Source organism: Virgibacillus alimentarius (genome assembly GCF_017874635.1).
Taxonomy (GTDB): domain Bacteria; phylum Bacillota; class Bacilli; order Bacillales; family Amphibacillaceae; genus Virgibacillus_B; species Virgibacillus_B alimentarius.
The window spans coordinates 1-57055 of sequence record NZ_JAGIKX010000018.1 but is presented as its reverse complement, the minus strand read 5'-3'; the positions used below and the strand labels follow the sequence as shown (position 1 = coordinate 57055).

General features: G+C 38.5%; 69 protein-coding genes, 1 rRNA gene, 1 pseudogene and 2 other annotated features. Of the genes and pseudogenes, 69 read left to right on the top strand and 2 right to left on the bottom strand.

Annotated elements, in window-relative coordinates; all coding sequences use genetic code 11:
• From rrf to rpsI, 66 genes and pseudogenes are all read left to right on the top strand, one after another.
• Positions 1–95 (top strand): 5S ribosomal RNA (rrf, locus tag J2Z81_RS10100); the annotation flags it as partial.
• A 398-nt stretch (positions 96–493) separates the two neighbouring features.
• On the top strand, positions 494–1198 hold the full coding sequence (locus J2Z81_RS10095; protein ID WP_029266872.1) for an MgtC/SapB family protein: 705 nt from the start codon (positions 494–496) through the stop codon (positions 1196–1198).
• 234 nt (positions 1199–1432) lie between these two features.
• Positions 1433–1897: a CtsR family transcriptional regulator gene (locus J2Z81_RS10090; RefSeq protein WP_029266874.1), complete on the top strand. Its 465-nt coding sequence runs from the start codon at positions 1433–1435 to the stop codon at positions 1895–1897.
• Between the two features lie 12 nt (positions 1898–1909).
• Positions 1910–2455, top strand: coding sequence for a UvrB/UvrC motif-containing protein (locus tag J2Z81_RS10085; protein ID WP_029266876.1), 546 nt, complete (start codon positions 1910–1912; stop codon positions 2453–2455).
• Positions 2452–3519 (top strand): protein arginine kinase, encoded by a 1068-nt coding sequence (locus J2Z81_RS10080; protein ID WP_226371265.1) that lies wholly within the window; start codon positions 2452–2454, stop codon positions 3517–3519. The genes J2Z81_RS10085 and J2Z81_RS10080 overlap by 4 nt, the downstream gene beginning before the upstream one ends.
• Positions 3520–3531: 12 nt before the next feature.
• Positions 3532–5958: an ATP-dependent protease ATP-binding subunit ClpC gene (gene clpC / locus J2Z81_RS10075; protein WP_029266880.1), complete on the top strand. Its 2427-nt coding sequence runs from the start codon at positions 3532–3534 to the stop codon at positions 5956–5958.
• A gap of 201 nt (positions 5959–6159) precedes the next feature.
• Entirely contained in the window at positions 6160–7533 is a 1374-nt protein-coding gene (gene radA, locus J2Z81_RS10070; protein ID WP_029266882.1) for a DNA repair protein RadA, read from the top strand.
• Positions 7534–7747: 214 nt separating this feature from the next.
• On the top strand, positions 7748–8845 hold the full coding sequence (locus J2Z81_RS10065) for a PIN/TRAM domain-containing protein (protein ID WP_029266884.1): 1098 nt from the start codon (positions 7748–7750) through the stop codon (positions 8843–8845).
• Positions 8846–8958: 113 nt separating this feature from the next.
• Positions 8959–10428, top strand: a complete 1470-nt coding sequence (gene gltX / locus J2Z81_RS10060) for a glutamate--tRNA ligase (RefSeq protein WP_226371264.1) — start codon at positions 8959–8961, stop codon at positions 10426–10428.
• 57 nt (positions 10429–10485) lie between these two features.
• Positions 10486–10702 (top strand) — a binding site (T-box leader).
• A 69-nt stretch (positions 10703–10771) separates the two neighbouring features.
• Complete coding sequence (cysE, locus tag J2Z81_RS10055; protein WP_029266888.1) at positions 10772–11419, top strand: serine O-acetyltransferase; 648 nt, start codon at positions 10772–10774, stop codon at positions 11417–11419.
• 4 nt (positions 11420–11423) lie between these two features.
• Positions 11424–12824, top strand: coding sequence for a cysteine--tRNA ligase (gene cysS, locus J2Z81_RS10050; RefSeq protein WP_029266891.1), 1401 nt, complete (start codon positions 11424–11426; stop codon positions 12822–12824).
• Between the two features lie 2 nt (positions 12825–12826).
• On the top strand, positions 12827–13231 hold the full coding sequence (locus tag J2Z81_RS10045) for a Mini-ribonuclease 3 (protein WP_029266893.1): 405 nt from the start codon (positions 12827–12829) through the stop codon (positions 13229–13231).
• On the top strand, positions 13224–13967 hold the full coding sequence (gene rlmB, locus J2Z81_RS10040; protein WP_029266895.1) for a 23S rRNA (guanosine(2251)-2'-O)-methyltransferase RlmB: 744 nt from the start codon (positions 13224–13226) through the stop codon (positions 13965–13967). Before J2Z81_RS10045 ends, rlmB begins: the two co-directional genes overlap by 8 nt.
• Positions 13968–13969: 2 nt before the next feature.
• Positions 13970–14479: an NYN domain-containing protein gene (locus J2Z81_RS10035; RefSeq protein ID WP_029266897.1), complete on the top strand. Its 510-nt coding sequence runs from the start codon at positions 13970–13972 to the stop codon at positions 14477–14479.
• 135 nt (positions 14480–14614) lie between these two features.
• Positions 14615–15268 carry an RNA polymerase sporulation sigma factor SigH gene (gene sigH / locus J2Z81_RS10030; RefSeq protein ID WP_029266898.1) on the top strand — a complete coding sequence of 218 codons (654 nt, stop codon included), beginning with the start codon at positions 14615–14617 and terminating at the stop codon, positions 15266–15268.
• Positions 15269–15366: 98 nt separating this feature from the next.
• Positions 15367–15516: a 50S ribosomal protein L33 gene (gene rpmG, locus J2Z81_RS10025; RefSeq protein WP_084178950.1), complete on the top strand. Its 150-nt coding sequence runs from the start codon at positions 15367–15369 to the stop codon at positions 15514–15516.
• A gap of 22 nt (positions 15517–15538) precedes the next feature.
• A complete protein-coding gene (secE, locus tag J2Z81_RS10020; RefSeq protein ID WP_226371263.1) occupies positions 15539–15718 on the top strand; it encodes a preprotein translocase subunit SecE in 180 nt (59 codons plus the stop codon).
• A 193-nt stretch (positions 15719–15911) separates the two neighbouring features.
• Complete coding sequence (nusG, locus tag J2Z81_RS10015) at positions 15912–16445, top strand: transcription termination/antitermination protein NusG (protein WP_029266902.1); 534 nt, start codon at positions 15912–15914, stop codon at positions 16443–16445.
• A gap of 193 nt (positions 16446–16638) precedes the next feature.
• Entirely contained in the window at positions 16639–17064 is a 426-nt protein-coding gene (rplK, locus tag J2Z81_RS10010; RefSeq protein ID WP_029266903.1) for a 50S ribosomal protein L11, read from the top strand.
• A gap of 181 nt (positions 17065–17245) precedes the next feature.
• Positions 17246–17941 (top strand): 50S ribosomal protein L1, encoded by a 696-nt coding sequence (gene rplA, locus J2Z81_RS10005; RefSeq protein ID WP_226371262.1) that lies wholly within the window; start codon positions 17246–17248, stop codon positions 17939–17941.
• Positions 17942–17983: 42 nt separating this feature from the next.
• Positions 17984–18129 (top strand) — a sequence feature (ribosomal protein L10 leader region).
• A 53-nt stretch (positions 18130–18182) separates the two neighbouring features.
• The gene (gene rplJ / locus J2Z81_RS10000; protein ID WP_029266906.1) at positions 18183–18683 is read left to right on the top strand and encodes a 50S ribosomal protein L10; all 501 of its coding nucleotides are present in this window, start codon (positions 18183–18185) and stop codon (positions 18681–18683) included.
• A gap of 40 nt (positions 18684–18723) precedes the next feature.
• The gene (gene rplL, locus J2Z81_RS09995; RefSeq protein WP_029266909.1) at positions 18724–19089 is read left to right on the top strand and encodes a 50S ribosomal protein L7/L12; all 366 of its coding nucleotides are present in this window, start codon (positions 18724–18726) and stop codon (positions 19087–19089) included.
• A gap of 178 nt (positions 19090–19267) precedes the next feature.
• Positions 19268–19870, top strand: coding sequence for a class I SAM-dependent methyltransferase (locus tag J2Z81_RS09990; protein ID WP_029266911.1), 603 nt, complete (start codon positions 19268–19270; stop codon positions 19868–19870).
• Between the two features lie 585 nt (positions 19871–20455).
• Complete coding sequence (gene rpoB / locus J2Z81_RS09985) at positions 20456–23992, top strand: DNA-directed RNA polymerase subunit beta (RefSeq protein WP_029266912.1); 3537 nt, start codon at positions 20456–20458, stop codon at positions 23990–23992.
• Between the two features lie 182 nt (positions 23993–24174).
• Positions 24175–27798, top strand: a complete 3624-nt coding sequence (rpoC, locus tag J2Z81_RS09980) for a DNA-directed RNA polymerase subunit beta' (protein WP_029266914.1) — start codon at positions 24175–24177, stop codon at positions 27796–27798.
• Between the two features lie 205 nt (positions 27799–28003).
• A complete protein-coding gene (locus J2Z81_RS09975) occupies positions 28004–28258 on the top strand; it encodes a ribosomal L7Ae/L30e/S12e/Gadd45 family protein (RefSeq protein ID WP_029266915.1) in 255 nt (84 codons plus the stop codon).
• Positions 28259–28416: 158 nt separating this feature from the next.
• Positions 28417–28830 (top strand): 30S ribosomal protein S12, encoded by a 414-nt coding sequence (rpsL, locus tag J2Z81_RS09970; protein WP_029266916.1) that lies wholly within the window; start codon positions 28417–28419, stop codon positions 28828–28830.
• Between the two features lie 36 nt (positions 28831–28866).
• Complete coding sequence (rpsG, locus tag J2Z81_RS09965; RefSeq protein WP_029266917.1) at positions 28867–29337, top strand: 30S ribosomal protein S7; 471 nt, start codon at positions 28867–28869, stop codon at positions 29335–29337.
• Between the two features lie 42 nt (positions 29338–29379).
• On the top strand, positions 29380–31458 hold the full coding sequence (fusA, locus tag J2Z81_RS09960; protein WP_029266918.1) for an elongation factor G: 2079 nt from the start codon (positions 29380–29382) through the stop codon (positions 31456–31458).
• Positions 31459–31572: 114 nt separating this feature from the next.
• Positions 31573–32763 carry an elongation factor Tu gene (gene tuf, locus J2Z81_RS09955; RefSeq protein ID WP_226371261.1) on the top strand — a complete coding sequence of 397 codons (1191 nt, stop codon included), beginning with the start codon at positions 31573–31575 and terminating at the stop codon, positions 32761–32763.
• Positions 32764–33073: 310 nt separating this feature from the next.
• Positions 33074–33382, top strand: coding sequence for a 30S ribosomal protein S10 (gene rpsJ / locus J2Z81_RS09950; RefSeq protein ID WP_029266921.1), 309 nt, complete (start codon positions 33074–33076; stop codon positions 33380–33382).
• A 30-nt stretch (positions 33383–33412) separates the two neighbouring features.
• Positions 33413–34042, top strand: a complete 630-nt coding sequence (rplC, locus tag J2Z81_RS09945) for a 50S ribosomal protein L3 (RefSeq protein WP_029266922.1) — start codon at positions 33413–33415, stop codon at positions 34040–34042.
• A 26-nt stretch (positions 34043–34068) separates the two neighbouring features.
• On the top strand, positions 34069–34692 hold the full coding sequence (gene rplD, locus J2Z81_RS09940) for a 50S ribosomal protein L4 (RefSeq protein WP_029266924.1): 624 nt from the start codon (positions 34069–34071) through the stop codon (positions 34690–34692).
• Positions 34692–34979, top strand: coding sequence for a 50S ribosomal protein L23 (gene rplW / locus J2Z81_RS09935; protein WP_029266926.1), 288 nt, complete (start codon positions 34692–34694; stop codon positions 34977–34979). The genes rplD and rplW overlap by 1 nt, the downstream gene beginning before the upstream one ends.
• Positions 34980–35006: 27 nt before the next feature.
• On the top strand, positions 35007–35843 hold the full coding sequence (gene rplB / locus J2Z81_RS09930; RefSeq protein WP_226371260.1) for a 50S ribosomal protein L2: 837 nt from the start codon (positions 35007–35009) through the stop codon (positions 35841–35843).
• Positions 35844–35899: 56 nt separating this feature from the next.
• On the top strand, positions 35900–36178 hold the full coding sequence (gene rpsS, locus J2Z81_RS09925) for a 30S ribosomal protein S19 (RefSeq protein WP_029266929.1): 279 nt from the start codon (positions 35900–35902) through the stop codon (positions 36176–36178).
• 18 nt (positions 36179–36196) lie between these two features.
• Positions 36197–36538, top strand: coding sequence for a 50S ribosomal protein L22 (gene rplV / locus J2Z81_RS09920; protein WP_029266930.1), 342 nt, complete (start codon positions 36197–36199; stop codon positions 36536–36538).
• Positions 36539–36541: 3 nt separating this feature from the next.
• Positions 36542–37197: pseudogene (gene rpsC, locus J2Z81_RS09915) on the top strand (30S ribosomal protein S3); the annotation flags it as partial.
• A 6-nt stretch (positions 37198–37203) separates the two neighbouring features.
• Positions 37204–37638, top strand: a complete 435-nt coding sequence (gene rplP, locus J2Z81_RS09910) for a 50S ribosomal protein L16 (RefSeq protein ID WP_029266932.1) — start codon at positions 37204–37206, stop codon at positions 37636–37638.
• The gene (rpmC, locus tag J2Z81_RS09905; RefSeq protein ID WP_029266933.1) at positions 37628–37828 is read left to right on the top strand and encodes a 50S ribosomal protein L29; all 201 of its coding nucleotides are present in this window, start codon (positions 37628–37630) and stop codon (positions 37826–37828) included. Before rplP ends, rpmC begins: the two co-directional genes overlap by 11 nt.
• A 23-nt stretch (positions 37829–37851) precedes the next feature.
• A complete protein-coding gene (gene rpsQ, locus J2Z81_RS09900) occupies positions 37852–38115 on the top strand; it encodes a 30S ribosomal protein S17 (protein WP_029266934.1) in 264 nt (87 codons plus the stop codon).
• A gap of 43 nt (positions 38116–38158) precedes the next feature.
• Entirely contained in the window at positions 38159–38527 is a 369-nt protein-coding gene (gene rplN / locus J2Z81_RS09895) for a 50S ribosomal protein L14 (RefSeq protein ID WP_029266935.1), read from the top strand.
• A gap of 37 nt (positions 38528–38564) precedes the next feature.
• Entirely contained in the window at positions 38565–38876 is a 312-nt protein-coding gene (gene rplX / locus J2Z81_RS09890; RefSeq protein ID WP_029266936.1) for a 50S ribosomal protein L24, read from the top strand.
• A 25-nt stretch (positions 38877–38901) separates the two neighbouring features.
• Positions 38902–39441 carry a 50S ribosomal protein L5 gene (gene rplE / locus J2Z81_RS09885; RefSeq protein WP_029266940.1) on the top strand — a complete coding sequence of 180 codons (540 nt, stop codon included), beginning with the start codon at positions 38902–38904 and terminating at the stop codon, positions 39439–39441.
• A 29-nt stretch (positions 39442–39470) separates the two neighbouring features.
• Complete coding sequence (locus tag J2Z81_RS09880) at positions 39471–39656, top strand: type Z 30S ribosomal protein S14 (protein WP_029266942.1); 186 nt, start codon at positions 39471–39473, stop codon at positions 39654–39656.
• Positions 39657–39684: 28 nt separating this feature from the next.
• Complete coding sequence (gene rpsH, locus J2Z81_RS09875) at positions 39685–40083, top strand: 30S ribosomal protein S8 (RefSeq protein WP_029266944.1); 399 nt, start codon at positions 39685–39687, stop codon at positions 40081–40083.
• A gap of 30 nt (positions 40084–40113) precedes the next feature.
• Positions 40114–40650 carry a 50S ribosomal protein L6 gene (gene rplF / locus J2Z81_RS09870; protein ID WP_029266945.1) on the top strand — a complete coding sequence of 179 codons (537 nt, stop codon included), beginning with the start codon at positions 40114–40116 and terminating at the stop codon, positions 40648–40650.
• A 32-nt stretch (positions 40651–40682) separates the two neighbouring features.
• Complete coding sequence (gene rplR / locus J2Z81_RS09865; RefSeq protein ID WP_029266947.1) at positions 40683–41045, top strand: 50S ribosomal protein L18; 363 nt, start codon at positions 40683–40685, stop codon at positions 41043–41045.
• 20 nt (positions 41046–41065) lie between these two features.
• Positions 41066–41569: a 30S ribosomal protein S5 gene (rpsE, locus tag J2Z81_RS09860; RefSeq protein ID WP_029266948.1), complete on the top strand. Its 504-nt coding sequence runs from the start codon at positions 41066–41068 to the stop codon at positions 41567–41569.
• A gap of 13 nt (positions 41570–41582) precedes the next feature.
• Positions 41583–41765: a 50S ribosomal protein L30 gene (rpmD, locus tag J2Z81_RS09855; RefSeq protein WP_029266949.1), complete on the top strand. Its 183-nt coding sequence runs from the start codon at positions 41583–41585 to the stop codon at positions 41763–41765.
• Positions 41766–41796: 31 nt separating this feature from the next.
• Positions 41797–42234 carry a 50S ribosomal protein L15 gene (gene rplO / locus J2Z81_RS09850; protein ID WP_029266950.1) on the top strand — a complete coding sequence of 146 codons (438 nt, stop codon included), beginning with the start codon at positions 41797–41799 and terminating at the stop codon, positions 42232–42234.
• Positions 42234–43526 carry a preprotein translocase subunit SecY gene (secY, locus tag J2Z81_RS09845; protein ID WP_226371259.1) on the top strand — a complete coding sequence of 431 codons (1293 nt, stop codon included), beginning with the start codon at positions 42234–42236 and terminating at the stop codon, positions 43524–43526. Before rplO ends, secY begins: the two co-directional genes overlap by 1 nt.
• Before the next feature lie 34 nt (positions 43527–43560).
• Positions 43561–44205 carry an adenylate kinase gene (locus J2Z81_RS09840; protein WP_029267382.1) on the top strand — a complete coding sequence of 215 codons (645 nt, stop codon included), beginning with the start codon at positions 43561–43563 and terminating at the stop codon, positions 44203–44205.
• A gap of 183 nt (positions 44206–44388) precedes the next feature.
• Entirely contained in the window at positions 44389–44724 is a 336-nt protein-coding gene (locus tag J2Z81_RS09835; RefSeq protein ID WP_029267380.1) for a KOW domain-containing RNA-binding protein, read from the top strand.
• On the top strand, positions 44702–44920 hold the full coding sequence (gene infA, locus J2Z81_RS09830) for a translation initiation factor IF-1 (RefSeq protein ID WP_010095735.1): 219 nt from the start codon (positions 44702–44704) through the stop codon (positions 44918–44920). Before J2Z81_RS09835 ends, infA begins: the two co-directional genes overlap by 23 nt.
• 33 nt (positions 44921–44953) lie before the next feature.
• Positions 44954–45067 carry a 50S ribosomal protein L36 gene (gene rpmJ, locus J2Z81_RS09825; RefSeq protein WP_029267374.1) on the top strand — a complete coding sequence of 38 codons (114 nt, stop codon included), beginning with the start codon at positions 44954–44956 and terminating at the stop codon, positions 45065–45067.
• Between the two features lie 22 nt (positions 45068–45089).
• Complete coding sequence (gene rpsM / locus J2Z81_RS09820) at positions 45090–45449, top strand: 30S ribosomal protein S13 (RefSeq protein WP_029267371.1); 360 nt, start codon at positions 45090–45092, stop codon at positions 45447–45449.
• A 27-nt stretch (positions 45450–45476) separates the two neighbouring features.
• Positions 45477–45869 carry a 30S ribosomal protein S11 gene (rpsK, locus tag J2Z81_RS09815; RefSeq protein ID WP_029267370.1) on the top strand — a complete coding sequence of 131 codons (393 nt, stop codon included), beginning with the start codon at positions 45477–45479 and terminating at the stop codon, positions 45867–45869.
• A 211-nt stretch (positions 45870–46080) separates the two neighbouring features.
• On the top strand, positions 46081–47025 hold the full coding sequence (locus J2Z81_RS09810) for a DNA-directed RNA polymerase subunit alpha (RefSeq protein WP_226371258.1): 945 nt from the start codon (positions 46081–46083) through the stop codon (positions 47023–47025).
• A 42-nt stretch (positions 47026–47067) separates the two neighbouring features.
• Positions 47068–47421: a 50S ribosomal protein L17 gene (gene rplQ, locus J2Z81_RS09805; protein WP_029268420.1), complete on the top strand. Its 354-nt coding sequence runs from the start codon at positions 47068–47070 to the stop codon at positions 47419–47421.
• 221 nt (positions 47422–47642) lie between these two features.
• Positions 47643–48482, top strand: a complete 840-nt coding sequence (locus tag J2Z81_RS09800) for an energy-coupling factor ABC transporter ATP-binding protein (RefSeq protein ID WP_029268422.1) — start codon at positions 47643–47645, stop codon at positions 48480–48482.
• Positions 48458–49327 (top strand): energy-coupling factor ABC transporter ATP-binding protein, encoded by an 870-nt coding sequence (locus J2Z81_RS09795; RefSeq protein WP_029268424.1) that lies wholly within the window; start codon positions 48458–48460, stop codon positions 49325–49327. The genes J2Z81_RS09800 and J2Z81_RS09795 overlap by 25 nt, the downstream gene beginning before the upstream one ends.
• The gene (locus J2Z81_RS09790) at positions 49324–50121 is read left to right on the top strand and encodes an energy-coupling factor transporter transmembrane component T family protein (protein WP_029268427.1); all 798 of its coding nucleotides are present in this window, start codon (positions 49324–49326) and stop codon (positions 50119–50121) included. Before J2Z81_RS09795 ends, J2Z81_RS09790 begins: the two co-directional genes overlap by 4 nt.
• Before the next feature lie 17 nt (positions 50122–50138).
• Positions 50139–50888 carry a tRNA pseudouridine(38-40) synthase TruA gene (gene truA, locus J2Z81_RS09785; protein WP_029268428.1) on the top strand — a complete coding sequence of 250 codons (750 nt, stop codon included), beginning with the start codon at positions 50139–50141 and terminating at the stop codon, positions 50886–50888.
• A gap of 156 nt (positions 50889–51044) precedes the next feature.
• Entirely contained in the window at positions 51045–51482 is a 438-nt protein-coding gene (gene rplM, locus J2Z81_RS09780; protein ID WP_029268429.1) for a 50S ribosomal protein L13, read from the top strand.
• An 18-nt stretch (positions 51483–51500) separates the two neighbouring features.
• The gene (gene rpsI, locus J2Z81_RS09775; protein WP_029268431.1) at positions 51501–51893 is read left to right on the top strand and encodes a 30S ribosomal protein S9; all 393 of its coding nucleotides are present in this window, start codon (positions 51501–51503) and stop codon (positions 51891–51893) included.
• An 839-nt stretch (positions 51894–52732) separates the two neighbouring features.
• On the opposite strand, the gene J2Z81_RS09770 is transcribed toward rpsI, so the two are convergent.
• Positions 52733–53278 (bottom strand): TetR/AcrR family transcriptional regulator, encoded by a 546-nt coding sequence (locus J2Z81_RS09770; RefSeq protein ID WP_029268476.1) that lies wholly within the window; start codon positions 53276–53278, stop codon positions 52733–52735.
• A 940-nt stretch (positions 53279–54218) separates the two neighbouring features.
• On the bottom strand, positions 54219–54491 hold the full coding sequence (locus J2Z81_RS09765; RefSeq protein WP_029268481.1) for a hypothetical protein: 273 nt from the start codon (positions 54489–54491) through the stop codon (positions 54219–54221).
• A gap of 208 nt (positions 54492–54699) precedes the next feature.
• On the opposite strand from J2Z81_RS09765, the gene J2Z81_RS09760 reads away from it, so the two are divergent.
• Genes J2Z81_RS09760 through J2Z81_RS16075 form a run of 3 tightly spaced genes read left to right on the top strand, consistent with a single transcriptional unit; the run spans position 54700 to position 56966 of the window.
• A complete protein-coding gene (locus J2Z81_RS09760; protein WP_226371257.1) occupies positions 54700–55335 on the top strand; it encodes a TetR/AcrR family transcriptional regulator in 636 nt (211 codons plus the stop codon).
• Positions 55336–55355: 20 nt separating this feature from the next.
• Positions 55356–55757 carry a transcriptional regulator Spx gene (gene spx / locus J2Z81_RS09755; RefSeq protein WP_029268485.1) on the top strand — a complete coding sequence of 134 codons (402 nt, stop codon included), beginning with the start codon at positions 55356–55358 and terminating at the stop codon, positions 55755–55757.
• 42 nt (positions 55758–55799) lie between these two features.
• Positions 55800–56966, top strand: a complete 1167-nt coding sequence (locus J2Z81_RS16075) for a GNAT family N-acetyltransferase (RefSeq protein ID WP_226371256.1) — start codon at positions 55800–55802, stop codon at positions 56964–56966.
• Positions 56967–57055 lie beyond the last annotated feature (89 nt).

The following is a 57055-nucleotide window of genomic DNA, read 5'->3' as shown; positions in this document are numbered from 1 at the left end:
GTCACACCTGTTCCCATACCGAACACAGTAGTTAAGCTCTCCAGCGCCGATGGTAGTTGAGGCTTTGCCTCCGTGAGAGTAGGACGCCGCCAGGCAAAAAACAAAAAGCTAAAGCATGCAAAATACGTCATGCTTTAGCTTTTTTAGTATCTATTTGTATCTAAATGACTTATTCTACCTAATCACTTCTAAATTCAACCAATAAATGTAAAAGGAACTCTTGTTATACGCTGGTAATTCATACTCCTATCTTAAAAGAATACAGCATTTCCTATTACATTTCTGTATCTGAGTTCATATAATTTTCTCTCTACAATCATTACATCAAATGGTTTATTTAATGTTTTCCTTTGGAAAACTGCTATAATGTATTCACAAAGCTTTAAAATATACATAATCGTTGTTCAAATTAATATGTAACTTTATTACTACTTAATTTCTGAATTTTGCTGTAAAATAAAGTATACTGCTAATTAACAAGGGGGGTTAGCTATTGGCTGTGTTTTTAGAACAATTAGTTAGTGAACATTTTTTTATAATAATCATGCGTATCCTTGTTGCTCTATTGCTTTCAGGATTAATCGGCTTTGAGCGTGAATTAAAAAATCATTCAGCAGGTTTCCGCACTCATATTTTAGTAGGAATAGGTTCATGTTTAATGATGCTGTTATCTCTATACGGATTTGAAGCTGTTCTTGATCAATATAAGGATGTTGTGTTACGATTTGATCCTTCTAGAATCCCATCTTATGTTATAAGTGGAATTGGCTTTCTAGGTGCAGGTACTATTATTGTTTATGGCGGAACGATTCGTGGTTTAACAACTGCTGCTTCTATATGGGCCGTAGCGGGACTAGGATTAGTTGTCGGTGCAGGCATGTATGCTACGGCAGTGTTTACGACAGCCGTCATTTTACTCAGTTTAATTTTCCTAAATAATTTCGAAAAAATATTTACTAAATCCCATAAGAATAATCTCATTGAAATTGTGGCGTTACCAGGCTTAAAGGTAAATCATATCATTTCCGTCTTTGAAAGATTTAATTTATCTATAAACAATGTTGAAATTGTTAAGGTGGAAAATAATTTAAGAAATATCTTTATTAAAATTGAACGAGATGATGAATTAAATAGGGTTCAATTATTTGAGGAAATTTCAAAAATAGAACATATCAAAAACATTACTGAGCGCTCTTAGCATGTACCCTTTTATTAATAAACCCATAAAATAAGGTTTTGATATACATAAGTTTGTCTATCATATTATAGACAGGGTATTTGCATCTCACATATTTTTTCGTATAATAAAGTTAAAGTCAAAGATAGTCAAAGTCAGGTGTAGAGCTAAATTCTCTCATTTTGTTTTTTAGAATAACGAATATGATGAAAAACTTTATTAAATGGGTTTAAATTCATAAGAGGGGGAGGGTTTATGAGTATATCAGATGTGATTGAGCAATACTTAAAGAAAATTTTACAATCAAAAGGTCAAGATGTCATTGAAATTAAGCGAAATGAAGTGGCAGATCAATTTCAATGCGTGCCCTCACAGATTAATTATGTAATAAACACGCGTTTTACTTTAGAAAAAGGGTATATTGTAGAAAGTAAGCGTGGTGGTGGAGGGTATATTCGAATTATGCGTATCAAGCATCAGGATAAGTCCGATATGATTGATGAAATTATTAAATTGATTAATCCGACAGTAACGCAGCAAGCATCAATGGATGTGCTGGAAAGATTGCTGGAAGAAGAAATTATTACAGAGCGGGAAGCAAAAATTATGTTAAGTGCAATTGAAAGAACTACATTAGCTTTTAAGTTACCACTGCGTGATGAGGTGCGAGCCCGTATCCTATCATCAATGCTTGCTACACTGAAATATTTAAACAAGTAAGGGGGAGGATTTATGGAATGTCAAGAATGCCATAAGCGTCCGGCTTCACTCCACTTTTCACAAACCGTAAATGGAAATAAAACAGAGGTATATGTTTGTGAAGTATGCGCAAAGGAAAAAGGCTATATGACTTATCCGGAAGAAGGCTATTCCCTTCATGATTTACTGTCAGATTTATTTAATTTTGATGCTGCTCAAATAGGCAGCCATAATAAGACTTTTCAGCAGACAACAGAATTACAATGTCCTGAATGTAAAATGAATTTTTCGAGCTTTAAACGGACAGGAAAATTCGGTTGTGCACAATGTTATCATACCTTTTCTAAACATATTGATCCGATTTTTCGCCGTGTACATAGTGGCAATACGAAGCACAGCGGGAAAATTCCTAAGCGTAAAGGTGGCAACTTGCACACGAAGAAACAAATTGAGCAGCACAAGCAAGAGATACAGCAACTCATTGAAAATGAAGCCTTCGAGGAAGCAGCAATTGTAAGAGATAAAATAAAAGAACTGGAAAGGCAAATTCATCATTCAGAAGAGGTTGATGACTCATGACATTAGAGCATTTTATGAAGCAAGCAATCAGTCCTTGGATGCAAGAAGGTGGCCCGGATAATGACATTGTTTTAAGCAGTCGGATTCGTTTAGCGCGTAATTGTGCCGATACTCCATTTCCAATTATTGCTGGTGAGAATAGTTTAGAAAAAATCTGCCATATTTTCCAACAATCATACGAACATCAAACATTTCAGAACTATGAAGACTTTGAATTTATCTTAATTAATGATTTAACACCAATTGAAAGATGGGTTTTGGTGGAAAAACACTTAATTAGTCCGCATTTGGCAAAGAAAGTCCAAAATGCTGCAGCTCTCATTTCGAAAAATGAACAGGTTTCTGTAATGATCAATGAGGAAGACCATATTCGTATTCAACTTTATTTTCCTGGGCTTCAATTAGCAAAGGCATTAAAAAAGGCCTTTGATTTAGATGACTGGATAGAAGAAAAAGTAGACTATGCTTTTGATGAAACGAAAGGTTATTTAACAAGTTGTCCAACAAACGTTGGTACGGGAATGCGAGCTTCTGTGATGATGCACCTCCCAGCTTTAACAGTTACAAAGCAACTTAACCGTATGATACCAGCAATTAATCAATTAGGACATGTGGTACGGGGAATTTACGGTGAAGGCAGTGAAGCACAAGGGAATATTTTTCAAATTTCGAATCAAATCACGCTCGGAAAATCAGAAGAAGATATTGTAGAAGATTTGCAAAGTGTTGTACAGCAATTAATAGAGTATGAACGCAAAGCTCGGAATCGAATTATCGAACAGTCAAATAAAAGTTTAGAAGATAGAATTTATCGATCATATGGTATTTTAGAATATAGTCGTATCATAGAATCAAAAGAAGCGGCAACTTGTCTATCAAATGTACGCTTAGGAATTGATTTAGGTTTAATTAAAAATGTATCGCGAAATATACTTAATGAATTAATGGTTCTTACACAGCCAGGTTTCCTACAACATTATGCAAAAAAGGCCTTAACAGCAAATGAACGCGATGTACTACGAGCGTCACTTATCCGTGAACGTTTACAATTAGAAAAAAAGTAGGAGGAATGCGATATGATGTTTGGTCGTTTTACTGAAAGAGCACAAAAGGTTTTAGCGTTATCACAGGAGGAAGCAGTTCGTCTTGGTCATAACAATATTGGTACCGAACATATTCTGTTAGGGCTTGTTCGAGAAGGGGATGGAATAGCTGCAAAAGCACTGCAATCTTTAGGGTTAGAAGTCCAAAAAATTCAAGAAGGAGTAGAGGATTTAATTGGTATGGGGAAACAGCCGATGCAAACAATCCATTATACTCCACGTGCAAAAAAGGTTGTAGAATTATCCCAAGACGAAGCTAGAAAACTAGGTCACTCCTATGTGGGGACAGAGCATATTTTATTAGGGTTAATCCGTGAAGGAGAAGGGGTAGCAGCCCGTGTTTTAAATAACCTAGGTGTTAGTTTAAATAAGGCTAGACAACAAGTGTTGCAGCTGCTTGGAAGTAACGAGTCACAGGCGGGTAGGCAAAGTCGTGGACAATCATCACATGCGAATACACCCACACTGGATTCACTGGCAAAAGATTTAACAGCTAGTGCCAAGGAAGGAAATATTGATCCGGTTATTGGACGTGATAAAGAAATAGAGCGTGTTATTCAAGTACTTAGTCGACGTACGAAAAACAACCCTGTCTTAATTGGTGAACCTGGAGTTGGGAAAACTGCTGTAGCAGAAGGGTTGGCTCAGCAAATTGTTCATAATGAAATCCCTGAAATATTAAGAGATAAACGAGTAATGACACTTGATATGGGAACCGTTGTTGCAGGGACAAAATATCGCGGTGAATTCGAGGACCGTCTTAAAAAAGTGATGGAGGAAATTCGCCAAGCCGGCAATATTATATTATTTATTGATGAGCTTCATACTTTAATCGGTGCAGGAGGTGCTGAGGGAGCAATTGATGCATCGAATATTTTAAAACCATCCCTCTCACGTGGTGAGTTACAATGTATAGGTGCTACAACATTAGATGAGTATCGCAAATATATCGAAAAAGATGCTGCATTAGAACGGAGATTTCAGCCGATTCAAGTGGATGAACCAACATTAGAAGAAACCATACAAATTTTAAAAGGTTTACGTGATCGTTATGAGGCACACCACCGTGTAACAATTACAGATGAGGCGATTAATACAGCTGCGAATTTATCTGATCGTTATATCACGGAACGCTTTCTGCCGGATAAGGCAATCGATTTAATTGATGAGGCCGGATCAAAAGTTCGTCTTCGTTCCTATACGATTCCCCCAAATTTAAAAGAGTTAGAACATAAACTCGAGGAAGTGCGCAAAGAGAAAGATGCGGCAGTTCAAAGTCAAGAATTTGAAAAAGCAGCTTCCTTAAGGGACTCAGAACAACGGCTTCGTGAAGAATTGGATGAAACAAAGGGTAAATGGAAAGAGAAACAAGGGCAAGAAGACTCTGAAGTTACTGAGGAGGATATTGCTAGCGTTGTTTCTGTATGGACTGGTGTACCAGTTGCTAAATTAACAAAGGATGAAAGTGACAGACTTTTAAATATGGAAGAAATCTTGCATGACCGAGTAATTGGGCAAGAAGAAGCAGTAAATGCTGTTTCAAAAGCAATTAGAAGGGCAAGAGCGGGTCTGAAAGATCCAAAGCGTCCGATTGGTTCATTTATATTCCTAGGACCTACTGGGGTAGGAAAAACAGAACTAGCCCGTGCTTTAGCAGAAGCAATGTTTGCAGATGAAGATGCAATGATACGTATTGATATGTCAGAGTATATGGAAAAGCACGCTACTTCTCGTCTGGTTGGTTCTCCTCCAGGTTATGTTGGATATGAAGAAGGAGGTCAACTTACCGAGAAGGTACGCAGAAAGCCATACTCCGTTGTTTTGCTTGACGAGGTGGAAAAAGCGCATCCTGAAGTATTTAATATCTTATTACAAGTGTTGGAAGACGGGAGATTAACAGATTCAAAAGGGCGTATCGTTGACTTTCGCAATACCGTTCTTATTATGACTTCTAACGTAGGTGCAAGTGAATTACAAAGGAATAAATATGTAGGCTTTAATGTTGAGGAAGAAGGTCAAGAATATAGCGACATGAAAGCGAAAGTTATTAATGAATTAAAGAAGGCATTTCGCCCTGAATTTTTGAACCGTATTGATGAAACAATTGTTTTCCACTCTTTAGAGCGAAAGCATATGAAGGAAATTGTAACGTTAATGCTGAAACAACTGCAAAAGAGATTACAGGAACAGGAAATTGATTTTACATTAACCGATAAAGCCATTGAAAAAATAGCGAATGAAGGTTTTGAACCGGAATATGGCGCAAGGCCTTTACGCCGTTCGATTCAAAAAAATGTTGAAGATTTATTATCCGAAGAGCTGTTAAAAGAGACAATCCGTCAAGGAGAAAAAGTAAAGATCGGCTTAAGTAATAAAGGAGAATTTACGATACTCTCTTAATTAATAATAAAAATAGGTAAAAACTAGAAGGAGGTTTTCCCCTTCTAGTTTTTTTAAGCTAGATTTATTTATCTTTATACAATCGATCGAGTAAATCTTTGTGGCATAATTAAGGGAATATTTTATTTAAATGATAGGTCCTTGTAACCTTCAAGCATTGCATATCGTTTATAATATAAAGAGAGAAAGGATTTGTTTTAATTGGCAAAACGTAAAATGAAATTTGTGTGCCAAGAATGTGGCTATGAGTCGGCCAAATGGTTGGGAAAATGTCCAGGATGTAATAGCTGGAATACACTAGTTGAGGAAGTAGAGGCATCACATAGCAATAATCGGCATACATTAAGCAGTGGATTAAAAACTGTAAGTAAACCTGAGAAAATTACTGCCATTGAATCGGAAAAGGAACCGCGCATAACTACATCGATGCAAGAATTTAACCGTGTGCTTGGTGGTGGAATTGTTCCTGGTTCGCTCATGTTAATTGGCGGAGACCCTGGTATTGGAAAATCAACATTACTTTTGCAAGTTTCCTCTCAGTTAGCAGAAAAACAATTACCTGTATTATATATATCAGGGGAAGAATCCACAAGACAAACAAAACTTCGGGCAGATCGGCTTGGTGTCACGTCCGACTTACTATACGTATTAGCAGAAACAAATATGGTAGACATTGCAACCCAGATTGAAGAAATTAAGCCATCTTTTGTTGTCATTGATTCGATTCAAACGATATTTAGAGAAGAAGTTTCAAGTGCACCTGGAAGTGTATCACAGGTTCGTGAATGTACAGGGCAACTGATGAAGATAGCAAAAACAAATGGCATCCCAATTTGTATCGTTGGGCATGTTACGAAAGAGGGAGCAATTGCAGGGCCTCGTTTACTTGAGCACATGGTGGATGCTGTACTTTATTTTGAAGGTGAAAGGCACCATATGTACCGCATATTACGGGGGGTGAAAAATAGATTTGGAAGCACACATGAAATGGGTATTTTTGAAATGAAAGAAAAAGGATTGCGGGAAGTCATGAATCCATCGGAAATATTTTTAGAAGAACGTTCACAAGGTGCTGCCGGATCGACTGTTGTTGCTTCAATGGAAGGAACAAGACCTGTGCTTGTAGAAATCCAAGCGTTAATTTCTCCTTCGAGCTTCGGCAACCCGCGTAGAATGGCTACTGGTATTGATAATAATCGAGTTCCATTGCTGATGGCTGTTTTGGAAAAACGTGTAGGTCTCATGCTGCAAAACCAAGATGCATATATTAAAGTAGCCGGTGGTGTGAAATTGGATGAACCAGCGATTGACTTAGCTATTGCTGTGAGTATTGCTTCTAGTTTCCGCAATCAAGCTACATTGCCTGAGGATATTTTTATAGGTGAAGTTGGCCTAACTGGAGAAATACGGCGTGTATCCAGAATAGATCAACGGGTACAGGAGGCAGCTAAACTTGGATTTAAACGGGTTATCTGTCCTAAAAAGAATTTAGATGGTTGGGAGGTGCCTAAGAACATTCAAGTCATAGGTGTAGATACAGTTCAAGAAGCATTAGAGGTAGGGTTGGCAAGATAAGTAGGGTTTTAATTTGAAAAATACAGAATATACCAAAAATAATAGACCATATATTTGACATGACTGTAATATAATGATATACTTTTAATTTTGATAAATTGACTGGCTTAAGTGACTGTGCTATTATGTACTTGAAATGATAGTTTTTTTATTGGTAATATGGGACTATTTTTAATATAAATAGGCAATAATAAAATACTAGGAGGTGACAGTGGTGCTCAAAAAGATTGTTCATTTATTTTTTGTAATTATAGGTGGTACCATCGGATATTTATATGTGCCCGATATCATTAGGTTACTAAATTTTACCGAGGTAAATTGGATAACATCGCCATATCTAAGCTCAATCTTAGGCGCTATTATTTTATTTCTCATTTCTTACTGGTTAGCAGACTACATTGTAGGTTTCCTAAGGTGGATCGAAGATGGTTTAATTAAAGTGCCGGTGGGTGACCTTTTTTTCGGAAGTTTAGGATTAATTTTAGGTCTAGTTATTGCCTATTTTATTACGATTCCTTTGCAAGATCTCAGTATTAAAGTTGTGTCACAGGTAATACCGTTATTTTTAACTATTTTACTTGCGTATTTAGGCTTTCAAGTTGGTTTTCGGCGTAGGGAAGAGTTTGTGAATTTACTAAACGTTAATCGGAAGGAACGTGACAAAAGGAGGGCTCCTGAAAGTAACAGTGCTGAACAAAGTAAGCCAAAAGCTAAAATACTAGATACAAGTGTTATTATTGATGGACGTATTGCAGATATTTGTCAAACTAATTTTCTGGAAGGTCCAATTGTCATTCCGCAATTTGTTTTAGGTGAACTGCAGCATATTGCTGATTCTTCAGATGTATTAAAACGAAATAGAGGACGTCGGGGCCTAGATGTGTTAAACCGTATTCAAAAAGAGTTGCCGGTAACGGTAGAAATTTACGAAGGCGATTTCGAAGACATAACAGAAGTAGATAGCAAGCTGATTAAATTGGCGAAAGTTATTAGTGGTGTACTTGTAACAAATGATTATAATTTAAACAAAGTTTGTGATCTCCAAAATGTGCATGTTTTAAATATTAATGATTTAGCAAATGCAGTTAAACCCGTTGTACTGCCAGGCGAAGAATTAGTTGTTCAAGTAATAAAGGACGGTAAAGAGCAAAAACAAGGAATCGCTTATTTAGATGATGGTACAATGATAGTTGTAGAAGAGGGAAAAGACTACATCGGAAAAACAATTGAAGTGTTAATTACAAGTGTATTGCAAACATCTGCAGGACGAATGATATTTGCAAAACCGAAATTACTTGAAAAAGCACAATAAAAGAGGTATAACTAAAGAAAAAGTGATAACAGTTTGTTATCGCTTTTTGTTCTGAACAAAGTATACTAAACTTATGTAGATAGACTTTTTTACGAAAAGAAAGGGGAACAACGATGGCAAACGAAGTCCGTGTGCGTTATGCTCCAAGTCCAACTGGTGATTTACATATAGGTAACGCCCGTACAGCATTATTCAACTATTTATATGCAAAACATTTTGATGGGAAATTCATTATCAGGATCGAGGATACAGATGCTAAACGGAATGTAGCGGGTGGTGAAGAAAGCCAGCTTCAGTTTCTTAAATGGCTAGGTATTGAGTGGGATGAGGGCGCTGATATTGGTGGTAATTACGGCCCTTATCGACAAATGGAACGACTAGAAATATATCAAAAATATATTGATGATCTATTGGAACGTGGTTTAGCTTATAAATGTTATATGACGGAAGAAGAATTAGAGGAAGAGAGAGAATCACAAAGAGCAAAGGGACAAGTTCCTAAATATTCCGGTGCACATCGAAACTTAACGGAAGAGCAAATAAAAGCATTCGAAAAAGAGGGGCGAAAGCCTGCCATCCGTATCCGGGTTCCTGCTAATCATTCCTATACATTTAATGATATCGTCAGAGGAAATATTACGTTTGATTCCAGTGATTTTGGTGATTGGGTTATCGTCAAGAAAAACGGTATACCGACATATAATTTTGCTGTAGCTATTGACGATCATTTGATGGATATTACCCATGTTCTTCGCGGGGAGGAGCATATTTCTAATACACCGCGCCAACTAATGATTTATGAAGCATTCGGCTGGGATGCACCTCGATTTGGTCATATGACATTAATTTTAAATGAAGAGCGTAAGAAGTTAAGTAAGCGAGATCAGCATATACTGCAATTCATTGAGCAATACCGTGATTTAGGTTACATGCCAGAGGCGTTGTTTAACTTTATTACATTGCTTGGTTGGTCACCGGAGGGTGAGGAAGAACTGTTTGATCAAGATACGCTTATTCGTATATTTGATCCTAAACGTTTATCGACATCCGCAGCGATATTTGATGTGCAAAAATTAAAGTGGATGAATAACGCATATATTAAAGTGGCAGATATTGAAACGGTTATTAGCTTAGCTATGCCCCATTTAATTAAAGCAGGCAAATTGCCTGAGAGGATGGATGATGCACAAAGAAAATGGGCCGAAGACGTCATCGGTTTATATCGGGAACAATTGAGGTATGGTGCTGAAATCGTTCAATTAACTGATTTGTTTTTCAAACAATCGATTACGTATGATGAAGCAGCGATGGATGTTTTAAAAGGAGAGCAAGTTCCGGAGGTATTGCAAGTTTTCACAGATAAACTTATTCATCTTGACGAGTTTAGTAAGGAATCAATTAAAGCTGAAATAAAAGCAACACAGAAAGAAACAAAACATAGAGGGAAGAAGTTGTTTATGCCGATTCGTGTTGCAACAACTGGACAAACCCATGGTCCAGAATTACCTCATGCAATTGAATTATTAGGCAAAGAAGTCGTTTTAACAAGACTTGATGAGGTTTTAAAAAAAATTGAAGCTTAATTATTCACATCTGAGCGTAAATGTAATATAGTATTTATACGATAAAAATGGACATTCACTTGAACGATGATAAGGATAAGTAAAAAGCAAATGACTTACACAGAGAGAGTCACCTAAGGCTGGAAGTGACTTTAAGCAATGCTTTTGAAATGCCCCTTAGAGTCCGTTATGGAAAAAAGTACATAGCGGCGGAGCCTCTACCGTTATCAGAGCAGAAGTTGGGAGATCATATAATCACCAAACAGAGTGGAACCGCGCTGTAAGCGTCTCTGTGTAAAGTATAATTACACAGAGACGCTTTTTATATTATTAATTATCGAATAAAGGGAGAGGGGTTTGTTCTGTGGGAATTTTCAAACGAATGAAAGAAGACATGAATGTTGTATTTGAACAAGATCCAGCAGCCCGAACCTATTTTGAGGTATTCTTAACATACTCCGGTCTGCATGCGATATGGTCACACCGTGTTGCTCATGCATTATATAAACGGAATTTCTTTTTCATTGCAAGAGTTATATCACAATTTAATCGCTTTTTTACTGGTATTGAAATTCATCCTGGGGCAAAAATAGGCAGAAGGTTTTTTATCGATCATGGCATGGGTGTTGTAATTGGTGAGACATGTGAAATTGGCGACAATGTGACAATCTATCAAGGAGTGACATTAGGAGGGACTGGAAAAGAAAAAGGCAAGCGCCACCCGACTGTAAAAGATAATGCGCTAATAGCCACCGGTGCCAAGGTGCTTGGGTCGATAACGATTGGAGAAAGTTCAAAGGTTGGTGGTGGGTCGGTGGTTTTGCGTGATGTGCCAGACCACTCCACAGTGGTAGGTATCCCGGGACGTGTTGTTGTACAGAATGGAGAAAAGGTGCGTAAAAACTTAGACCATCACAAATTGCCAGACCCTGTATCTGAACGTTGTGATAAGCTGCAAAAAGAAATTGATATATTAAGAGCAGAGATAAAGAAGTTAAAAGAGGAGGATTAGGAGCATGACGATCACACTATATAATACATTAACTCGTGAAAAGGAGCCGTTTAAACCTTTAGAAGAAGGGAAAGTAAGCATGTATGTATGCGGCCCTACCGTATATAATTATATTCATATTGGAAATGCAAGGCCTGCAATTGTTTTTGATATGGTTCGGCGTTATTTTGAATATAGAGGCTATCATGTGAATTATGTATTAAATTTCACGGATGTTGACGACAAAATTATTAATGCAGCAAAGGAACTAGGTGAGGAAGTTCCTGATGTTGCGAATCGCTTTATCGAAGCATATTTAAGCGATGTGGAAGCATTAGGGGTTAAAAAGGCAACACATAATCCGCGGGTAACAGAAACGATGGACGATATAATAGCATTTATTGAAACCTTAATCGAAAAAGATTTTGCTTACGCTGTAAATGGGGATGTTTACTTTAAGCCAAGAGCATTTAATGGATATGGAAAATTATCACATCAATCTATTGATGACCTAAGGTCGGGTGCACGTATAAAAGTGGGGGAACAGAAGCAGGATCCGCTGGATTTTGCATTGTGGAAGCATGCGAAAGAAGGAGAGATTGCCTGGGACTCCCCTTGGGGTAGAGGACGTCCGGGCTGGCATATTGAATGTTCAGCGATGGCTAAAAGATATCTTGGAGAAACCATTGATATTCACGCAGGTGGTCAGGACTTAGCCTTTCCGCATCACGAAAATGAGATTGCACAATCTGAGGCTGGAAATGAAAAAACATTTGCTAATTATTGGCTGCATAATGGATATATTAATATTGATAATGAAAAAATGTCTAAATCACTTGGCAACTTTGTGTTGACCCGGGAATTAATCGAACAGCATGACCCTCAGGTTATCCGATTTTTCATGTTAAGTGTACATTATCGTAATCCAATAAATTTTACAGAAGAACTGCTTGAAAGTGCTAAACACAGCTTAGAGAGAATAAAAACAGCTTATTCTAATCTAGAGCATCGGAAAAAATCGAGTTTAAATCTGGATGAAGAGGCAGATCAATGGTTGGAAAAAGTAAAAAGCTTAGCTGACCAATTTAAGGCAGAAATGGATGATGATTTTAATACTGCAAATGCTATATCCGTACTGTTTGAATTAACTAAAGAAGCGAATCGTTATTTAGAATCTAAGCAAACATCAACAAAGGTTATTCAAGCTTTTCAAGATACTATTTTAGCAATTTTAGGAGTTCTTGGAATTGATATAAAGCAAGAAGAGGAAATGCTTGATGAAGAAATAGAATCCCTTATTCAAGAAAGAACAGAAGCAAGAAAAAATCGAGATTTTGAACGAGCGGATAAAATTCGGGATACGCTAAAAGAAAAGAACATTATTTTAGAAGACACAGCACAAGGTGTTCGTTGGAAGCGAGGCTGAACATGGGTTTAGATGTGAAACAAACAAAAAGTTTAGCACTTGCTTATATGGGTGACGCCGTTTATGAATTACATGTGAGAGAATATTTACTAAAAACGGGTCAAGTAAAGCCAAATAAATTACACCAAAAAGCAATTGAATTCGTTTCTGGAAAAGCGCAAGCAACGATCATTTTATATTGGATAAAAGCTGATTATTTATCTGAAGAAGAGAGTCGGGTTGTTGCGCGAGGCAGAAATGCCAAATCCGGCTCGATTCCTAAGAATATGAGTGTGCAAACTTACAGGTACAGCACGGCATTTGAAGCATTGCTTGGTTATCATTATCTTTTAAACAATAGAGAAAGGCTAACGGAATTATTATCGGATGCTGTAGAATTTATCGAAAGGGGTGATGAAGGTGGATAGTGAAATCATAATTGGAAAAAATCCAGTAATAGAGGCATTAAATTCCCGGCGGTCTATCAATAAAGTTCTGATTTCTGAGCAGTTAAACAAAGGTATGCAGGGAAAGTTAAGACGGCTGGCTAAAGAATCAGATACGATCGTACAACAAACTCCAAAGAAAAAATTGGATCAGTTAGTAAGCGGTAATCACCAAGGAGTGATTGCCTATGTAGCTCCTTATCAGTACGCGGAACTAGAGGACTTGTTTGAAAAGGCAAAATCAAAAAATGAAGCTCCATTTTTAATCATTTTGGATGAATTGGAAGATCCGCACAATTTAGGGTCTATCTTACGTACCGCTGATGCAACAGGTGCTCATGGGGTCATTATCCCGAAAAGGCGTTCAGTAGGATTGACTGCAACAGTAGCTAAAACAGCAGTGGGGGCTTTAGAACACATCCCGGTTGTTCGAGTCACTAATATAGCAAATACGATTGAAAAGCTGAAACAAGAAAACATATGGGTGATTGGAACAGATGCTAGAGGGGAAGAAGATTATCGTGAACTTGATGGAGGACTCCCTATTGCTCTTGTGATTGGAAATGAAGGAAAGGGAATAAGCCGACTGGTAAAGGAAAAATGTGATTGGACAGTCAGCCTGCCTATGAAAGGACAAGTTTCATCCCTTAACGCGTCGGTGGCATGCAGTTTACTGCTTTATGAAGTATATCGCAAAAGGAATCCGATTAGAAAATGATAATGGATGTACTGGTAGTAGACGGATATAATATTATTGGGGCATGGGACGAATTAAAAAAAATAAAAGAAAACGATATGGGGCAGGCGCGTGACCGTTTAATTGATTTAATGGCCGAGTACAAAGCATATTCAGGGTTACGTGTAATTGTTGTATATGATGCTTATTATGTTCCGGGTATGAGTAGTAAATATAATACTCATAAAGTCGAGGTAATATATACAAAAGAAAAAGAAACGGCGGATGAATGTATTGAAAGGCTAGTGAAGACTTTAATGAATGTAAAAAACAAAGTATATGTAGCTACATCCGATTATGCGGAACAACGGACTATTTTTGGGCAAGGTGCACTTCGTAAGTCTGCAAGAGAACTTTCTATTGAGCTTAAAAGTATTGACAAAGAAATTAAGGAGAAGATAGAACAACATAAAACAATGCAGCCGCAGTCTAAGATACATTTAGACCAGGATGTTATGGAAAAATTCGAAAAATGGCGAAGAGGACATATATAGACGGGTTTTCAAAGTGTTCTTCGCTTTTTCCTGCATTGAGTTCTTAAGGTACATATTGTATAATGTTCTCACTTGAATCTATTAATCTAGCTAGCTGTTTTTATTGACTTGCAATGTGGCGGGGGGTCATCATTAGTGAAGGTCAAGCAAATAACGAAGAAAGATAATAAACGTTTACATACGCTCGTTGATGATGAAATTTTAACGTTGATTCATCAAGGAAATAGCTATGCTTTGGATTTTTTAATAACTAAATATAAAAACTTTGTCAGAGCGAAGGCGAGAACTTATTTTTTAATAGGGGCAGATAAAGAGGATATTATTCAGGAAGGAATGATCGGTCTATATAAGGCCATTCGAGATTACGATGGGGACAAGCTAGCTTCATTTAAAGCGTTTGCAGAATTATGTATCACTCGTCAAATTATTACAGCAATTAAAACAGCGACAAGGCAAAAGCATATTCCGCTTAATTCTTATGTATCGCTTGATAAACCAATTTACGATGAAGAAACAGACCGGACCCTATTAGATGTTATTGCCGGATCAAAAGCGATAGATCCGCAAGAATTGATTGTAAACCGCGAAAAATTTTTTAATATGGAATTAAAATTATCGGAATTATTAAGCGGTTTAGAAAAAAAGGTACTCCAACTATATTTAGACGGATGTTCCTACCAGGAAATTTCTGTTGAATTAAAACGTCACGAAAAGTCGATTGATAATGCATTGCAGCGGGTAAAACGTAAATTGGAAAAATTGGTAGGCGCAAACGAGCTACCTTTGTAAAGATACTTTCAAAGCAGCCCTGATAACCTTAAACATTGACATAGATTTATAACCATGCTACATTTATATGAGCAAAAACCCATAGGCGGGGTGGAACGATGAATAAGAAAATAGCATTAGCGTGTTCAGAGTGTGCAAGTAGAAATTACACAACGAATAAAAATGTATCCACACACCCTAAACGACTGGAAGCACAGAAATTTTGCAAGAACTGTGGAAAACATACATTGCATCGTGAGACGAAATAGCGAATGCTAAGGGGGTACGAGTGTGAAGCTTTTTCAATTTTTTAAGAACGTATCTCGGGAAATGAAGAAGGTAAGCTGGCCTAATGGTCGTGAATTAACAAGTTACACGATAACTGTTATTTCAACAGTAGCATTTGTAGCAGTATTTTTCGCATTAATTGATCTTGGGATTACACAATTTTTAAATGCTTTTTTTGAATAAATAGTTGAATTATATGCTATAATGAATATAGCCGAATATAATTTCTGACAAAACCCGGATTAACGGGTTTTTTAATATTGCTTAAAATGATGTGAAAGCATGATGACTTTATGCAATGTTAATCACAAATGAGAATAGAGAGCAAATAGCCTTAATAAGGGAGGGAAGGGACAAATCACATTGTCCTGATCGTATGGAAAAAAACTGGTATGTTATTCATACATACTCTGGGTATGAAAACAAAGTGAGGACGAATCTCGAAAAACGTGTAGAGTCAATGGGAATGGAAGACAAAATCTTTCGTGTTATTGTCCCGGAGGAAGAAGAAACAGAAATAAAAAATGGTAAAAAGAAAGTCTCTAAGAAAAAGTTCTTCCCGGGCTATGTGTTGGCGGAAATGATTATGACAGACGATTCTTGGTATGTTGTAAGAAATACGCCGGGGGTGACCGGATTTGTAGGTTCGAGCGGACAAGGAGCAAAACCAACACCACTATTACCAGAAGAAGTAGATACATTGCTGAAAAAGATGGGCATGAGCGATCCAGTTGTTCAGGTTGACTTTGAGGTAAAAGAAAATGTTCGTGTGACAGACGGTCCATTTTCGGAATTCACAGGAACAATCGAACATATTGATATGGATAAGCAGAAACTGAGAGTTCATGTTAACATGTTTGGAAGAGAAACACCGGTGGAATTAGACTTTTCGCAGGTTGAAAAACTATAAAAATAGAAATATAATGTTATAAAATCGAATGATTATATCGAATGATTATAAAATGATCTTGCATTATATGATAATTTATGTTAAAATTTTTTTGTTATTCATGCTCGGTATTTAATAGAGCTGTTTAATTATGAGTGGGAGGGAACGGTAAGAACCCTATTACCACATCACGGACTTTAAGGAGGTGTGTCTCGTGGCTAAAAAAGTAATCAAGTTAGTAAAATTGCAAATTCCTGCAGGGAAAGCGAATCCGGCACCGCCAGTTGGACCGGCATTAGGTCAAGCAGGTGTTAATATCATGGGATTTTGTAAAGAGTTTAATGCACGTACGCAAGAGCAAGCTGGGATGATCATTCCGGTTGAAATTACGGTGTTTGAAGATCGTTCATTTACGTTTGTGACAAAAACTCCACCGGCTGCTGTACTATTGAAAAAAGCAGCAGGAATTGATACTGCATCAGGTGAACCTAACCGTAATAAAGTTGCAACTGTAAAGCGCGATAAAGTAAAAGAAATCGCGGAAACGAAAATGCAAGACTTGAATGCTGCAGATGTAGAAGCAGCAATGCGTATGGTTGAAGGAACTGCTCGCAGTATGGGCATTTCAATTGAAGATTAATTCTAAAACAAAATACGGTACTGGTTGCGAATCGATTTTGCTCCTCGCAACCTTTTTCATGAATAAATGGATGAGATGAAGGTGTAAAGACTTTCGCCTATCATCTGTGTACTTTATAAAAGTCTTTGTGCTTTTAAGTGGGAGGTACTACCGTTATAACCACAATAAAGGAGGAAACAAAATGGCTAAAAGAGGTAAGAAATATCAAGAAGCTATAAAGCTTATTGATCGATCAAAAGCTTATGACATAAAAGAAGCTGTTCGTATATTAAAAGAAACTGCTAAAGCAAACTTTGATGAAACTGTTGAAGTTGCTTTCCGCTTAGGAGTGGATCCTAAGAAGGCAGATCAGCAAATTCGCGGGGCAATGGTATTGCCGCACGGTACAGGGAAAACACAGCGTGTGCTAGTATTTGCGAAAGGTGATAAAGTACAAGAAGCGGAAGCTGCTGGTGCAGACTATGTTGGAGATCAAGACCTAATCAACAAAATAAACCAAGGATGGTTTGATTTTGATGTGGTTGTAGCTACTCCGGACATGATGGCTGAAGTAGGTAAGCTTGGTCGTGTGCTTGGACCAAAAGGTCTTATGCCAAACCCGAAAACAGGAACGGTAACTTTTGAAATTGAAAAAGCAGTTAAGGAAATCAAAGCAGGTAAAGTTGAATACCGCGTTGATAAGTCCTCAAACATTCATGTTCCTATTGGAAAAATTTCATTTGACAATGAGAAGTTGGCAGAAAATTTCGTTGCTATTATGGAGACCATTGTAAGAGTGAAACCACAAACAGCAAAAGGAAATTATGTGCGCAATGTGTCTGTTACTTCAACAATGGGCCCTGGTATCAAAGTGGATTCTTCTGAATTCACAAAGTAATTGTTGACTTTTCATTGCCGATTAGTTATACTAAAATGCGTTATAAAAGAATACGTTGAACCGTAGACAGCAGGTGCGAAGTGAACGCTTAATTTCCTGCCGAGGTATTAAAGACAGATAAACAATCCTTATGATTATTATTTGTTAAAAAGCCTCCATGTCTACATGGAGGCTTTGTTAATAATAGAGCCTATGTCTAGTGCGGGTAAACGATGTAATGAATGTCTTAGGAGGTGGAATAATGTCTAATGTTATTGAAAAAAAGAAACAGTTAGTTCAAGAAATTTCGGATAAATTTAAAGCGAGTCAAAGTACTCTGTTAGTGGACTATCGAGGACTTGATGTAGCTGAAGTAACAGAATTACGAAAAGAACTCCGTGAAGCTGGCGTAGATTATAAGGTTTATAAAAACACAATGACACGACGTGCTGCTACGGATGCGGAATTAGAAGAATTAAATGATTTGCTAGTTGGTCCGACTGCAATAGCTTTCAGTAATGACGATGTAATAGCACCCGCTAGAATCATTAATGATTTTGCTAAAGAGCATGAAGCATTAGAAATCAAAGGTGGCGTTATCGAAGGAAATGTAGCGTCTCTTGAACAAATTAAAGAGCTTGCAGACTTACCAAATTACGAAGGCATGGTTTCTATGTTGCTTAGCGTGCTTCAAGCACCTGTACGAAACTTTGCATATGCTGCAAAAGCTGTTGCAGAACAAAAGGAAGAAGAAGGCGCATAATTGCGAGTTAAAATATTATTAAAAATGGAGGAAAAATATCATGACTAAAGAACAAATCATTGATGCGATAAAAGAAATGTCAGTTTTAGATTTAAATGATCTAGTAAAAGCAATTGAGGAAGAATTTGGTGTAACAGCGGCTGCACCAGTTGCGGTAGCAGGCGGAGCAGGCGGCGGAGAAGCTGCTGAAGAAAAAACAGAATTTGATGTAGTACTTGAAGATGCTGGATCTTCAAAAATCAAGGTGGTTAAAGCTGTTCGTGAAATTACTAGCCTTGGCCTTAAAGATGCAAAAGAATTAGTAGATAATGCACCAAAAGCTGTTAAAGAAGGCGCGTCAAAAGAAGAAGCTGAAGAAATCAAAGGTAAACTTGAAGAAGTTGGCGCAACTGTAGAAGTTAAGTAATTTCATAAGTGAAAATTTAGAAGGTTAATTATACAGGAAACAGCCTTTTACGCAAATATATTAATAAGGAGCTCGTCGTTATACGGCGAGCTCTACATATCAATGGCAACTTAATTTTATTATCTTAAAACACATCTATAAATCCCGTTTACACAATACGATCAAAGTAGGTGCCCTAATGTCTGAGCATTACTTTTCACATAAACCCCAATCTAAAAGCTCGCCCAAAACATGGACTTATCAATTAAAGGAAAAGGAATATACATTCACCAGTGACGTTGGTGTATTTTCTAAAAACGAAGTAGATTTCGGCACGAGGTTGCTGATAGAACAGTTCAAGCCGCCGGCGATCGAAGGTGATTTTTTGGACCTTGGTTGCGGTTATGGACCAATAGGGATTGTTTTAGCTGATAACAATAGAAATAGGAATGTTGTAATGAGCGATGTTAATGAAAGAGCGATCATGCTGGCTGTGCAGAATGCTAATCAAAATAACATTAGTAATGCAGAGTTTGTTCAAAGTGATCGTTTCACTAATTTAAGGCAACGCTCTTTTGGTGCTGTTATCACAAATCCGCCAATTAGAGCAGGAAAGAAGATCGTTCATAAAATGTTTGAAGACAGTAAGTGCGCTCTGTGCAAAAATGGTGACTTATGGGTAGTGATTCAAAAAAAGCAAGGGGCGCCCTCTGCGATGGATAAGATGGAAGAGATATTTGGAAATGTGGAAGTTGTTGCTCGTAAAAAAGGGTATTTTATATTACGATCATCAAATAGTTGACCTATCTATCACTATATGGTAGCATAGTAAAATGCCAACAAAGGGTTTTCTTTGTCAAGAGAATTTTATGTTGAAGATTGTATAAAATGTTTTTAATAGGAAACACTGAATAGAATGTCAGGGGAATTGTGTTTGAGATAAGAGATAAGTCCTCTTTCTTCTTATACTTTATATCTTGGATGATATACCTCTTCATTATATTGCGGAGTGAATATAATCATTTAAATTTATTTTTCTATTAAAAATAATAACCTATAATTTAAAATAGCACAAGTGAATAACCGTGTTTCTTTTCGTTTTTTTGTCAGATAAAAAAGGAAAAAATGATAATAACGGCATTTGTGTTACACTAGATTATTTTTCTATAAAAGTATAAGAAGAATGATGGCTTGCATTTTAAGTGATAGTTACTTGGAAATTCTTTGCTATAGGTAGTTATGATCTGCCTATTTCGTCATGTGAAACAGAAGGATAAAGCTAAAGACTAAATGTTTTTAGCATTAATATAACAATCAATCATTTTTTCATAAACAAGTAGTTGTATGTTGATTGGTTCTGAAAAATGTGATTTGAGGGGTGAAGCTGTTGACAGGCCAACTAGTTCAGTATGGGCGCCACCGCCAGCGCAGAAGCTACGCGCGTATCAGTGAGGTTTTAGATTTACCAAATTTAATCGAAATTCAAACTGCTTCTTATAACTGGTTTTTAGAAGAAGGTTTGAAGGAAATGTTTAAAGACATTTCTCCAATTGAGGATTTCACAGGGAATTTATCTCTGGAATTCATTGATTACAGTTTGGGGGAACCTAAATATCCTGTAGAAGAATCAAAAGACAGAGATGTTACCTATAATGCTCCACTTCGTGTGAGAGTGCGATTAATTAATAATGAAACAGGAGAAGTGAAGGAACAAGAGGTCTTTATGGGAGACTTTCCGTTAATGACAGAAACAGGAACTTTTGTTATTAATGGAGCGGAACGTGTAATTGTATCACAGCTCGTCCGTTCACCAAGTGTCTATTATAATGAAAAGATAGATAAAAATGGTAAAAGAGGCTTAACAGCAACCGTTATACCTAATAGAGGAGCATGGCTGGAGCTTGAGACGGATGCAAAAGATGTTGTGCATGTCCGAATAGACCGCACACGTAAATTACCTATAACAGTCTTATTGCGTGCGTTAGGCTTCAGTACAGATCAAGAAATAATTGATCTTTTAGGGGATAATGAATATCTCAAAAACACATTAGAAAAGGATAATACAGAAACTACAGAGAAGGCTCTTCTTGAGATTTATGAGCGTTTGCGCCCCGGTGAACCTCCTACGGTTGAAAACGCAAAAAGCTTATTAATTTCACGATTTTTTGATGCGAAACGCTATGATTTGGCTCATGTAGGACGTTATAAAATGAACAAAAAGCTTAATATCCAAAATCGCCTTTTCAACCAAGTTTTAGCTGAGCCTATCGTTGATCAAGAAACTGGAGAAGTTCTGGCGCAAAAGGGTGATAGATTAGAACGTAAACTGTTAGATAAAATTATTCCATATTTGGAAGATGAGGAAAATAGGCTTGGAGAAAGAATGTTGGAACCGCAAGAGGCGCTTCTTGAGGATCCAATTCGTTTGCAATCCATTCAAATTATCGACCCTACCGATCCAGATGGAGAAAGAGAGTTAACGATAATAGGGAATGCAGGTGTTGACCGAGACATAAAAAACATTACTCCAGCAGATATTTTATCTTCGATTAGTTATTTCTTTAATCTCCTACATCATGTTGGAAATACAGATGATATTGATCATTTGGGAAATAGACGACTTCGTTCTGTAGGGGAATTGCTGCAAAATCAATTCAGGATTGGTTTGTCTCGTATGGAACGTGTTGTACGAGAGCGTATGTCAATTCAAGATACATCGAGCATTACACCACAACAACTAATAAATATTCGTCCAGTGATTGCTTCAATCAAAGAGTTTTTTGGAAGTTCCCAGCTTTCGCAATTTATGGATCAGACAAATCCATTAGCTGAGTTAACACATAAACGTCGATTATCTGCGTTGGGACCAGGAGGTTTGACGCGGGAACGCGCAGGATTTGAAGTACGAGATGTTCACTATTCCCACTATGGTCGTATGTGTCCGATTGAAACTCCTGAGGGTCCGAACATCGGTCTGATTAACTCTTTGTCCAGTTATGCAAAGGTAAATAAATTTGGTTTTATTGAAACGCCTTATCGACGTGTTGACCCAAGCACGGGTAAAGTAACAGCTCAAATCGATTATTTAACCGCTGATGAGGAAGATAATTACGTTGTTGCCCAGGCGAACGCCAGACTAGATGAAGACGGAAGTTTTTCAGACGAAGAAGTTATTGCTCGCTTTCGCGGGGAAAACACGATTGTTCCTCGTGATCAGATCGATTATATGGACGTGTCTCCAAAGCAAGTTGTCTCTGCAGCAACAGCGTGTATTCCGTTCCTGGAAAATGACGACTCCAACCGAGCGTTAATGGGTGCGAACATGCAGCGTCAAGCAGTACCGCTTATGGAACCTGAAGCGCCTATCGTTGGTACGGGAATGGAATATGTATCTGGTAAAGACTCAGGTGCTGCTATTATTTGCCGAAACGATGGCGTTGTTGAACGTGTAGAAGCAAAAGAGGTTCTTGTACGCCGCGTTGCTGAAGTAGACGGAAAAGAAGTTAAAGGGGACCTTGATCGTTATCGTTTAGAGAAATATATTCGTTCAAACCAAGGTACATGTTATAACCAGCGTCCTATTGTAAGCGAAGGGGACCGAGTCACCAAAGGAGAAGTTCTTGCTGATGGACCATCCATGGAAAACGGCGAGCTCGCATTAGGCCGTAATGTACTTGTTGGCTTTATGACTTGGGAAGGGTATAACTATGAAGATGCGATCATTATGAGCGAAAGACTTGTGAAGGATGATGATTATACATCTATTCATATAGAGGAGTATGAATCGGAATCTCGAGATACAAAACTAGGTCCAGAAGAAATAACAAGAGACATTCCGAATGTCGGTGAAGACGCTCTGAAAAACCTTGATGAACAAGGCATTATACGTGTGGGAGCAGAGGTTACTGATGGGGATATCCTTGTAGGTAAGGTAACGCCAAAGGGTGTAACCGAACTTTCAGCAGAAGAAAGATTATTGCATGCTATCTTTGGAGAAAAAGCGCGTGAAGTTCGAGATACCTCACTCCGCGTGCCTCATGGTGCAGGAGGGATTGTACTTGATGTTAAGATTTTCAATCGCGAAGATGGCGACGAGCTACCTCCAGGGGTTAACCAATTAGTTCGTGCTTACATTGTCCAAAAGCGTAAGATTTCAGAAGGGGATAAAATGGCAGGTCGTCACGGAAATAAAGGGGTAATTTCCAAAATTCTACCTGAGGAAGACATGCCTTTCTTACCGGATGGCACTCCAATCGATATTATGCTTAACCCATTAGGTGTTCCGTCACGTATGAACATTGGGCAAGTCTTTGAATTACATTTGGGAATGGCTGCAAAGAAATTAGGGCTCCATGTAGCTTCACCAGTATTTGATGGAGCGACAGAGCAAGATGTTTGGGATACCCTTGATGAGGCGGGGATGCCTAGAGATGCTAAAACTATTCTTTATGATGGAAGAACAGGAGAGCCATTCGACAACCGGGTTTCTGTGGGAATATCGTATATGATTAAACTTTCACATATGGTTGATGACAAGCTGCATGCACGTTCAACTGGTCCATATTCTCTTGTTACCCAACAGCCGCTTGGTGGTAAAGCGCAATTTGGCGGACAGCGTTTTGGAGAAATGGAAGTATGGGCACTTGAAGCGTATGGAGCAGCATATACACTGCAAGAAATATTAACTGTTAAATCCGATGATGTTGTTGGAAGAGTTAAAACGTATGAATCTATTGTGAAAGGCGATAATGTATCAGAACCTGGAGTGCCAGAATCATTCAAAGTATTGATTAAAGAATTACAAAGTCTTGGCCTGGATGTAAAAATGCTTTCCGGTGACCAAGCAGAAATTGATTTGCGAGAACTTGAAGAGGAAGATTCGCAATCTGCAAGTAAACTCAACTTAGAAGTTGAAGAAAGCTAAAACAACGGAATGTAGACTTATGTGCTGTACATAAGTTTACTTCTCCGGTTTTATCATAAAAGGTTGAAGTACTTAGTGATAATGTTAAAAAGGCATAAATGTACAATTTATCTGAACTGACATACAAAATGATAAGAAGATAAATTAGGGTGAAATCGGACAAAAAAAGGGAGGTAGGCCCCTTGTTAGATGTAAATAACTTTGAGTATATGAAAATTGGGTTAGCGTCATCAGAGAAAATTCGCTCCTGGTCTTATGGAGAAGTAAAGAAACCAGAAACGATCAACTATCGTACCTTGAAACCAGAAAAAGACGGTTTGTTTTGTGAACGTATATTTGGCCCGCAAAAGGACTGGGAATGTCATTGCGGTAAGTATAAGCGTGTACGCTATAAAGGAGTCGTTTGTGACCGGTGCGGAGTGGAAGTTACAAAGGCCAAAGTTCGTCGTGAACGAATGGGACATTTAGAACTTGCCGCTCCGGTATCGCATATTTGGTATTTTAAAGGGATCCCAAGCCGAATGGGTCTTGTTTTAGACATGTCTCCAAGAGCATTAGAGGAAGTTATCTATTTTGCTGCATATATTGTTACGGATCCAGGCGATACACCCCTTGAGAAAAAACAATTATTATCAGAAAAAGAATATCGTACTTATTACGATAAATATGGAAAATCATTTAAAGCCCAAATGGGTGCTGAAGCAATAAGAAAATTGTTGCAGGATATTGATTTGGATAAAGAAGTAGAAGCCTTGAAGGAAGAACTTAATACGGTTTCAGGCCAGCGTAGGACACGTGCAATCAGAAGGCTGGAAGTGATGGAGGCTTTTAGAAACTCTGGCAATGATACATCTTGGATGATTCTGGATGTTTTACCTATTATTCCTCCAGAGATCAGACCGATGGTTCAACTTGATGGTGGACGATTTGCAACTTCTGATTTAAATGATTTATATCGAAGAGTTATTAACCGAAATAACCGCTTGAAGCGTTTACTAGATCTTGGGGCTCCTAGTATTATTGTGCAAAACGAGAAACGGATGTTGCAAGAATCGGTAGATGCGTTAATTGATAATGGCCGTCGTGGCCGTCCGGTTACAGGTCCTGGAAACCGCCCATTAAAATCCTTATCACATATGCTAAAAGGTAAGCAAGGGCGTTTCCGTCAGAACTTACTAGGGAAGCGCGTGGATTATTCTGGACGATCTGTAATTGTGGTTGGTCCTAATCTAAAAATGTATGAATGTGGTTTGCCAAAAGAAATGGCTTTAGAATTATTTAAGCCATTTGTTATGAAAGAACTTGTTGAGCAAGGGATTGCTCATAATATTAAATCGGCAAAACGTAAAATTGAGCGTGTCCATCCAGATGTGTGGGATATTCTAGAAGAGGTTATCAAAGAACACCCTGTCATGCTTAACAGAGCACCAACTCTGCACAGACTGGGGATTCAAGCCTTTGAGCCTAAGCTAGTAGAAGGACGTGCAATACGTTTGCACCCTCTAGTCTGTACGGCATATAATGCAGACTTTGATGGTGACCAAATGGCAGTCCACGTTCCATTATCTGCTGAGGCACAAGCGGAAGCGCGTATTTTAATGCTTGCAGCGCAAAACATATTAAACCCTAAAGATGGAAAACCAGTTGTTACACCGTCGCAAGATATGGTTTTAGGTAACTATTATTTAACGCTGGAACGTAAGGGTGCAGTTGGTGAAGGAAGCATATTTAAAGATGCGGATGAGGCCTTAATGTCTTATCAAAATGGATATGTCCATCTGCATAGCAGGATTGCAGTAGATGCAGGCAGCTTGGACAACAAAACATTTACCGAAGAACAGCATGATCAATTGCTATTGACTACTGTCGGTAAATTAATCTTTAATGAAATCTTACCGGATTCGTTCCCGTATATAAACGAGCCAACGAATAGTAACTTGGAAGTAAAAACACCTGATAAGTATTTTGTAAACACGGACATTGATGTAAAAGAGGAAATAAAAAAACGTGAATTAATCGGTCCGTTTAAGAAAGGTATCCTCGGAGATATTATTGCAGAGGTCTTTAAGCGATTTAAAATCAGTGAAACATCTAAGATGCTGGACCGCATGAAAGACTTAGGTTTTGCTTATTCTACAAAAGCAGGGATGACTGTAGGTGTCTCTGATATCGTGGTGTTAGGGGAAAAGGAAAAGATTTTAGATGAAGCACAGACTAAAGTGGATAACGTACAAAAAACATTCCGTAGAGGTTTAATCACGGAGGAAGAGCGTTATGACAGAGTTATTGCAATTTGGTCTGATGCGAAAGATGAGATTCAAGACAAGTTGATGAAGTCCCTAAGTGACACGAACCCTATCTTTATGATGAGTGACTCAGGGGCGAGAGGTAACGCCTCTAACTTTACACAGCTTGCTGGTATGCGCGGTCTGATGGCAAACCCGGCTGGTGAAATAATTGAGTTGCCTATTAAATCCAGCTTCCGTGAAGGTCTGACAGTGCTAGAGTACTTTATCTCTACACACGGAGCACGAAAAGGTTTAGCAGATACAGCACTTAAAACAGCTGACTCTGGATATTTAACGAGACGTCTTGTAGACGTTGCGCAGGATGTTATTGTCCGTGAGGCGGATTGTGGTACAGACCGAGGCTTGAAAGTTTCTGCATTAACAGTAGGTACAGAGCTAATTGAGCCATTAATTGATCGTCTAATCGGACGTACTCTATTTGAAACAGTTAAACATCCTGAAACTGGGCAAATAATTGCTGAAGAAGATACAGTTGTATCTGAAGATCAAGCAAAACAAATTATCGATGCTGGTATTGAACAAGTAACCATTCGATCTGCATTCACTTGTAATACAAAACATGGCGTTTGTCAGAAGTGTTATGGACGCAACCTTGCTACGGGTGACGAAGTCGAAGTTGGTGAGGCTGTAGGTATTATTGCTGCACAATCTATTGGAGAGCCTGGTACACAGCTGACTATGCGTACATTCCACACTGGTGGTGTTGCAGGTGATGATATCACGCAAGGTTTACCTCGTATTCAGGAACTATTTGAAGCGAGAAATCCAAAAGGTCAATCTGTCATTAGTGAGATCTTTGGAACAATTGAAGAAATCAAAGAAGGAAAGGATAAGCAGGAAATTGTTGTTCAGGGCGAAGTAGAGCAACGAGAGTACACAGCTCCATTTAATGCTCGTCTAAAAGTATCTGTAGGTGATAAAGTAATTGCAGGGCAAGAATTAACGGAAGGCTCTGTTGATCCGAAAGAGCTATTGCGGGTACAAGGTGTAGAAGGAGTTCAAGCTTACTTGCTGCGCGAAGTTCAACGTGTATATCGTATGCAAGGTGTTGAAATTGGCGATAAACACGTAGAAGTAATGGTTCGCCAAATGTTGCGTAAAATCAGAGTAGTAGAGTCTGGGGATACGGATGTACTACCTGGTTCACTCCTTGAATTGCATCAATTCAAGGAGGCAAACCAAGAGGTGCTACGTGAAGGTAAACAACCAGCAGTTGGTAAGCCGGTGTTGCTAGGTATTACAAAAGCATCTCTTGAGACAGATTCCTTCTTATCAGCCGCATCCTTCCAAGAGACAACAAAAGTCCTTACAGATGCAGCCATCAAAGGAAAACGCGATGATTTATTAGGACTAAAAGAAAACGTCATTATCGGTAAGCTTGTACCAGCTGGAACCGGTATGCAGAGGTATCGTAAAATAGAAGCTGATGTAGATGATCCAGAGGCGGAAGCAGACGAAGCAGAAGAGACGGAAGAAACAACAGAAACGATTAAATAGAAAAATATGGGTTAGTGGGGGTTAGGCTTATCTAATTCCCCCTTTCCGATATCACTTTAATGAGATATACCTGAGAACTCAAATATTGACAAAAAGTTGGTAAGCACTTATGAAAAATAGTAAAATTTAAGTTGACATTAAAAAAAGGTAATGATACTATATTCAAGGTGCTCCGATTTATACTTGTTACTTTGGAGGATATGATATGTCTTATGAAAAAGTGAGTCAGGTTCAATCATACATGGTTATCGGAACCAAACAAACACTTAAAGCCATGAAAAAAGGTGGAATAAGTAAAGTGTTTATTGCTGATGATGCAGATCAACAATTAACACAAAGGGTAGTTCATTTAGCAAAAGAGCTAAATATACCTTGTGAACGTGTAGATTCAATGAAAAAGCTAGGAACTGCTTGTGGCGTTGATGTCGCTACATCTACAGCGGGTGTAAAACAGCATTAGTTTTGGCGTAGCAACGCGAAGACTTTGTTTTTTACCGGAAGATGAACCACCTGGATGTGTGGTATTAGCAAACCTGATAATGTAGATAGTTACTAGTTTTTAATTTTACACAATTCTAATAGCAGTATATGTAATAAAGAAGAAAGGAGGAAAATAAAATGCCTACAATTAATCAACTTGTTCGAAAAGGCCGTGTTAATAAGCCTAAAAAGTATGACTCTCCAGCGCTTAATAGAGGGTACAACAGTTTCAAAAAACAATTCACTAACCTTAACTCTCCACAAAAACGTGGCGTTTGTACTCGTGTTGGTACATTGACACCTAAGAAACCGAACTCAGCACTTCGCAAATATGCACGTGTACGACTATCAAATAATATGGAAGTAACTGCATATATCCCTGGAATCGGGCACAACCTACAAGAACACAGTGTTGTATTGCTTCGTGGAGGTCGTGTTAAAGACTTACCAGGTGTTCGTTATCATATTGTAAGAGGTGCGCTTGACACTGCAGGTGTAGAAGGACGTGCACAAGGCCGTTCTAAATACGGTGCTAAAAAACCCAAAAAATAAAAAGCAATTTAGATAAAAAAGAAAGGAGGGGGACATATGCCTCGTAAAGGACCAGTACCTAAGCGCGATGTCTTACCAGATCCGCTTTATAATTCAAAATTAGTTACCCGCTTAATCAATCAGGTAATGCTAGATGGTAAGCGTGGAATAGCACAAAAAATTCTTTATAAAGCATTTGAACTCGTAAAACAAAGAAGCGGTCAAGACCCGATGGAAGTATTCGAACAAGCAATGAAAAACGTAATGCCAGTACTTGAAGTACGCGCACGCCGAGTTGGGGGATCAAACTACCAAGTTCCTATGGAGGTTCGCCCTGAAAGACGTCAGGCATTAGGTTTACGTTATCTTGTTAATTATTCACGTCTACGTGGAGAAAAAACAATGGAAGATCGTCTAGCCAATGAGATTCTAGATGCATCAAATAATACAGGCGCTTCCGTTAAAAGACGTGAAGAATTGCATAAAATGGCAGAAGCGAATAAAGCATTTGCACATTATCGCTGGTAATAAAAACTACACTATAAGCTTTTATAGAAAGGAGAAGAATACATGGCAAGAGAGTTCTCCTTGGAAAAGACACGCAATATCGGTATCATGGCCCACATTGATGCGGGAAAAACCACTACTACAGAGCGTATTCTTTTCTATACAGGACGCATTCATAAAATTGGCGAAACACATGAAGGTGCTTCACAAATGGACTGGATGGAACAAGAGCAAGACCGCGGAATTACGATCACTTCTGCAGCTACTACGGCTCAATGGAATGACCATCGTATTAATATCATTGATACACCTGGGCACGTAGACTTCACAGTAGAAGTTGAGCGCTCATTGCGTGTACTCGATGGAGCGGTAACAGTTCTTGATGCACAGTCTGGTGTGGAACCACAAACTGAAACTGTATGGCGTCAAGCAACAACATACGGGGTTCCAAGAATTGTTTTCATTAACAAAATGGATAAGGTTGGCGCAGACTTCCTTTATTCTACTAGTACTTTGAAAGATCGCTTAGGAGCTAATGCGCATCCAGTGCAGATGCCAATTGGTGCTGAAGACAATTTTGAAGGTATTATTGACCTGATTAATATGGAAGCACATTATTATTTGGATGACTTAGGAAGAAAAGCTGAATCTCGTGAAATTCCTGATGAATATAAAGAGAAGGCAGAGGAATTGCGAGGAGACTTAGTTGAATCAGTAGCTGAGCTTGATGAAGATCTAATGATGAAGTACCTTGAAGGTGAAGAAATTTCCAATGATGAATTGAGAAATGCTATTCGCCGAGCAACATTAGCAGTTGAGTTTTACCCTGTCTATTGCGGCTCAGCATTTAAAAACAAAGGTGTTCAGCTATTGCTTGATGGCGTAATTGATTATCTGCCAGCACCAACAGACGTTGCAGCAATTGAAGGTATCGTTCCTGGTACAGAAGAAACAATTACACGTGAATCTAGTGACGATGCACCGTTTTCAGCATTGGCGTTTAAAGTAATGACAGACCCTTATGTTGGAAAACTAACATTCTTCCGAGTATACTCCGGAACATTAAATTCAGGATCCTATGTTAAAAACTCTGTAAAAGACAAAAGAGAGCGTATTGGAAGAATCCTGCAAATGCATGCAAACTCTCGTGAAGAAATTTCTACCGTTTATGCAGGAGAAATTGTTGCAGGCGTTGGTTTGAAGGATACATCAACAGGGGATACCCTATGTGATGAGAAGAACCTTGTTATTCTTGAATCTATGGATTTCCCTGATCCAGTTATTGGTGTTGCTATTGAACCAAAAACAAAGGCAGACCAAGACAAAATGGGTATTGCACTCGGAAAGCTAGCTGAAGAGGATCCAACATTTACTACCGAGACGAATGTTGAAACAGGTCAGACAATTATTTCTGGAATGGGTGAACTTCACCTAGATGTTATTGTTGACCGTCTAAAACGTGAATTTAAAGTAGAAGCAAATGTTGGTGCACCACAGGTTGCTTACCGAGAAACATTCCGAAGTGCAGCAGAAGTAGAAGGTAAGTTCATTCGTCAGTCTGGTGGACGTGGACAATATGGTCACGTTTGGGTTAACTTTGAGCCAAATGAAGAAGGAGCCGGTTTTGAATTTGTAAACAAAATCGTTGGTGGTGTTGTTCCTCGTGAATACATTCCTTCTGTCCAATCTGGTATTGAAGAATCACTTGAAAATGGTGTGTTAGCTGGTTACCCAATGATTGATGTTAAAGCTACACTATATGATGGAAGTTATCATGACGTTGACTCCAATGAAATGGCATTTAAGATTGCCGGATCAATGGCGTTAAAAGCAGCGAAAGATAAATGTAATCCTGTTTTATTAGAGCCGATGATGAAAGTGGAAATTGTTATCCCTGAAGAATACATGGGTGACATTATGGGTGACGTCACTTCACGTCGAGGCCGTGTTGAAGGTATGGAAGCTCGCGGACCAGCACAACTTGTTAAAGGATTTGTTCCTCTTTCAGAAATGTTTGGTTATGCAACTGCACTTCGCTCAAACACACAAGGCCGTGGAACGTTTACAATGGTCTTTGATCATTATGAAGAGGTTCCAAAAAGTATTGCTGACGAAATTATCAAGAAAAATGTCGGTGAATAATTGATTTTTTCACAGATGTAAAGTATAACAATGATTGGAGGCGTAGTTACATACATAACTGCGCTCTAAAATAAAATCAAAAAAACTTTTTTCAACCAAAGGGAGGAATTATAAATGGCTAAAGAAAAATTTGATCGCTCAAAAAGTCACGTAAACATTGGTACTATTGGTCACGTTGACCATGGTAAAACTACATTAACTGCTGCAATTACGACTGTAATGCACAAAAAATCAGGTACTGGTGGGGCAATGGCTTATGACCAAATCGATGGTGCACCAGAAGAGAAAGAACGTGGAATCACAATTGCAACTTCTCACGTTGAGTATGAAACTGAAACTCGTCACTATGCACACGTAGACTGCCCAGGACACGCTGACTATGTTAAGAATATGATCACAGGTGCGGCACAAATGGACGGCGCTATTCTAGTAGTATCTTCTGCTGACGGTCCTATGCCACAAACTCGTGAGCACATTCTACTATCTCGTAACGTTGGAGTACCATCAATCGTTGTATTCCTAAACAAAACTGATATGGTTGATGACGAAGAATTACTAGAGCTAGTAGAAATGGAAGTACGTGATCTATTAACAGAATACGACTTCCCTGGTGATGATGTACCAGTAGTTAAAGGTTCTGCTCTTAAGGCACTTAAAGGTGATGCAGAGTATGAAGAAAAAATTGTTGAACTAATGGCTGCTGTGGACGAGTATGTTCCAACACCTGAGCGTGACACTGACAAGCCATTCATGATGCCAGTAGAGGACGTTTTCTCTATTACAGGCCGTGGTACAGTTGCAACTGGCCGTGTTGAGCGTGGTCAAATTAAAGTCGGTGATGAGGTTGAAATCATCGGTCTTGCAGAAAAAGCTGAGAAATCTACTGTTACAGGAGTTGAAATGTTCCGTAAGCTACTAGACTATGCTGAAGCTGGAGACAACATTGGTGCTCTATTACGTGGTGTTGCACGTGAAGATATTAAGCGTGGTCAAGTTTTAGCAAAACCAGGTTCAATTACTCCTCATACAAAATTTAAATCAGAAGTATACGTACTATCTAAAGAAGAAGGTGGACGTCACACTCCATTTTTCCAAAATTATCGTCCACAATTCTACTTCCGTACTACTGACGTAACTGGTGTTATTGAATTACCAGAGGGAGTAGAAATGGTAATGCCTGGAGACAACATTGAAATGGCTGTTGAACTAATTTCTCCAATCGCTATTGAAGACGGTACACGCTTCTCTATTCGTGAAGGTGGACGTACTGTTGGTTCTGGTGTAGTAACTAGCATTGAAAAGTAATAACTATTAATTAAAAAGCAGATAGCAATGAAACGCTATCTGCTTTTTGTAATATTTTTTTATGAAAAATCACTGCTATCCCTTGCATTTACACCTTTGAATTTGTATAATACATAGATGTGCAATCTAATAGATCTTTTTTGAAATTGGCTTGCAAAAGCCGTATACATTCTTTATAATGAGAATGTTGGCTAAATGGGCGATGAAATGAAAGGTTGTTGACACACCCGGCCCCTTTGCCATGGCGGGTGGTCGAGAAATTTTCATGGAGAATGTCTGTTTTAAAATAGGCGACGAAGGAGGGAAAGTAATGGCAAAAGAAAAAATTCGAATTCGGTTAAAGGCTTATGACCATCGCATCTTGGATCAATCATCCGAGAAAATTGTAGACACTGCGAAACGTTCCGGTGCAAATGTTTCTGGACCGATTCCACTACCTACAGAAAAGAATGTTTACACAGTGCTACGTTCAGTGCATAAGTATAAAGATGCGCGCGAACAGTTCGAAATGCGTACACATAAGCGATTAATCGATATTGTTGATCCAACACCAAAAACTGTTGATTCGTTAATGCGTCTTGACTTACCATCCGGTGTGGATATTGAAATTAAATTATAATAGGAATGTTTAATATAGGAGGTGTAACGGATGACGAAAGGAATCTTAGGTCGTAAAATCGGCATGACTCAGCTTTTTTCAGATAATGGAGAACTAACTCCTGTAACAGTAATCCAGGCTGAGCCCAATGTAGTTTTGCAAAAAAGAACAATCGAAAATGATGGCTATGAGGCACTACAAATCGGATTTGCTGATAAAAAAGGATCACGTACAAATAAAGCGGAAAAAGGTCATGCTGAAAAAGCAAATACAGCCCCTAAGCGCTGCGTTCGTGAAATCCGTACCGCGAATCTTGATGAATATGAAGTTGGTCAAGAAATCAGCGTAGAAGTTTTTCAAACTGGCGATAAAATTGATGTGACAGGAACAACGAAAGGTAAAGGTTTCCAAGGTGCTATCAAACGTCACAATCAACATCGTGGACCAATGAGTCACGGTTCCCACTATCACAGAGGACCGGGTTCAATGGGGCCGATTGATGCTAGTCGGGTTTTCAAGGGGAAGAAACTTCCAGGACAAATGGGTTCTGAACAAGTAACTATTCAAAACCTAGAAATAGTTAATGTAGATGCAGAGAAAAATCTTTTATTAATTAAAGGAAACGTACCTGGAGCAAAAAAATCTTACGTTAAAATCACAAGTACAATAAAGGCTAAATAATTATAAATACGAAGGGAGGATATGTCATGCCTAAAGTAGCACTTTTTAAACAAGATGGATCACAAGCTGGAGATGTAGAACTAAATGAATCTGTTTTTGGAATTGAGCCAAATGAACATGTATTGCGTGAGGCGGTAGTTATGCAGCAAGCCTCTTTAAGGCAAGGTACTCATGCAGTGAAAAACCGCTCTGAAGTTAGAGGCGGCGGCCGTAAACCATGGAGACAAAAAGGAACAGGTCGTGCTCGTCAAGGTTCTATTCGCTCCCCTCAATGGGTAGGCGGTGGTACTGTGTTTGGCCCAACACCACGTAGCTACAGCTATAAGTTACCAAAAAAAGTACGACGTTTAGCATTGAAATCAGCACTTTCTTCTAAAGCGAAAGAAGATAATCTCGTTATTTTAGAAAGTCTTTCATTCGATGCGCCAAAAACAAAGCAAGTAATTAACATGCTTGACGGTCTTAAAGTAGACGGGAAAACATTAATTGTAGTCTCCGAGAAAGACGAAAATGTAATTCGCTCAGCTAGCAATCTTCAAACAGTAAAAGTACTTACTGTGGAAGAAGTAAATGTATTAGATTTACTTATGCATGACAAGTTGATCCTAACAAAGGATGCAGCTGATAAAGCAGGGGAGGTGCTTGCATAATGGCAGATCTACGTGATATTATTAAGCGCCCGGTAATTACAGAACACTCTGCTGATCTAATGGGAGAGAAAAAATACACGTTCGAAGTAAGTCCAAAAGCAAACAAAACAGAAATCAAAACGGCTGTTGAAACTGTTTTTGGTGTTAAAGTTCTTAAAGTCAACACAATGAATATAAAAGGTAAGTTCAAGAGAATGGGCCGTTATGGCGGTTACCGTTCAGATCGTAAAAAAGCTATCGTTCAACTTTCGGAAGATAGTAAAGAACTAGACTTCTTTGAAGGTTAATATAGGAATAGAAAGGGAGGGAAAAAGATGGCTATCAAAAAATTTAAACCAACATCGAATGGATCTCGTAACAAATCTGTTTTAGACTTCACAGATATTACAACCGATACTCCAGAGAAATCTTTATTAAGCTCAAAAAGTAAACGTGGCGGTCGTAATAACCAAGGCAGAATTACTATGCGTCATCAAGGTGGTGGGCATAAGCGCCAATATCGTTTAATTGATTTTAAACGTGACAAAGATGGAATACGAGGACGCGTTGCTACAATCGAGTACGATCCAAACCGTACTGCAAATATTGCTCTAATTAACTATGTTGATGGAGAAAAACGCTATATTTTAGCTCCAAAAGGGCTGAAAGTTGGGCATGTGATTGAGTCTGGTGAGAATGCTGATATTAAAACAGGTAACGCTCTGCCACTCGGAAGTATCCCGGTAGGTACTATCATTCACAACGTAGAATTAAAACCAGGGCGTGGTGGACAATTAGCTCGTTCGGCAGGAGCTGAAGCACAAATCTTAGGTCGTGACGGCAAATATAGCTTAGTACGTTTATCTTCTGGTGAAGTTCGTTTAATACTTACAACATGTCGCGCTACAGTTGGCCAAGTAGGAAATATTGAACATGAACTTATCACTGTAGGTAAAGCGGGACGTTCACGCTGGTTAGGCAAGCGCCCAACTGTACGAGGATCTGTTATGAACCCAATTGATCACCCGCATGGCGGTGGTGAAGGACGTACACCAATTGGACGTAAATCACCTCTATCACCTTGGGGTCAACCAACAATTGGCTACAAAACAAGACATCGTAATAAAGCATCAAATAAATATATTGTTCGTGAACGTAAGCGCAAAAAATAACGAATGTAGATGATTAAAGTAATATTCGTTCCCCAACTCTGAAAGGAGGTTTATCCATGGGTCGTAGCTTAAAAAAGGGACCTTTCGCAGATGATCACTTATTAACGAAAGTTGAAAAATTAAACGATAGTGATAAAAAGCAAGTTATTAAAACATGGTCACGTAGATCAACTATTTTCCCAGCATTTGTTGGTCATACTATAGCTGTATATGACGGACGTAAACACGTACCTGTATATATAACAGAAGATATGGTCGGACATAAGTTAGGTGAATTTGCGCCAAGCCGTACGTTTAAAGGGCATAGTGGCGATGACAAGAAAACAAAACGCTAATGAGAGGAGGCACTCAGCATGCAAGCTAAAGCCGTTGCTAAATCTGTTCGTATAGCTCCTCGTAAAGTTCGTTTGGTTATCGATTTAATTCGAGGAAAAGAAGTAGGCGAAGCAATTGCAATCCTGCGCCATACACAACGTGGTGCTTCTCCAGTTGTAGAGAAACTTTTAAACTCTGCAATTGCAAACGCAGAGCACAATTACGAAATGGATCCAGATAACTTAGTAATTTCAGAGGCATTTGTAGATGAGGGTGCAACATTGAAACGTTTCCGTCCACGTGCACAAGGACGTGCAAGTAAAATCAACAAACGCACAAGCCACGTAACAGTGGTTGTTACAGAAAAGAAGGAGGGATAGTTAGTGGGTCAAAAAATAAATCCAACCGGTCTTCGTGTCGGTATTATTCGTGACTGGGAGTCCAAATGGTATGCAGGCAAAGATTATGCAGATCTATTGCATGAAGATATCAAAATAAGAGAATATCTTGAAAATCGTCTTAGCACTGCTGCAGTTTCATCTATTGAAATTGAACGTGCGGCAAATCGCGTGAATATTACAATTCACACTGGAAAACCTGGTATGGTTATTGGGAAAGGCGGTTCTGAAGTAGAAGCGCTACGTAAATCTTTAAACAGTCTAACAGGCAAGCGTGTTCACATAAATATTGTTGAAATTAAAAAAGTTGATCTTAACGCACAGTTAGTTGCAGAAAATATTGCTCGTCAACTAGAAAACCGTATTTCATTCCGTCGTGCTCAAAAGCAAGCAATCCAACGTGCAATGCGTGGAGGGGCAAAAGGAATCAAAACTCAAGTATCCGGACGTCTAGGTGGAGCAGATATCGCTCGTGCGGAACATTACAGTGAAGGAACTGTACCACTACACACACTTCGTGCTGACATTGATTATGCTCATGCGGAAGCTGATACTACTTATGGTAAGCTAGGTGTCAAAGTGTGGATTTATCGTGGAGAGGTCCTTCCAACTAAAAACAAAAACTAAAGGAAGGGGGCAGATGCATTATGTTAATGCCTAAACGTGTTAAATATCGCAAACAACATCGTGGTCGTATGAAAGGCCGTGCAAAAGGTGGAACGACAGTAGCATTCGGTGAATACGGACTGCAAGCTACTGAAGCTACATGGATTACAAGCCGTCAAATTGAGGCTGCTCGTATTGCAATGACTCGTTATATGAAACGTGGCGGTAAAGTTTGGATTAAAATATTCCCAGACAAACCATACACTGCAAAACCCCTCGAAGTTCGTATGGGTTCCGGTAAAGGTGCTCCAGAAGGATGGGTTGCAGTAGTAAAACCAGGAAAAATCTTGTTTGAAATCGCTGGTGTATCAGAAGAAGTTGCACGTGAAGCGTTGCGTCTTGCTTCTCATAAACTACCGATAAAAACTAAATTTGTAAAACGCGAAGAAATTGGTGGTGAAAGCAATGAAGGCTAATGAAATTAGAGAATTAACCACTGCCGAAATTGAACAAAAAGTGAAATCATTAAAAGAAGAGTTATTTAACTTACGCTTCCAACTTGCAACAGGACAACTGGAAAACACAGCACGGATTCGTCAAGTGAGAAAATCAATTGCCCGTATGAAAACAGTTGTACGTCAGCGTGAAGTTAGTGTAAATAACTAATCTAGAGAGGAGGCTAGCCTCAAATGAGTGAACGTAATAATCGTAAAGTATACACTGGTCGTGTTGTATCGGATAAAATGGATAAAACAATTACCGTTTTAGTTGAAACTTACAAGTTCCACAAATTATACGGTAAGCGTGTTAAGTATTCCAAGAAATTCAAAACGCATGATGAAAATAATCAAGCTAAAACAGGTGACATCGTTCGCATTATGGAAACTCGTCCGCTATCTGCAACAAAGCGTTTCCGTTTAGTCGAAATCGTTAAAGAAGCGGTAATTATATAAATAAAGTTCGCTCGGAATGTAGCCGAAGGGAGGTCACAGCGGTATGATTCAACAAGAAACTAGTTTAAAAGTGGCAGATAACTCTGGTGCACGTGTATTACAAGCAATTAAAGTGCTAGGTGGCTCAGGTCGTAAAACTGCTAACATTGGCGATGTAATTGTATGTACTGTAAAACATGCAACACCAGGAGGCGTTGTCAAAAAAGGTGAAGTTGTAAAAGCTGTTATTGTACGATCCAAAACTGGTGCACGCCGAAAAGATGGTTCTTATATTCGTTTTGATGAAAATGCTGCGGTAATCGTTCGTGATGACAAAAGTCCAAGAGGTACTCGTATCTTCGGACCAGTTGCACGTGAATTACGTGATGCAAAATTCATGAAAATCGTATCTCTAGCACCAGAAGTATTATAAGCCGTAATGAAAAGCCTTGTAAGGAGGTGCGTTAAGCATGCATGTAAAAAAAGGTGATAAAGTAAAAGTGTTATCCGGTAAAGACCGTGGAAAAGAAGGGACTATTCTCGAAGCATACCCAAAAAAAGAACGTGTTCTAGTTGAGGGTATTAACATGACAAAAAAACACGCTAAACCTTCTCAGGATAATCCACAAGGTGGAATTCTTAACCAAGAAGCACCAATTCACGTTTCTAACGTAATGCCAATTGATCCGAAATCTGGCGAACCAACTCGAGTTGGATATGAAGTGCAAAATGGTAAGAAGGTCCGTATCGCTAAAAAATCCGGTGAAGCGTTAGATAAATAGTTTCATGCGAAAGGAGGGCGACATGATGAATCAACTTAAACAAAAATACCAAGATGAAATCACACCATCTTTGATGAATAAATTTAATTATAAATCGGTTATGCAGGTCCCAGCAATAGAGAAAATAATTATTAACATGGGTGTTGGGGATGCTGTTCAAAACTCAAAAGTACTAGATAATGCAGTAGAAGAGCTTGCATTAATTTCTGGTCAAAAACCAATGATCACACGTGCGAAAAAATCAATTGCTGGCTTCCGCCTGCGTGAAGGAATGCCTATTGGTGCAAAAGTAACACTACGTGGTGAGCGTATGTATGAATTCCTACAAAAGCTTATTTCAGTGTCACTTCCACGTGTTCGTGACTTCCGTGGTATTTCTAAAAAGGCATTTGATGGCCGTGGTAATTATACATTGGGTGTAAAAGAACAGTTAATTTTCCCTGAAATTAACTATGATAAAGTAAATAAAGTGCGTGGTATGGATATTGTAATTGTAACAACTTCCAATACAGACGAAGAAGCGCGTGAACTTTTAGCTCAGCTGGGCATGCCTTTCCAAAAATAAGCTTAGAGCTAATACAAGGAGGGAAAATCGTGGCTAAAAAAGCAATGATTGCAAAACAAAAACGCCCACAAAAGTATCGAGTACGTGAATATACACGTTGTGAGCGATGTGGCCGTCCACATTCTGTAATTCGCAAATTTAAACTATGCCGTATTTGTTTCCGCGAACTTGCCCATAAAGGTCAAATTCCTGGTGTCAAAAAAGCAAGCTGGTAAACCCCGTAAGGGAAGGAGGTAATGAGTAATGGTAATGACAGATCCAATCGCAGATATGCTAACTCGTATTCGTAATGCTAACATGGTGCGCCATGAAAAATTAGAACTTCCGGCTTCTAAGATGAAGAAGGAGATCGCTGATATTCTTAAACGTGAAGGTTTTGTGCGTGATTATGAATTCATTGAAGATAATAAGCAAGGTGTTCTGCGCATTTTCCTTAAATACGGTGCAAACGAAGAGCGCGTAATTACGGGAGTTAAGCGTATTAGTAAGCCAGGACTACGTGTTTATGCCAAAGCAAATGAAGTACCACGAGTACTTAATGGCTTAGGAACAGCTATTGTATCGACTTCAAAAGGTGTGTTATCCGATAAAGAAGCACGTTCGCAAGCTGTTGGTGGCGAAGTGCTAGCGTATGTTTGGTAATTAACATTTTAAAGACAGGAGGTGCATGGAATGTCTCGTATAGGACTTAATCCGATTCAAATCCCAGAAGGTGTAGAAGTAAAGTTCGATGATAACACTGTTACTGTTAAGGGCCCTAAGGGGGAGTTAACAAGAACACTGCACCAGGATATTAAAATCAATGTTGAAGATAACACAATTACATTTGAGCGCCCTAGTGACCATAAAGCACACCGTGCATTGCACGGAACAACACGAAGCCTCATCAATAACATGATCGAAGGTGTTCATAAAGGCTTTGAAAAACAGCTTGAAATTATTGGTGTTGGTTACCGAGCGCAAAAACAAGGTAATAAAACTACAATAAATGCAGGTTATTCTCATCCGGTTGAAATAGAGCAACCAGAGGGCATTGAAATAGAAGTACCTAAAAACACACAAATTGTTGTTAAGGGTATTGATAAAGAATTAGTTGGCGCTGTTGCTGCTAACATTAGAGCCATTCGCTCACCGGAACCTTATAAAGGAAAAGGTATTCGTTACATGGGTGAAAATGTACGCCAAAAAGAAGGTAAAACTGCTAAGTAAGACTAGTTAGGAAGCGGAAAGGAGTGACCTAAATGATCACAAAGCCTGATAGAAATTCCGTGCGTAAAAGAAGACACGCTCGTGTCCGTAAAAATCTTTATGGTACGGCTGAACGACCTCGTTTAAATGTATATCGTTCAAATAAAAACGTTTATGCGCAATTAATTGATGATATCAATGGAGCAACATTAGTAAGTGCATCTACAATGGATAAGGAATTCAGTAATAAGAACACAGGTAATGTAGAGGCTGCTAAACAAGTCGGTGAATTGATTGCAAAACGTGCCCAAGATAAAGGTTATAAAACAGTTGTGTTTGATCGTGGAGGCTATCTATATCATGGACGTGTAAAGGCAATCGCAGATGCTGCTCGTGAGGCAGGTCTTGAATTTTAATTGATAAAGGAGGGACATAGATGCATACAAACATTGATCCGAATAAACTAGATATTGAAGAACGTGTAGTTACGATCAACCGGGTAGCTAAGGTTGTTAAGGGTGGACGTCGTTTCCGTTTTGCTGCATTAGTAGTAGTCGGTGATAAAAATGGCCATGTAGGTTTTGGTACAGGTAAAGCTTTGGAAGTACCAGAGGCTATTAAAAAGGCTGTTGATGATGCAAAGAAAAACTTAATTGAAGTACCAATCGTAGGAACAACAATACCACATGAAATTCATGGCCGATTCGGTTCAGGTAACGTGTTAATGAAGCCTGCTGCAGAAGGTACAGGTGTTATTTCAGGGGGACCAGTTCGTGCAGTGCTTGAGCTTGCTGGAGTTGGTGACATTTTAACGAAATCACTTGGAGCTAACACACCAATTAATATGATTCGCGCAACATTAAATGGTCTTACTAACTTAAAGCGCGCAGAAGACGTAGCTAAATTACGCGGGAAGTCCGTAGAAGAACTGTTAGGATAAGGAGGGATATATTATGTCTAAAAAATTAGAAATCACCCTCAAGCGCAGTGTTATTGGCAAAAAAGAAGGGCAAATAAAAACTGCTCAAACACTAGGACTTAAAAAAGTAAATGATATCGTTGTACGAGAAGATTCCCCTGCAGTCCGCGGGATGTTGAATAAAATTTCTCATATGGTAACGGTAAAAGAAATTTAGTTTTGATAAAGCGTAAAGAGGAGGTGCTCGCATGAAACTACATGAATTGAAATCAGTAGAAGGACGCAAACAGCGCAACCGTGTTGGTCGTGGTATGTCATCTGGAAATGGTAAAACATCAGGTAGGGGACATAAAGGACAAAAGGCACGTTCAGGTGGCGGTACACGTGTGGGATTTGAAGGTGGTCAACTACCACTATTCCAACGTATGCCTAAACGAGGATTTACAAACATTCATCGTAAAGAATTTGCCATTGTTAATCTAGATGCGCTAAATCGCTTTGATGAAGGTACAGAAATCACACCTGAGTTGTTGCTAAATGAAGGTGTCATAAAGAACCAAAAGGCCGGTATTAAGGTGCTAGGAAACGGTTCTGTTGAGAAAAAATTTACTGTGAAAGCAAATAAATTCTCTGCTTCAGCTAAAGAAGCAATAGAAGCAGCGGGCGGTAAAACAGAGGTGATCTAATGTTCCGCACAATCTCCAATTTTATGCGCGTAGGTGACATTAGGCGGAAAATTATTTTTACCCTATTAATGTTGATCGTTTTCCGTCTAGGCACATTTATTCCAGTGCCATTCACTAATAAACAGGCCATCGACTTTATGAACCAACAAAACGTTTTTGGGTTCCTAAATACATTTGGAGGTGGGGCATTACAGAACTTTTCCATTTTTGCAATGGGAATTATGCCTTACATTACTGCCTCGATTATCATACAATTATTGCAAATGGATGTTGTACCTAAATTTGCGGAATGGAAAAAGCAAGGGGAAATGGGCAGGAAAAAACTAGCTCAAGTTACCCGGTACGGTACAATCATTCTTGCATTTATCCAGGCAATTGCTATGTCTATTGGCTTTAATGCTATGGCTGGCGGTTTATTGATTGCCGATCCTAGCATTACCAAATTCTTGGTTATAGCTATCGTACTAACAAGCGGAACAGCATTTTTAATGTGGTTAGGCGAACAAATTACAGCCAATGGCGTAGGCAACGGTATTTCAATTTTAATTTTTGCAGGGATCGTTGCAGCAGTGCCAAATGGTGTAAAACAATTATACAGTCAGTATTTTATCAATCCTGGCGATGAGCTGTTTATTAATATCGTGATTGTATCACTTATTGCATTAGTTGTAGTTGCAGTAGTTGTTGGTGTTATTTTTATCCAACAAGCTCTACGGAAAATCCCAATACAATATGCAAAAAAACTTGTGAATCGGTCGCCTGTCGGGGGACACTCAACACATTTACCTCTTAAAGTAAATGCTGCAGGAGTTATTCCAGTTATTTTTGCTATTGCATTTATTATAGCACCTCGTACGGTAGCTAGTTTCTTTGAAGGGAGTAAAGTTGCTTCTACAATCGAAATGATCTTTGACTATACCCAACCTATTGGTATGGTATTATATGTAGTTTTAATTATTGCCTTCACTTATTTTTATACTTTTGTTCAAGTGAATCCAGAACAAATGGCTGAAAACTTACAAAAGCAGGGTGGATATATTCCGGGGATCCGACCTGGAAAAAACACAGAAACTTACCTTACACGCGTAATGTATCGTCTAACATTTGTAGGATCAATTTTCTTAGCAGCTGTTTCTGTGCTACCTATCGCATTAGGTGGGCTTGCAAATCTACCTAGCGCAGTACAAATCGGCGGCACAAGTTTACTAATCGTTGTTGGTGTAGCATTACAAACCATGAAACAACTAGAGAGTCAATTAGTAAAGCGGCACTACAAAGGATTTATTAAGTAAAACCTTGCTGCCTATGAGAGCGAGGGGAGAAAACTTGAATTTAATCTTAATGGGGCTTCCTGGTGCCGGAAAAGGTACACAGGCTGAAAAAATTAATGAAAAATATAATATCCCGCACATTTCAACAGGGGATATGTTCCGTTTAGCAATTAAAGAAGAAACAGATTTAGGAAAAAAAGCAAAAGCTTATATGGATCAGGGCGAACTCGTTCCGGACGAAGTGACAATAGGTATCGTTGAAGAACGTTTGCAAAAAGAGGACTGTAAAAATGGTTTTTTACTGGATGGATTTCCTAGAACCATCGCCCAAGCAGACGCATTGCAAACACTATTAAAAAATATGAATGAATCAATTAATTATGTCCTGCATGTGGATGTACCTGAAGAAAATTTAGTGGAGCGCCTAACTGGTCGAAGAGTTTGTCCAACATGCGGAGCAACTTATCATGTAATGTATAATCCTCCTGAAAAAGAGGGAATATGTGATAAAGACGGATCAACATTAATTCAACGTGAAGACGACCAGGCGGAAACTGTGAAAAATCGTTTAGCAGTAAATATCAAACAGACAAAACCTTTACTGGATTTTTATCAGGAAAAAGAGTTGCTTGTAACGATTAATGGTGATCAAGATATTGATCAAGTATTTCAAGATATACAAAATAGAATTGAAAAATAGACCATTTAACTATATTTACTAATCCGGAATAGATGCATTTCTCTATATTGAAAGTTATAATGTATGTTACGGAAAATGTAAGTAGAACATGGTTGATTAAATAAAAAGTGACACTGCATGTGGTAACTATTAAAACCTTTTTCAAGGGATAATAAATTAGAGCCTAAGTGAAGGTGATCGTTGTTGAGCGAAACTGATTCGATTCCGCGGATAGGTCAAGTTGTTCGTATAGTACAGGGACGTGAAGCAGGTCAATATGCGGTCGTTATTGAAGTGAGCGAAGATCGATTTGTCTTGCTGGCAGACGGAGAAAAACGAAAATATGATCGGCCTAAAAAAAAGAATGTCAATCATATTGAGATAACGAATTTCATTTCTCCGGAAGTCCGAAAAAGCCTTCTAGAAACTGGTCGTGTCACAAATGGGAAATTACGATTTGCCATAGCTAAGTTTATTGATGAGGTTGTGACTGATTTAAAGAAGGGAGATCAACACGATGGCGAAAGACGATGTAATTGAAGTTGAAGGAACCGTAACGGAAACATTGCCTAACGCAATGTTTAATGTAGAGCTTGAAAATGGGCATACGGTCTTGGCACATGTGTCTGGTAAAATTCGTATGCACTTTATCCGCATTCTGCCAGGCGATAAGGTAACGGTTGAACTTTCTCCGTATGATTTGACTAGAGGACGAATTACGTACCGTTATAAATAAGCATGAGCTCCGATATAAAAGGAGGTAAAGATGATGAAAGTAAGAGCATCTGTAAAACCAATTTGTGAAAAATGTAAAATTATTAAACGCAAAGGCAAAGTAATGGTGATTTGCGAAAACCCGAAACACAAGCAAAAACAAGGTTAATAACAAGGAGGTGCTAATGCATATGGCACGTATTGCAGGTATTGATATTCCGCGTGATAAACGTATAGTGATTTCTTTAACTTATATTTTTGGAGTTGGAAAAACCACTGCACAGAAAGTCCTTAAAGAAGCAGGCGTTTCAGAAAACACTCGTGTACGCGATCTTACGGAAGATGAATTGGGTAGCATCCGTAAAGCAATTGAAAGTTACACTGTAGAAGGTGACTTACGACGTGAAACATCTTTAAACATCAAACGTTTGACTGAAATCGGATCTTACAGAGGCCTTCGTCATCGCCGTGGACTTCCAGTTCGCGGGCAAAAGACTAAAAACAACTCACGTACTCGTAAAGGCCCACGTCATGCGGCTTCTAACAAATAAAAATAAAGTAAGGAGGTAAGCTAATTAATGGTTCGTAAAAATACAAACACACGTAAGCGTAAAGTGAAAAAGCAGGTAGAATCCGGCATAGGACACATTCGTTCTACATTTAACAATACAATTGTATCTATTACAGATAATCAGGGTAATGTAATTGGCTGGAGCTCAGCAGGTGCACTTGGTTTTAAAGGATCTAAAAAATCAACACCTTTTGCTGCTCAAATGGCTGCAGAAACAGCAGCTAAAGCAGCGACAGAAGTTGGTATGAAAACATTAGAAGTTACTGTTAAAGGGCCTGGTGCTGGTCGTGAAGCTGCTATTCGTTCACTGCAAGCAGCTGGATTAGAAGTTACTGCAATTCGTGATGTGACTCCAGTCCCTCATAATGGTTGTCGCCCACCAAAACGTCGTCGTGTATAAAAAAACTGTATAGAATTTGTCACCCTGTCTATAATGGGTTATGATGGCTAAAAGTCTAAGAAAAATATATTTTTTCTATTAACTCAACATTTAGTATGGCAGAGTACGAAAGAAATACGATAGAGCAGAAACGCCAACTGCCTATTTGAGGAATTTCGGTTAGACAGAGGTCTAACCGGGGTTTCGACGTTTTAAAGGAGGGTTTTGTTGAATGATCGAAATTGAAAAACCAAAAATTGAAACGGTAGAGATCAGCGATGATGCTACATTTGGTAAGTTCGTCGTCGAACCGCTTGAACGTGGATATGGTACTACTCTAGGAAACTCCTTGCGTCGTATCCTTCTATCCTCACTTCCAGGCGCAGCTGTTACATCAGTTCAAATTGATGGGGCATTACATGAATTTTCAACAATCGAAGGGGTCATGGAAGATGTCACTACGATTATTTTAAATTTAAAAAAGCTAGCCCTTAAAATTTATTCTGATGAAACAAAAACACTAGAAATTGATGTACAAGGAGAAGGTAAAGTTACGGCTGCAGATTTAACATATGATAGTGATGTAGAAGTATTAAATCCAGAACTACCAATTGCTACACTGAATAGTAAAGGTAGCTTGTATATGAAAATCACTGCAGAACGTGGTCGTGGCTATCGTCCAGCTGAAGAAAACAAGCATGATGAGCAGCCAATCGGTGTAATTCCAGTTGATTCTATTTTTACACCTGTATCACGTGCTACTTATCAGGTAGAAGATACTCGGGTAGGACAAATTGCTAATTTTGATAAATTAACATTAGATGTTTGGACCAATGGAAGCATACGCCCAGAGGAGGCTGTTTCTCTAGCGGCAAAGGTTTTCACGGAACACCTTAATATTTTTGTTGGTTTAACGGATGAAGCACAAAACGTGGAAATCATGGTAGAAAAAGAAGAAGATCAAAAAGAAAAAGTAATGGAAATGACAATTGAAGAATTAGATCTATCAGTCAGATCCTATAATTGTTTGAAGCGTGCTGGCATTAATACGGTTCAGGAACTTTCTAATAAATCTGAAGAAGATATGATGAAAGTACGTAACTTAGGTCGTAAATCATTAGAAGAAGTTAAAGCTAAACTAGATAACCTCGGTTTAAGTTTACGAAACGACGACTAATGATTACAATCGCCCAAGCATCAAGAAAGGGAGGGATAGTCCATGGCTAGAAAATTAGGCCGTAGAACAGAAGATCGTATGGCACTACTTCGCAACCTTGCGTCTGACTTAATCATTCATGAGCGAATTGAGACAACAGAAGCAAAAGCGAAAGAACTTAAATCTATCGTTGATAAAATGATTACGCTAGGAAAACGTGGAGATCTTCATGCACGTCGCCAAGCGTCAGCTTTCCTATATAACCAAGAAGCGGATGAAAACAATAATGTTATTCAAAAACTTTTTGATGACGTTGCTGCACGCTATGAGGACAGACAAGGTGGATATACACGTGTTCTTAAACTAGGTGATCGCCAAGGTGATGGAGCGGCAATGGCAATCATTGAACTAGTTTAATGATACTTGTGCGCGTCAAGGGCAGGACAGAATCTCTTCCACGAGGTGAATCCAGGCCCTTTTTTTATTAGTATTTCTACTAGTAAAAAAGTGTCGGGGTATCACCATATGTCCACTCAAATAGTTTCATTAATATTAAATTACTACGTTAACATGCCAATACACTTAGGTAATATATCTGTTTTTCCAAGGTGCACAACATCTAATAGGGGGATCCGAAAATGTCTAGTAAATTAGTAGAATTTAAAGATGTGTCTTTTCGATATGGTGAAGAGCAACCTTGGGTGCTAAAAAACTGTTCATTTGAAATCTTTGAAAATGAGTGGTTGGCAATCATTGGGCATAATGGTTCAGGTAAATCTACCATTGCAAAACTAATGAATGGATTATTATTTCCACAAGAGGGCGAAATCATTATTAATGGAAAACAGGTGAATGAGGCCAACATATGGGATATTCGCAAAGATGTCGGAATGGTTTTTCAAAATCCCGATAATCAATTTGTTGGGACAACTGTACAGGATGATGTTGCCTTTGGGATGGAAAACCGAGGCATTCCCAGAGATGAGATGATTCGCCGAATTGATCACACGCTAGCGGCTGTTAATATGCAAGATTACCGATTTACCGAGCCACATCGTCTATCAGGAGGACAAAAACAGCGAGTAGCCATTGCGAGCGTACTAGCTATTTTTCCTCAGGTTTTAATTTTAGATGAGGCGACTGCGATGCTCGATCCTAAAGGTCGCAAAGAAATTATGCAAACAGTCTCCAATGTGCAAACAAGTCAAAAGTTATCATTAATTACGATTACGCATGATTTGCAAGAGGTGGTACAAGCAGACCGTGTTATTGTAATGAATGCCGGAGAGATTTGGGAAGAAGCAAAACCGCGTGATATTTTTGGGAAAAAGGATGCGTTGAGAAAAATTGGATTAGATGTACCTTTTATCGGCATTCTAGCAGATGAATTAAAACATGCTGGAATAGCTATTTCACATGAACCTTTAAACCACGAGGAATTACTGGAGGATTTATGGACATTACATTTAAAAACGTAAATTATATTTACCAGCAAAATTCACCTTTTGCCCATAAAGCGATCGATGATTTATCCTTCCATATTCCTTCGGGTTCATTTGTAGCGATTATCGGTCATACCGGCTCTGGCAAATCAACGCTAATTCAACATTTAAATGGGCTTGTTGTTCCGAGTGAGGGAGAAGTAAGGGTAGGAGACTTTCTTCTGACAAAGGATAAAAAACCCAAAAATATGAAAGAACTACGAAGCCGCATTGGAGTGGTTTTTCAGTATCCAGAACATCAACTGTTTGAGGAGACCGTGGAAAAAGATATTGCCTTTGGGCCTACAAACTTTCATGTAGATGCAGAGGAAATCAAAAGGCGAATTCATGAAATCGTTCCCCTTGTTGGTCTTTCATCTGATTTCCTAAAACGCTCCCCATTTGACCTTAGTGGTGGGCAAATGCGGAGAGTGGCTATTGCAGGGGTGTTAGCAGTTAGACCAGACGTGCTTGTTTTGGACGAGCCCACTGCAGGATTAGACCCACGTGGACAAAAAGAAATCATGCATATGTTTTATAGTATGCACAAGCAGCAGAATTTAACAACGATTTTGGTTACACATAGTATGGAAGATGCACTAAAATATGCAGATCATGTCATTATCTTAAATAAAGGTACGAAGTATATGGAAGGCCGTCCGGAGGAAGTATTCATTCAAAAGGAAGCACTCCATCGCGTGCAGCTTGATGTTCCTGAGGTCATACAATTTTTAGATCAATTTGAAAAGAAGTTCAATCAACCAATTCCCTTTATGCGGCAATCGATTGTAGATATAGCCAAATCGATTCGCAACGTTGTGAAAGGGGATGCTTCGAAGTGAGTAATTCCTTTATTATCGGACAATACGTACCGGGTTCTTCGATCGTCCATCGGTTAGACCCAAGAACAAAAATGACTATTATATTTTTCTTTGTTATTATTGTTTTTCTTGCTAATTCAGTTGGAAGCTATGGTGTATTAATTGTATTTGCACTGCTGAGTATGTTTATAACAAGAATCCCCATTCATTATATTGTAAAAGGATTAACTCCCGTTTGGTTTTTAATTATATTTACATTTATATTACACTTGTTTGTGACAAGAGAAGGAACGGTATTGTTTGAAATATATACATTTAAAGTATATTCCGGTGGTGTCATTCAAGGTTTCGCTATCGCTATGCGTTTTTTCTTGCTGATTCTTGTAACTTCTCTTTTAACGTTAACTACCACGCCTATTGAAATTACAGATGCCATTGAAGATATGCTGGAGCCGCTAAAAAAAATCAAATTTCCTGTTCACGAGCTTGCGTTAATGATGTCGATCTCGCTTCGCTTTATACCAACGCTGATGCAAGAAACAGAAAAGATCTCTAAAGCTCAAGCTTCGCGAGGGGTTGATTTTAAAACAGGACCGATTAAAGAACGTGCTAAAGCAATCGTTCCATTACTAGTTCCACTGTTTGTCAGTGCGTTTAAGCGTGCGGAAGATTTAGCAATGGCAATGGAAGCGCGTGGCTATCATGGTGGGGAAGGGCGTACAAAGTTACGTGCATTAAAGATTGAAAAACGTGATATCTTTGTCTATATCTTATTTGCAATTGTTATTGCTCTCTTGTTGTATACTAGAAATTGATAAACAGGTGGATGGCTATGGAAAAGGTGAAATGTACGATAAGTTATGATGGTACAGATTTTTCTGGCTTTCAATCACAGCCAAAAATACGCACGGTGCAGGGTGAACTGGAGAAGGCTTTAATGAAAGTACACAAAGGAGAACATATTCGGATTCAAGCCTCAGGACGTACGGATGCAGGTGTACATGCTAAAAGTCAGACATTTCACTTTGAAAGCCCGTACGAGATTCCGGAGCATAATTGGAAGAAAGCTTTAAATACACTACTACCATGCGATATATATGTACATGAGACAAGAAAAGTACCAAGTTCTTTCCATGCACGATTCGATGCGATTGAAAAGGAATACCGCTATTATGTATGGAATGAAGAGGGGACCGATGTTTTTAAACGGAATTATTTTTATCTCTTTAAATGTCCCCTAAACATGGAAGCAATAAAAGAGGCTTGTAAATACTTTGAAGGGAAGCATGACTTCACTGCATTTTCCTCTGCAAAAGCAACAGTAAAAGGAAGCAAAGAACGAATACTCTATGAAGTAACATGCAACCAGAATGGGAATGAAATAGAATTCATCATTCGCGGGGATGGATTTTTGTATAATATGGTACGTATCATGGTTGGCTTCCTATTAGATGTTGGGCAAGGAAAAAGGAATGCATCAGAGGTACATGACCTATTTGCAAAAAAAGATCGAAGACTTGTGGGGAAAACAGTACCACCACAAGGCTTATATTTATGGGATGTAAAATATTCATTAAAATAGTTGAAATGCACGAGGAAACTTGACAAATAGCCCTAATTTGGTATATTATGATCTATGGCAATTTATTTCTAAACCATGATTAGCCCCGGAAACTAATTGTGTTGAAATATAGGAATAACAACAAATGAACGAATGAAATATGGAGGGAAATCAATCATGCGCACAACTTTCATGGCGAATGAAAACAATATTGAACGCAAATGGCTTGTTGTGGATGCTGAAGGTCAAAGATTAGGCCGACTAGCAAGTGAGGTTGCTTCGATTCTTCGCGGTAAGCATAAACCTACTTACACACCACATGCTGATACTGGTGATCATGTAATCATCATTAATGCTGAAAAAATTGAACTAACTGGTAATAAACTTAATGATAAAATGTACTATCGTCATTCAAACTTTATCGGCGGTTTAAAAGAACGCAATGCGAATGAAATGCGTACAAAATACCCTGAGCAAATGCTTGAGATAACGGTTAAAGGAATGCTTCCTAAAGGTCCATTAGGCCGTAAAATGGGTAAAAAATTACACGTATATAGAGGATCTGAACACAAAAATCATGCACAAAAACCTGAAGTTTACGAGCTTCGTGGATAATAAAAGGAGGTAAAACCAATGGCACAAGTACAATATTACGGCACTGGCCGTCGAAAAAAATCAACTGCACGTGTACGTTTAGTTCCAGGAAATGGCCGTGTAGTTATTAATAAACGTGAAGCAAAAGACTATTTCCCATATGAAACACAACTATTAATCATGAATCAGCCGCTTGTTGCTACAGAAACAGAAGGCACATATGATGTATTAGTTAATGTTCATGGTGGAGGTTTCACTGGCCAAGCTGGTGCAATCCGTCATGGTATCGCTCGTGCGCTTCTAGAAGCGGATCCTGAATACCGCTCTACGTTAAAACGCGAAGGATACTTAACACGTGATGCACGTATGACTGAACGTAAGAAATACGGTCTTAAATCAGCTCGTCGTGCTCCACAGTTCTCAAAACGTTAAGAAATCAAGTTTTTCAAATCCCTCAACCACTTATGGTTGGGGGATTTTACTGTATATGCGGTGCTTTAAAAACAGGTGAAAATTCACGCGTAATATACTCTAAGTACTACCACGGGATGTACTTGTAACTGCTACTGTCATCTTTTAAATTACGCAAGCAATGTCTGAACAGCACAGTGCATAACAAGACAGCAATGTTGACATCAAGCTTCAATTTCAAGCAGCTGTAGATCAGATTTTCCTTGAATACCATGGCGTGTTTAGATTATCTCCTCGCTTACGTCATATCGATAGCAACTCCCTGGAATGGGGTGAATCCCGCTTTGATAGTCATTGATGACATTCAATTTTTTTCCGGATACTCTAACTTCTTTCAGACATAAAGATGCTCCTTCTCAGTAAACAGATTTTTTATATCTGTCTACTGAGAAGGAGCATATCAGTACGTGTGAGGAGTTCTCTTTTTCTTCCCGCGATACGGCGCATGTAGTATATCAATGATGTGTCCCAATTTTTCGTACGCCTCATTGATTGGGTAGGAAAAATCGGCCGGTGTGCAGGTCGCATCAAGAAGCATCTTGCTTTTATTAGAGGGCTTCTCGTTATGTAATAGAGTATCATTGTTCCCTGAAGACATTTCGCCATCCTTTGGCGGTCATTTAGGTCTTTCTTCTATTGAATGTACAAAGTACCCAGGCGCTATACGTACACTAAAGGCATGCTGGCCGCGCAAGGATGGTTTCATGGTCTTGGCGTATTCGTCCTTAAAATTCCACCAAGGGATGAGATTGGCTAGAGAGACCTAACGATTGTTTTTATTCAACTTGCCGCTCAAATGTTCATTCTTCCTTCGTTAACTGGATGAGTCTTTCTAGAACACGTTGGCGGCGATCATCTTCTAATGGGGCCAACTCAAAAATTTCGGAAAACCAAAGACCATCCACGGCCAGTCTTAAAATAGTGGCGTTAATGGGATCAAGGCCATCGTTGTCAATATGATCCTGCCATTGTTCATAAGCATCTTGAACAGGCTTCAATAAATCTCGATTGATTGTGGCCGCTGCCATTAACCCAGCGTCCATATGTTTATCGGGATTGCTTTGCTCGAATGTTCCTTTGATGAACGAACGTGTCCATCTTCCTCTCCCATGCTGTAATGTATCCTGATCAACATTCTTTTCGATATTATCTATATAATTTTGCATGGGATGTTGTACCATACCGGCGACTAAGGCATCTTTGGACGGAAAATGATATAATAGTCCTCCCTTACTCACACCGGCTTGCTTTGCTGCAGCTTCGAGTGTTAAGCTCAATATGCCATCTGATTGTACGATATATGCCGCCGCCTTGAGAATTTTAGAACGCGTGTCATTTTTAGACATAAACATATTCCTTTCGAATAATCTTCCACTCTTATTATACCGTCCAGACAGTTTTTAAAAAGAGGCTTTTTCCTCATTGTTCATATTATTTCTTACAAGGTTTCTTGTCTTCTTTTAATGAATGAATTAGGACTGCTGAACAAGTATGCCTTCCTTTCAATCATATTGTATCACAATGAGTGGGTTATGAGTTTTATAAAATGTATCGTGCAGAAAATTGATAAATGTAAGATAATAGATAAACTATTTCCCTTGGCTTTCTACCAAATGCATGAACAAATCAGGAAGTTCTCTTAACCACTCTAATATCTTCGCTCTATATTTATCTAATTTCCAGGTTTTACGCTTCGTAGAAGATGGCCAAAGAGACATTTCCTCCGGATCCTTTTCTAAATAATGAATAACAGCTTCATGAAATAGTGATTTGCCCAAAAAGAAGGAAATTGGGAATATTTATTTTGCATAGCGTGATATTGTAATAGAAAGATGCATAAAACCTTAGGTGTGTGAATGATAATGAAAAAGTTTTGGGGGTTTGTAGGTGCTGCTATCTGTCTGTAATAACAAGAGATGATGATTTGAATTTCCATCGACATAGCGTGAATAAAAAAACGATCCTTTCAACTGATGTTGGGGAGGAAGTTTCTGGGTATAACGTAAATAATCAGTTTGTTACGTTGAAAGATATCGTCTTTGTTTATATATATATATACATTTACTTTTATCATAATCGGTGTGTTTTTATTTATTGCTGGAATAATTCTTTTAATTGGAAAAAGGGAATTCTTTTATCCTATAGAAAGATGGGTTCAAACGATCCACTTAAAGCTAGGAAAAATCAAATATTTTAAGTCTTTATTAATGATAGCTGGTCTTCTTTTTCTTTTTGGAGGACATTTGCTTCATAAATGAAAAAGGGATACATATTGTACCCCCTCCTTTACAAAATATCATGGTTATTTTGTCTTGCTTCTTGTACTTGCTGACGTAAATCATGCAATTGTTCATAGGCTTGCTGAAATTGAGGATTTTCTGTTGCTTCTGTACCAGATTGACTTTGAGCATTTTCTAATTCTTGTTCTGCTTGCTGTAATTGTTCATGGGCTTGTTCCAAGAGCTGCGTATGTGACCCCTGTGCCCGGGAAACAGCTGCTCGAGCTTCTTTTATTTGTTTACTTGCTTGTTGTAGTTGTTGATGTAAGTTTTGCTCCACCGTATTTACCCTCCTTTTCTTTTTTATAAAGAATGCCTCTGTATATTGTTCCTTGAAATGAACGTAATATGTATCACTTGGTTTACTTGCCTTTTAACAAATAGGTGACAATATGTCATTTTCAATTGACAAGCGTAGTGTTTTGACGTAGTGTAAAATTATACTTATACGTGACAATGTGTCACCATCCAAAAATGGGGGAGACAAGTTGCCAAAGCACACTTTTTATAATTTACCAGAGGAAAAAAAAGGTACATTAATCGATGCAGCTAAAAAGGAATTTTCTAGAGTCCCCTTATTTGAAGCTTCTATATCTAATATCGTTAAAGTTGCAAAAATACCCAGAGGTAGCTTTTATCAATATTTTGAGGGCAAGGAGGATGTCTTTTTTTATCTGTTAGAGAAGCGGACAGAAGATATGAATAAAAAATTTATTGCCATTTTAAGGCAAAATAAAGGGGATCTGTTTAAAGCATTTCTAGAAGTATTTAAACATTTGCTATACGACTTTAAAAACCCCGAAAATCGTAATTTTTTTAAGCACACTTTTTTAAATATGAATCATGAAATAGAAATCATCTTTTATAAAATGTTTCATGAAAATAAACGAGAAGATGATTTGACTAGTATCAATGCTATTTTAGACAAGGAAAAGCTTAACATTGAAAATGAATATGAATTACCGCACGTAATGCAAATTTTAAAAATCGTTACGGTTCAAAATCTCATTCAAAACTTTGCAAAGGAGATTTCGTTTGAAAAGGCGATTGAGAAATATGAGTTAGAAATTAATTTGCTTAAAAATGGTCTTTATAAAGATAAATCATCTTATTTTATAGAATAAGCATTATAGGAGTGTTTGACATGACAACAACCATTTACACAGGAACTTGTACTTCATCCAGAAAAGCTAAATCATGGCTAACACAGCATAATATTCCTTTTGTCGAAAAAAACATAGATAAAAATCCATTAACGCTTGAGGAAATTAAGCATATTCTCTATATGACTGAAATGGGAACAGATGAAATTATATCCACAAGATCAATGGTTTTCCAAGACCTTCAGATAGATCTAGATACTATTTCTCTAAAGCAGTTAATGGAACTTATTTCTGCAAATCCCAAAATGTTGCGACGCCCGATTATTATGGACGAAAAAAGACTCCAAGTTGGTTTTCAAGAGGATAGCATCCGCCGATTTCTTCCAAGGAAAACCCGTAAACAATTATTAAATACTGCGGTCACTCCTGGAGCAGCTATTTGATAAAATAAATATTGTAATATTGAGTAGAGGAGGAAGTGCGTAGTGCAGCAAATAAGACAGCTAACGAAAGCGGATTACGGAGATATTTTTGCCTTATCCCAATTTGCCTTTCAATATGAATTATCAGAAGCGGCTTTAGCTAAAAAAGAAGAAGAGGCAAATCGTCATGCGATATGGGGTTGGATGGTTGATGAACAGCTTGCTGCCAAAATGCATATCGTCCCACTGTCCTGTTATATTCATGAGAGAGAATTCGCAATGGGTGGCATTAGTTCTGTAGCTACATGGCCGGAACACCGAAGAAAAGGATTAGTTAAAGATCTTCTTTATCATGGACTTGAACAGATGAAAAAGAATGGACAAACATTATCCTTCCTGCATCCATTTTCCGTTCCTTTCTATCGTAAGTTTGGGTGGGAACTTACCTTTACTGAAAAGCATTATTCCATTCCTATAGAAAAATTAAGAGGGAGTTGGAATCCAGCGGGATATGTAAGGCGAATACATAGAGATATTCCTCTCCTACATAAAATCTATAGCTCGTATGCTAAAAAATTTAGTGGAACTTTAATTCGGGATGAAAAATGGTGGGAACAGCGTGTATTAAAAGATGACCAACATATTGCGGTAGCGTATAATGAAAAAAATCATGCGGAAGGTTATGTTATTTATCGTGTGAAAAATAATACATTCAGTGTATCGGAAATTGCTTACACATCAATAAATGGTTGGAAGTTGTTGCTACAGTTCATCACTAATCATGATTCGATGGTTGAGAAGATTGATATGGTTGCACCTGAAAGTGATCATTTATCTCTTTTGGTAGATGAACCGAGGTTTGAACAGAGGATAATACCTTATTTTATGGCGCGAATTGTTGATGTATTAACTTTTTTAAAAAAATACCCATTTGAAAATAAATTAAGTGACGATAACTTGGTTTTACATGTTGAAGATTCGTTTTTTCAGCAGAACAGTGGCACATATCAGTTGGATAGAGAGGGAAACATCGAACGTATTCATGTGAATCAGACAGATGCCAAAGTCGGGGTTCATTGTACCATCCAGATGCTTACTTCGATGTTTCTCGGTTATAAGCGGCCATTCGAACTTTATCAGGTTGGATTAGTAAAAGGAGACGAACGCTCAGTCTCGGAGCTTGAACAAATGATTCCAAACCAGCAAACTTTTTTTGCGGATTTCTTTTAGTTCGCCCAGCATGGGCGAACTCTAACGGGTGAAAGTCCCGAGTGCAACCATGTAGCGGTAAGCACATAGCCAAAAGCAAGGGTGTCCAT

Excerpts from the sequence above, each read along its gene's own strand:
- J2Z81_RS10090 (WP_029266874.1), top strand. The coding sequence starts at position 1,433 with ATGAGTATATCAGATGTGATTGAGCAATACTTAAAGAAAATTTTACAA.
- J2Z81_RS10085 (WP_029266876.1), top strand. The coding sequence starts at position 1,910 with ATGGAATGTCAAGAATGCCATAAGCGTCCGGCTTCACTCCACTTTTCA.
- J2Z81_RS10080 (WP_226371265.1), top strand. The coding sequence starts at position 2,452 with ATGACATTAGAGCATTTTATGAAGCAAGCAATCAGTCCTTGGATGCAA.
- clpC (WP_029266880.1), top strand. The coding sequence starts at position 3,532 with ATGATGTTTGGTCGTTTTACTGAAAGAGCACAAAAGGTTTTAGCGTTA.
- gltX (WP_226371264.1), top strand. The coding sequence starts at position 8,959 with ATGGCAAACGAAGTCCGTGTGCGTTATGCTCCAAGTCCAACTGGTGAT.
- cysS (WP_029266891.1), top strand. The coding sequence starts at position 11,424 with ATGACGATCACACTATATAATACATTAACTCGTGAAAAGGAGCCGTTT.
- J2Z81_RS10045 (WP_029266893.1), top strand. The coding sequence starts at position 12,827 with ATGGGTTTAGATGTGAAACAAACAAAAAGTTTAGCACTTGCTTATATG.
- J2Z81_RS10035 (WP_029266897.1), top strand. The coding sequence starts at position 13,970 with ATGGATGTACTGGTAGTAGACGGATATAATATTATTGGGGCATGGGAC.
- rpmG (WP_084178950.1), top strand. The coding sequence starts at position 15,367 with ATGAATAAGAAAATAGCATTAGCGTGTTCAGAGTGTGCAAGTAGAAAT.
- nusG (WP_029266902.1), top strand. The coding sequence starts at position 15,912 with ATGGAAAAAAACTGGTATGTTATTCATACATACTCTGGGTATGAAAAC.
- rplA (WP_226371262.1), top strand. The coding sequence starts at position 17,246 with ATGGCTAAAAGAGGTAAGAAATATCAAGAAGCTATAAAGCTTATTGAT.
- rplJ (WP_029266906.1), top strand. The coding sequence starts at position 18,183 with ATGTCTAATGTTATTGAAAAAAAGAAACAGTTAGTTCAAGAAATTTCG.
- rplL (WP_029266909.1), top strand. The coding sequence starts at position 18,724 with ATGACTAAAGAACAAATCATTGATGCGATAAAAGAAATGTCAGTTTTA.
- J2Z81_RS09990 (WP_029266911.1), top strand. The coding sequence starts at position 19,268 with ATGTCTGAGCATTACTTTTCACATAAACCCCAATCTAAAAGCTCGCCC.
- J2Z81_RS09975 (WP_029266915.1), top strand. The coding sequence starts at position 28,004 with ATGTCTTATGAAAAAGTGAGTCAGGTTCAATCATACATGGTTATCGGA.
- rpsL (WP_029266916.1), top strand. The coding sequence starts at position 28,417 with ATGCCTACAATTAATCAACTTGTTCGAAAAGGCCGTGTTAATAAGCCT.
- rpsG (WP_029266917.1), top strand. The coding sequence starts at position 28,867 with ATGCCTCGTAAAGGACCAGTACCTAAGCGCGATGTCTTACCAGATCCG.
- fusA (WP_029266918.1), top strand. The coding sequence starts at position 29,380 with ATGGCAAGAGAGTTCTCCTTGGAAAAGACACGCAATATCGGTATCATG.
- tuf (WP_226371261.1), top strand. The coding sequence starts at position 31,573 with ATGGCTAAAGAAAAATTTGATCGCTCAAAAAGTCACGTAAACATTGGT.
- rpsJ (WP_029266921.1), top strand. The coding sequence starts at position 33,074 with ATGGCAAAAGAAAAAATTCGAATTCGGTTAAAGGCTTATGACCATCGC.
- rplC (WP_029266922.1), top strand. The coding sequence starts at position 33,413 with ATGACGAAAGGAATCTTAGGTCGTAAAATCGGCATGACTCAGCTTTTT.
- rplD (WP_029266924.1), top strand. The coding sequence starts at position 34,069 with ATGCCTAAAGTAGCACTTTTTAAACAAGATGGATCACAAGCTGGAGAT.
- rplW (WP_029266926.1), top strand. The coding sequence starts at position 34,692 with ATGGCAGATCTACGTGATATTATTAAGCGCCCGGTAATTACAGAACAC.
- rplB (WP_226371260.1), top strand. The coding sequence starts at position 35,007 with ATGGCTATCAAAAAATTTAAACCAACATCGAATGGATCTCGTAACAAA.
- rpsS (WP_029266929.1), top strand. The coding sequence starts at position 35,900 with ATGGGTCGTAGCTTAAAAAAGGGACCTTTCGCAGATGATCACTTATTA.
- rplV (WP_029266930.1), top strand. The coding sequence starts at position 36,197 with ATGCAAGCTAAAGCCGTTGCTAAATCTGTTCGTATAGCTCCTCGTAAA.
- rplP (WP_029266932.1), top strand. The coding sequence starts at position 37,204 with ATGTTAATGCCTAAACGTGTTAAATATCGCAAACAACATCGTGGTCGT.
- rpmC (WP_029266933.1), top strand. The coding sequence starts at position 37,628 with ATGAAGGCTAATGAAATTAGAGAATTAACCACTGCCGAAATTGAACAA.
- rpsQ (WP_029266934.1), top strand. The coding sequence starts at position 37,852 with ATGAGTGAACGTAATAATCGTAAAGTATACACTGGTCGTGTTGTATCG.
- rplN (WP_029266935.1), top strand. The coding sequence starts at position 38,159 with ATGATTCAACAAGAAACTAGTTTAAAAGTGGCAGATAACTCTGGTGCA.
- rplX (WP_029266936.1), top strand. The coding sequence starts at position 38,565 with ATGCATGTAAAAAAAGGTGATAAAGTAAAAGTGTTATCCGGTAAAGAC.
- rplE (WP_029266940.1), top strand. The coding sequence starts at position 38,902 with ATGAATCAACTTAAACAAAAATACCAAGATGAAATCACACCATCTTTG.
- rpsH (WP_029266944.1), top strand. The coding sequence starts at position 39,685 with ATGGTAATGACAGATCCAATCGCAGATATGCTAACTCGTATTCGTAAT.
- rplF (WP_029266945.1), top strand. The coding sequence starts at position 40,114 with ATGTCTCGTATAGGACTTAATCCGATTCAAATCCCAGAAGGTGTAGAA.
- rplR (WP_029266947.1), top strand. The coding sequence starts at position 40,683 with ATGATCACAAAGCCTGATAGAAATTCCGTGCGTAAAAGAAGACACGCT.
- rpsE (WP_029266948.1), top strand. The coding sequence starts at position 41,066 with ATGCATACAAACATTGATCCGAATAAACTAGATATTGAAGAACGTGTA.
- rpmD (WP_029266949.1), top strand. The coding sequence starts at position 41,583 with ATGTCTAAAAAATTAGAAATCACCCTCAAGCGCAGTGTTATTGGCAAA.
- rplO (WP_029266950.1), top strand. The coding sequence starts at position 41,797 with ATGAAACTACATGAATTGAAATCAGTAGAAGGACGCAAACAGCGCAAC.
- secY (WP_226371259.1), top strand. The coding sequence starts at position 42,234 with ATGTTCCGCACAATCTCCAATTTTATGCGCGTAGGTGACATTAGGCGG.
- infA (WP_010095735.1), top strand. The coding sequence starts at position 44,702 with ATGGCGAAAGACGATGTAATTGAAGTTGAAGGAACCGTAACGGAAACA.
- rpmJ (WP_029267374.1), top strand. The coding sequence starts at position 44,954 with ATGAAAGTAAGAGCATCTGTAAAACCAATTTGTGAAAAATGTAAAATT.
- rpsM (WP_029267371.1), top strand. The coding sequence starts at position 45,090 with ATGGCACGTATTGCAGGTATTGATATTCCGCGTGATAAACGTATAGTG.
- rpsK (WP_029267370.1), top strand. The coding sequence starts at position 45,477 with ATGGTTCGTAAAAATACAAACACACGTAAGCGTAAAGTGAAAAAGCAG.
- J2Z81_RS09810 (WP_226371258.1), top strand. The coding sequence starts at position 46,081 with ATGATCGAAATTGAAAAACCAAAAATTGAAACGGTAGAGATCAGCGAT.
- rplQ (WP_029268420.1), top strand. The coding sequence starts at position 47,068 with ATGGCTAGAAAATTAGGCCGTAGAACAGAAGATCGTATGGCACTACTT.
- J2Z81_RS09800 (WP_029268422.1), top strand. The coding sequence starts at position 47,643 with ATGTCTAGTAAATTAGTAGAATTTAAAGATGTGTCTTTTCGATATGGT.
- J2Z81_RS09795 (WP_029268424.1), top strand. The coding sequence starts at position 48,458 with ATGGACATTACATTTAAAAACGTAAATTATATTTACCAGCAAAATTCA.
- truA (WP_029268428.1), top strand. The coding sequence starts at position 50,139 with ATGGAAAAGGTGAAATGTACGATAAGTTATGATGGTACAGATTTTTCT.
- rplM (WP_029268429.1), top strand. The coding sequence starts at position 51,045 with ATGCGCACAACTTTCATGGCGAATGAAAACAATATTGAACGCAAATGG.
- rpsI (WP_029268431.1), top strand. The coding sequence starts at position 51,501 with ATGGCACAAGTACAATATTACGGCACTGGCCGTCGAAAAAAATCAACT.
- J2Z81_RS09770 (WP_029268476.1), bottom strand. The coding sequence starts at position 53,278 with ATGTCTAAAAATGACACGCGTTCTAAAATTCTCAAGGCGGCGGCATAT.
- spx (WP_029268485.1), top strand. The coding sequence starts at position 55,356 with ATGACAACAACCATTTACACAGGAACTTGTACTTCATCCAGAAAAGCT.